At 38.2% G+C, this 57,671-nt stretch carries 56 protein-coding genes (1 of these 56 running past the window's edge); 6 read left to right on the forward strand and 50 right to left on the reverse strand.

What is annotated here, in order from left to right; genetic code table 11:
- Window positions 1-429: 429 nt before the first annotated feature.
- Both JR050_RS03260 and JR050_RS03265 read right to left on the reverse strand, forming a co-directional pair.
- Window positions 430-1,716, reverse strand: coding sequence for an IS110 family RNA-guided transposase (locus JR050_RS03260; RefSeq protein ID WP_204201725.1), 1,287 nt, complete (start codon window positions 1,714-1,716; stop codon window positions 430-432).
- Between the two features lie 218 nt (window positions 1,717-1,934).
- Window positions 1,935-2,450: a GNAT family N-acetyltransferase gene (locus JR050_RS03265; RefSeq protein WP_204202088.1), complete on the reverse strand. Its 516-nt coding sequence runs from the start codon at window positions 2,448-2,450 to the stop codon at window positions 1,935-1,937.
- A gap of 230 nt (window positions 2,451-2,680) precedes the next feature.
- Between JR050_RS03265 and JR050_RS03270 the strand changes: the two genes are divergently transcribed.
- The gene (locus JR050_RS03270; protein WP_204202089.1) at window positions 2,681-2,983 is read left to right on the forward strand and encodes a hypothetical protein; all 303 of its coding nucleotides are present in this window, start codon (window positions 2,681-2,683) and stop codon (window positions 2,981-2,983) included.
- 45 nt (window positions 2,984-3,028) lie between these two features.
- Here the strand turns inward: JR050_RS03270 and JR050_RS03275 are convergent, their stop codons facing one another.
- Both JR050_RS03275 and JR050_RS03280 read right to left on the reverse strand, forming a co-directional pair.
- Window positions 3,029-3,505 (reverse strand): hypothetical protein, encoded by a 477-nt coding sequence (locus JR050_RS03275; protein WP_204202090.1) that lies wholly within the window; start codon window positions 3,503-3,505, stop codon window positions 3,029-3,031.
- A 41-nt stretch (window positions 3,506-3,546) separates the two neighbouring features.
- Window positions 3,547-4,179: an SMI1/KNR4 family protein gene (locus JR050_RS03280; RefSeq protein WP_204202091.1), complete on the reverse strand. Its 633-nt coding sequence runs from the start codon at window positions 4,177-4,179 to the stop codon at window positions 3,547-3,549.
- 880 nt (window positions 4,180-5,059) lie between these two features.
- On the opposite strand from JR050_RS03280, the gene JR050_RS03285 reads away from it, so the two are divergent.
- Window positions 5,060-5,977 carry an HD-GYP domain-containing protein gene (locus JR050_RS03285; protein ID WP_204202092.1) on the forward strand — a complete coding sequence of 306 codons (918 nt, stop codon included), beginning with the start codon at window positions 5,060-5,062 and terminating at the stop codon, window positions 5,975-5,977.
- A gap of 23 nt (window positions 5,978-6,000) precedes the next feature.
- Entirely contained in the window at window positions 6,001-6,294 is a 294-nt protein-coding gene (locus JR050_RS03290) for a hypothetical protein (RefSeq protein WP_204202093.1), read from the forward strand.
- Between the two features lie 491 nt (window positions 6,295-6,785).
- On the opposite strand, the gene JR050_RS03295 is transcribed toward JR050_RS03290, so the two are convergent.
- From JR050_RS03295 to JR050_RS03305, 3 genes are all read right to left on the reverse strand, one after another.
- On the reverse strand, window positions 6,786-7,268 hold the full coding sequence (locus tag JR050_RS03295; protein WP_204202094.1) for a DinB family protein: 483 nt from the start codon (window positions 7,266-7,268) through the stop codon (window positions 6,786-6,788).
- 115 nt (window positions 7,269-7,383) lie between these two features.
- The gene (locus tag JR050_RS03300) at window positions 7,384-7,809 is read right to left on the reverse strand and encodes a hypothetical protein (protein ID WP_204202095.1); all 426 of its coding nucleotides are present in this window, start codon (window positions 7,807-7,809) and stop codon (window positions 7,384-7,386) included.
- A gap of 504 nt (window positions 7,810-8,313) precedes the next feature.
- Window positions 8,314-9,207 carry a TIGR01777 family oxidoreductase gene (locus JR050_RS03305; protein ID WP_204202096.1) on the reverse strand — a complete coding sequence of 298 codons (894 nt, stop codon included), beginning with the start codon at window positions 9,205-9,207 and terminating at the stop codon, window positions 8,314-8,316.
- Between the two features lie 141 nt (window positions 9,208-9,348).
- Here JR050_RS03305 and JR050_RS03310 point away from each other — a divergent pair, with 141 nt between their 5' ends.
- Window positions 9,349-9,492 (forward strand): hypothetical protein, encoded by a 144-nt coding sequence (locus JR050_RS03310; RefSeq protein ID WP_204202097.1) that lies wholly within the window; start codon window positions 9,349-9,351, stop codon window positions 9,490-9,492.
- An 84-nt stretch (window positions 9,493-9,576) separates the two neighbouring features.
- Complete coding sequence (locus JR050_RS03315; protein ID WP_204202098.1) at window positions 9,577-10,371, forward strand: class I SAM-dependent methyltransferase; 795 nt, start codon at window positions 9,577-9,579, stop codon at window positions 10,369-10,371.
- Between the two features lie 43 nt (window positions 10,372-10,414).
- Here JR050_RS03315 and JR050_RS03320 read toward each other — a convergent pair whose 3' ends face one another.
- From JR050_RS03320 to spoIIQ, 18 genes are all read right to left on the reverse strand, one after another.
- On the reverse strand, window positions 10,415-15,745 hold the full coding sequence (locus tag JR050_RS03320; protein ID WP_346726703.1) for a pullulanase X25 domain-containing protein: 5,331 nt from the start codon (window positions 15,743-15,745) through the stop codon (window positions 10,415-10,417).
- 323 nt (window positions 15,746-16,068) lie between these two features.
- Window positions 16,069-20,376 (reverse strand): 5'-nucleotidase C-terminal domain-containing protein, encoded by a 4,308-nt coding sequence (locus JR050_RS03325; protein ID WP_239454092.1) that lies wholly within the window; start codon window positions 20,374-20,376, stop codon window positions 16,069-16,071.
- Window positions 20,377-20,653: 277 nt separating this feature from the next.
- Window positions 20,654-21,028 (reverse strand): hypothetical protein, encoded by a 375-nt coding sequence (locus JR050_RS03330; RefSeq protein WP_204202100.1) that lies wholly within the window; start codon window positions 21,026-21,028, stop codon window positions 20,654-20,656.
- Window positions 21,029-21,185: 157 nt separating this feature from the next.
- The gene (gene fabZ, locus JR050_RS03335) at window positions 21,186-21,620 is read right to left on the reverse strand and encodes a 3-hydroxyacyl-ACP dehydratase FabZ (RefSeq protein WP_204202101.1); all 435 of its coding nucleotides are present in this window, start codon (window positions 21,618-21,620) and stop codon (window positions 21,186-21,188) included.
- A gap of 79 nt (window positions 21,621-21,699) precedes the next feature.
- Window positions 21,700-21,978 carry a DNA-directed RNA polymerase subunit beta gene (locus JR050_RS03340; RefSeq protein ID WP_204202102.1) on the reverse strand — a complete coding sequence of 93 codons (279 nt, stop codon included), beginning with the start codon at window positions 21,976-21,978 and terminating at the stop codon, window positions 21,700-21,702.
- A 21-nt stretch (window positions 21,979-21,999) separates the two neighbouring features.
- Complete coding sequence (locus JR050_RS03345; RefSeq protein ID WP_239454079.1) at window positions 22,000-22,818, reverse strand: flagellar hook-basal body protein; 819 nt, start codon at window positions 22,816-22,818, stop codon at window positions 22,000-22,002.
- 24 nt (window positions 22,819-22,842) lie between these two features.
- Window positions 22,843-23,676, reverse strand: coding sequence for a flagellar hook-basal body protein (locus JR050_RS03350; protein WP_204202103.1), 834 nt, complete (start codon window positions 23,674-23,676; stop codon window positions 22,843-22,845).
- Window positions 23,677-23,904: 228 nt separating this feature from the next.
- Window positions 23,905-24,906 (reverse strand): rod shape-determining protein, encoded by a 1,002-nt coding sequence (gene mreB / locus JR050_RS03355; RefSeq protein WP_204202104.1) that lies wholly within the window; start codon window positions 24,904-24,906, stop codon window positions 23,905-23,907.
- A 146-nt stretch (window positions 24,907-25,052) separates the two neighbouring features.
- A complete protein-coding gene (gene spoIIID, locus JR050_RS03360; RefSeq protein WP_204202105.1) occupies window positions 25,053-25,322 on the reverse strand; it encodes a sporulation transcriptional regulator SpoIIID in 270 nt (89 codons plus the stop codon).
- A gap of 498 nt (window positions 25,323-25,820) precedes the next feature.
- Complete coding sequence (locus JR050_RS03365; RefSeq protein WP_204202106.1) at window positions 25,821-27,482, reverse strand: VC_2705 family sodium/solute symporter; 1,662 nt, start codon at window positions 27,480-27,482, stop codon at window positions 25,821-25,823.
- Between the two features lie 26 nt (window positions 27,483-27,508).
- A complete protein-coding gene (locus JR050_RS03370) occupies window positions 27,509-27,811 on the reverse strand; it encodes a DUF4212 domain-containing protein (RefSeq protein ID WP_204202107.1) in 303 nt (100 codons plus the stop codon).
- 93 nt (window positions 27,812-27,904) lie between these two features.
- Window positions 27,905-28,087, reverse strand: coding sequence for a hypothetical protein (locus JR050_RS03375; RefSeq protein WP_204202108.1), 183 nt, complete (start codon window positions 28,085-28,087; stop codon window positions 27,905-27,907).
- Between the two features lie 107 nt (window positions 28,088-28,194).
- Entirely contained in the window at window positions 28,195-29,034 is an 840-nt protein-coding gene (locus JR050_RS03380) for a DUF1028 domain-containing protein (protein ID WP_204202109.1), read from the reverse strand.
- Window positions 29,031-29,648: a pyroglutamyl-peptidase I gene (gene pcp, locus JR050_RS03385; protein ID WP_204202110.1), complete on the reverse strand. Its 618-nt coding sequence runs from the start codon at window positions 29,646-29,648 to the stop codon at window positions 29,031-29,033. The genes JR050_RS03380 and pcp overlap by 4 nt, the downstream gene beginning before the upstream one ends.
- 112 nt (window positions 29,649-29,760) lie before the next feature.
- Entirely contained in the window at window positions 29,761-30,291 is a 531-nt protein-coding gene (locus JR050_RS03390) for a chromate transporter (protein WP_204202111.1), read from the reverse strand.
- A complete protein-coding gene (locus tag JR050_RS03395; RefSeq protein ID WP_204202112.1) occupies window positions 30,288-30,851 on the reverse strand; it encodes a chromate transporter in 564 nt (187 codons plus the stop codon). Before JR050_RS03395 ends, JR050_RS03390 begins: the two co-directional genes overlap by 4 nt.
- A 114-nt stretch (window positions 30,852-30,965) precedes the next feature.
- Entirely contained in the window at window positions 30,966-32,567 is a 1,602-nt protein-coding gene (ggt, locus tag JR050_RS03400) for a gamma-glutamyltransferase (RefSeq protein WP_204202113.1), read from the reverse strand.
- A gap of 215 nt (window positions 32,568-32,782) precedes the next feature.
- Window positions 32,783-33,685 (reverse strand): stage II sporulation protein SpoIIQ, encoded by a 903-nt coding sequence (spoIIQ, locus tag JR050_RS03405; protein WP_239454080.1) that lies wholly within the window; start codon window positions 33,683-33,685, stop codon window positions 32,783-32,785.
- A gap of 495 nt (window positions 33,686-34,180) precedes the next feature.
- On the opposite strand from spoIIQ, the gene JR050_RS03410 reads away from it, so the two are divergent.
- Window positions 34,181-34,738, forward strand: coding sequence for an REP-associated tyrosine transposase (locus JR050_RS03410; protein ID WP_204202114.1), 558 nt, complete (start codon window positions 34,181-34,183; stop codon window positions 34,736-34,738).
- A 59-nt stretch (window positions 34,739-34,797) separates the two neighbouring features.
- Here the strand turns inward: JR050_RS03410 and spoIID are convergent, their stop codons facing one another.
- From spoIID to JR050_RS20470, 25 genes are all read right to left on the reverse strand, one after another.
- Entirely contained in the window at window positions 34,798-35,829 is a 1,032-nt protein-coding gene (spoIID, locus tag JR050_RS03415; RefSeq protein ID WP_204202115.1) for a stage II sporulation protein D, read from the reverse strand.
- Between the two features lie 258 nt (window positions 35,830-36,087).
- Window positions 36,088-37,395: a UDP-N-acetylglucosamine 1-carboxyvinyltransferase gene (gene murA / locus JR050_RS03420; protein ID WP_204202116.1), complete on the reverse strand. Its 1,308-nt coding sequence runs from the start codon at window positions 37,393-37,395 to the stop codon at window positions 36,088-36,090.
- A 679-nt stretch (window positions 37,396-38,074) separates the two neighbouring features.
- On the reverse strand, window positions 38,075-38,308 hold the full coding sequence (locus tag JR050_RS03425; protein WP_204202117.1) for a DUF1146 family protein: 234 nt from the start codon (window positions 38,306-38,308) through the stop codon (window positions 38,075-38,077).
- A gap of 194 nt (window positions 38,309-38,502) precedes the next feature.
- Window positions 38,503-40,005: an NADH-quinone oxidoreductase subunit NuoN gene (gene nuoN, locus JR050_RS03430; RefSeq protein WP_204202118.1), complete on the reverse strand. Its 1,503-nt coding sequence runs from the start codon at window positions 40,003-40,005 to the stop codon at window positions 38,503-38,505.
- Window positions 40,006-40,010: 5 nt separating this feature from the next.
- Window positions 40,011-41,540 (reverse strand): NADH-quinone oxidoreductase subunit M, encoded by a 1,530-nt coding sequence (locus JR050_RS03435; RefSeq protein ID WP_204202119.1) that lies wholly within the window; start codon window positions 41,538-41,540, stop codon window positions 40,011-40,013.
- A 1-nt stretch (window position 41,541) separates the two neighbouring features.
- The gene (gene nuoL, locus JR050_RS03440) at window positions 41,542-43,407 is read right to left on the reverse strand and encodes an NADH-quinone oxidoreductase subunit L (RefSeq protein WP_204202120.1); all 1,866 of its coding nucleotides are present in this window, start codon (window positions 43,405-43,407) and stop codon (window positions 41,542-41,544) included.
- 55 nt (window positions 43,408-43,462) lie between these two features.
- Window positions 43,463-43,777: an NADH-quinone oxidoreductase subunit NuoK gene (gene nuoK / locus JR050_RS03445; protein WP_204202121.1), complete on the reverse strand. Its 315-nt coding sequence runs from the start codon at window positions 43,775-43,777 to the stop codon at window positions 43,463-43,465.
- Window positions 43,774-44,289, reverse strand: a complete 516-nt coding sequence (locus tag JR050_RS03450; protein WP_204202122.1) for an NADH-quinone oxidoreductase subunit J — start codon at window positions 44,287-44,289, stop codon at window positions 43,774-43,776. The genes nuoK and JR050_RS03450 overlap by 4 nt, the downstream gene beginning before the upstream one ends.
- A complete protein-coding gene (gene nuoI / locus JR050_RS03455) occupies window positions 44,286-44,705 on the reverse strand; it encodes an NADH-quinone oxidoreductase subunit NuoI (protein WP_204202123.1) in 420 nt (139 codons plus the stop codon). The genes JR050_RS03450 and nuoI overlap by 4 nt, the downstream gene beginning before the upstream one ends.
- A 78-nt stretch (window positions 44,706-44,783) precedes the next feature.
- Window positions 44,784-45,791 (reverse strand): NADH-quinone oxidoreductase subunit NuoH, encoded by a 1,008-nt coding sequence (gene nuoH, locus JR050_RS03460; protein ID WP_204202124.1) that lies wholly within the window; start codon window positions 45,789-45,791, stop codon window positions 44,784-44,786.
- Window positions 45,791-46,891: an NADH-quinone oxidoreductase subunit D gene (locus JR050_RS03465; RefSeq protein ID WP_204202125.1), complete on the reverse strand. Its 1,101-nt coding sequence runs from the start codon at window positions 46,889-46,891 to the stop codon at window positions 45,791-45,793. Before JR050_RS03465 ends, nuoH begins: the two co-directional genes overlap by 1 nt.
- Window positions 46,892-46,894: 3 nt before the next feature.
- Complete coding sequence (locus JR050_RS03470; protein ID WP_204202126.1) at window positions 46,895-48,202, reverse strand: NADH-quinone oxidoreductase subunit C; 1,308 nt, start codon at window positions 48,200-48,202, stop codon at window positions 46,895-46,897.
- Window positions 48,199-48,717, reverse strand: a complete 519-nt coding sequence (locus JR050_RS03475) for a NuoB/complex I 20 kDa subunit family protein (RefSeq protein ID WP_204202127.1) — start codon at window positions 48,715-48,717, stop codon at window positions 48,199-48,201. Before JR050_RS03475 ends, JR050_RS03470 begins: the two co-directional genes overlap by 4 nt.
- A complete protein-coding gene (locus JR050_RS03480; protein WP_204202128.1) occupies window positions 48,708-49,082 on the reverse strand; it encodes an NADH-quinone oxidoreductase subunit A in 375 nt (124 codons plus the stop codon). Before JR050_RS03480 ends, JR050_RS03475 begins: the two co-directional genes overlap by 10 nt.
- Before the next feature lie 436 nt (window positions 49,083-49,518).
- Window positions 49,519-49,920 carry a F0F1 ATP synthase subunit epsilon gene (locus JR050_RS03485; protein WP_204202129.1) on the reverse strand — a complete coding sequence of 134 codons (402 nt, stop codon included), beginning with the start codon at window positions 49,918-49,920 and terminating at the stop codon, window positions 49,519-49,521.
- 26 nt (window positions 49,921-49,946) lie between these two features.
- Entirely contained in the window at window positions 49,947-51,368 is a 1,422-nt protein-coding gene (gene atpD / locus JR050_RS03490; RefSeq protein WP_204202130.1) for a F0F1 ATP synthase subunit beta, read from the reverse strand.
- A 41-nt stretch (window positions 51,369-51,409) separates the two neighbouring features.
- Window positions 51,410-52,270, reverse strand: a complete 861-nt coding sequence (atpG, locus tag JR050_RS03495) for an ATP synthase F1 subunit gamma (RefSeq protein WP_204202131.1) — start codon at window positions 52,268-52,270, stop codon at window positions 51,410-51,412.
- Between the two features lie 106 nt (window positions 52,271-52,376).
- Window positions 52,377-53,885 carry a F0F1 ATP synthase subunit alpha gene (gene atpA / locus JR050_RS03500; RefSeq protein ID WP_204202132.1) on the reverse strand — a complete coding sequence of 503 codons (1,509 nt, stop codon included), beginning with the start codon at window positions 53,883-53,885 and terminating at the stop codon, window positions 52,377-52,379.
- An 18-nt stretch (window positions 53,886-53,903) separates the two neighbouring features.
- The gene (locus JR050_RS03505; protein ID WP_204202133.1) at window positions 53,904-54,446 is read right to left on the reverse strand and encodes a F0F1 ATP synthase subunit delta; all 543 of its coding nucleotides are present in this window, start codon (window positions 54,444-54,446) and stop codon (window positions 53,904-53,906) included.
- The gene (gene atpF / locus JR050_RS03510; protein ID WP_204202134.1) at window positions 54,443-55,024 is read right to left on the reverse strand and encodes a F0F1 ATP synthase subunit B; all 582 of its coding nucleotides are present in this window, start codon (window positions 55,022-55,024) and stop codon (window positions 54,443-54,445) included. Before atpF ends, JR050_RS03505 begins: the two co-directional genes overlap by 4 nt.
- 149 nt (window positions 55,025-55,173) lie before the next feature.
- Window positions 55,174-55,392, reverse strand: coding sequence for a F0F1 ATP synthase subunit C (gene atpE, locus JR050_RS03515; RefSeq protein ID WP_204202135.1), 219 nt, complete (start codon window positions 55,390-55,392; stop codon window positions 55,174-55,176).
- A gap of 54 nt (window positions 55,393-55,446) precedes the next feature.
- A complete protein-coding gene (atpB, locus tag JR050_RS03520) occupies window positions 55,447-56,187 on the reverse strand; it encodes a F0F1 ATP synthase subunit A (RefSeq protein ID WP_204202136.1) in 741 nt (246 codons plus the stop codon).
- 24 nt (window positions 56,188-56,211) lie between these two features.
- On the reverse strand, window positions 56,212-56,580 hold the full coding sequence (locus JR050_RS03525) for an ATP synthase subunit I (protein ID WP_204202137.1): 369 nt from the start codon (window positions 56,578-56,580) through the stop codon (window positions 56,212-56,214).
- Between the two features lie 3 nt (window positions 56,581-56,583).
- Entirely contained in the window at window positions 56,584-56,805 is a 222-nt protein-coding gene (locus tag JR050_RS03530) for an AtpZ/AtpI family protein (RefSeq protein ID WP_204202317.1), read from the reverse strand.
- Window positions 56,806-57,068: 263 nt separating this feature from the next.
- Window positions 57,069-57,671: the 3' portion of a S8 family serine peptidase gene (locus JR050_RS20470; RefSeq protein ID WP_283244047.1), read on the reverse strand. 1,668 nt of this gene lie beyond the right edge of the window; the window shows 603 of its 2,271 coding nt (coding positions 1,669-2,271); the start codon falls outside the window, past its right edge; its stop codon occupies window positions 57,069-57,071.

Genomic DNA, 57,671 nt, shown 5'->3' on the forward strand with positions numbered 1-57,671 from the left:
CTCCCTCTATATAGAAAGGTAAATCTCTCGATTTCTCGTTTTTTCTCACGATTTCATAGTCATCCATATTTAATAGACTTTAATAACATGGGATAAAGTTGTATTTTAGTTAAATTTTGGAGTTGAGAAGCAAAAAAGACTGTAGGTACCCAAGCCACCTTAATCCAAAAGGTGGAAATCCAGTTAAAGTATGGTCGCACTGGTGGATGTCTACATTTCTCATGGAGGTCAACCCTCCCATATCTCACAGAGTCTATGCTCCAAAATTCCTTCGTCCAACCTTTCCATGAGGTAGATGTCAGTTATGCTTCCCGACAGGATCTATGTCCGTATTTTAGTTGTTTTACTGACTAATCCGTGCTTCAAATGTCTATTAATTATTGAGATTAACTACTATAAAAGCATGATTTATACGTTATATCGAGAATTCTAAGCTACTTTTGGCAATTCAGCCATATGAGGAATATCCTTCAACATTCTTTCTTCACTAAACACAAATTGTTTCTTACCTATTGCAAATAACACTCGTATCAATTTATTACATAAAGCGATCAGTGACTGCATCTTTTTTAATGGATTATCAGGTCGCTTTGTATAGTATTCATGTAAGGCTTTAAAAGCAGAATTCTTAGCTACAAGGGGCATAATGACTCTAAACAAAAGGGCTCTTAGGTTTCTCCTGCCTCTTTTGGTTATTCTGGTTTGTCCCTTATGTTTTCCTGATGTGTGTTCCATCAAGCTTAATCCTGCAAGTTTAATGATTTGCCTTGGATGTGAGTAATAACGTAAATCTCCAATCTCTGCAAAGAACCCAGCTATCGTATCTTTTCCTATCCCAGTAATCGCTAGCATTTGGTGCACTCCTGGTATTTGTTCTAATAGCTCGTCCCTTTTAACCTCTAGTTGTTCAAACTTTTTAGTAATGAGTTCATACTTATCTAACAACGTGCTTAACTCTAATTTGGCCAAATCTGAACCCTCACGGATTCCGATTGAAACGCCGGCCACCTTCTTTAATTCTTTTATTCTACTTATACCCACTGCACGTTTTGCAGCTTTCCTAATATGAGCTAATAACTCTTGATCAGGGAGTTCAGCTAACTCATGTGGTAGTAGATTTAGCTTTAATATTTGTAGAGCAGAAAGCCCCTCCCAATCTTTAAAGACTGTTAGGAATTCAGGGAAATATCGGTCAATCCAATTGTGAATTTGCCCTTGTACCGCTTGTAGGTCGACGGATAATTGATCGCGTATTTTTCTAGCGATTCTAAGATCGGCATATATTCCTTCTGGAATATTAGGTTCAGCGTATCTTCCGTCTTTCACTAATTGGGCAATGACCTTTGCATCTTTCACATCATTCTTAGTTGGGGAATTATCATCTAATTCCTTTGTCTTCTTAACATGAGCTGGATTGACAACTACTAACTTGAAGTCAGTACCCTTTAGATAATGGGCTAAATTTAGCCAGTAGTGTCCAGTAGGTTCAACACCAATGATTACTTTATTCATGTTTTGTTGATCCTGTATCTCTTTAATCCATTCAACAAATCTATCAAAACTATCTCTCGCATTTCCAAAGTATAGAGGTTTACCAAACTCCAAACCTCTATAGTCCTGCGCACGAGCTACGTGCTTGAATTTCGCAATATCAACACCTATAATTAGTGTTTGAGAAGTAATTTGAGCAATCTTATTATTTTGGTTATAATTCATTTTGAAAGCCTCCTGGAATATATGATTTGTCCTTTTTGCCGGCAAGCTTAGGACACTTATATCATACCAAGAGGTTATTTTTATGTTCAAATGCCATTTTTAATCATTACAGGAATGCTTCCCCTTTACTTCAATAAGAAGGTGCGAATCCTTCATGGATCAACGCACTCGTTAGTTTAAAGGATGTTTTGCCATTTTTAGTAAACTGTAAATTATGCTCATTTTGTTCGCTCTACAGAATACAGAAAAAATTCCATATCTATATTCCTAAAATTCTTAGTATCTTTATCAATAATATTCATACCGTTTCGAACAGCAACTTTTTGAGCGGCTATATTTGTGTCCCTAATAATAGAATAAACCCTATTTGCATTAAGAACTGAGAAAGCGTATTCCTTGCAAGCAATTGCCGCTTCTGTTGCGTAACCTTTGTGCCAATACGCTTTTTGAAACAAAAATCCTATTTCCAAAATTTCTTTTTCTCTCCAGCCTTGCATTGTCAAGCCACATTGACCAATCATTTCGTTTGTTTCTTTTAATACAACAGCCCAAAGTCCAAAACCATACTCTTCATATCTTTTAAGATGTCTGTTAAGCCAACTTTGTGCTTGTTCTAAGTTGAATGCACTTTCATAAGCAGCACGCATTACTTCCTCATCACACAATATTCCGCACAATGCATCATAATCGGACTGCACCATTTCTCTAATTAAAAGACGTTTTGTTTCTATCAAAAATCTCCCACCTTTCTATTATATAAATAACCTTTCAAAAACTTCTTTCTTCTCGTTGTTCTATAAACCCGCCAGGAATAATCTGTAATATTTGAACAAGAGAATTATTAATTTTCATTGAACTATCCTTCCCCGTTAGTAATATTTCTCTAATTATCATAATGTGACATATGCTATTATGTAATTATAATTACCCATTACCAAATTATACTAATTTTAGAGGTGAAAACATGGAACTGATTATAAATGAAGTTAAAGACTATGAACCTCTTTCTGGTGATTACATAATAACTAAAGACGAATGTTGTTACTTAATTCGGGACGGAAAAATAACTGGTCCTACAGCTTATGTTCAATGGGGAGCCACTATAGACCGTGGAAAATTATATATGGCATACCAGGAATCTTCACTCAAGGGACTAGTAATTGCGCTTAATAAGGAACACCCTATAAAAAAAGTTATACGAGGCAGATGGAAAGTAACATTTATTGTTTTAAAATGTATGCTATTTGGTTTTCCAACATTAGATTAGCTGCTTCCCTAATTTTACTAATCTTTCCCGTTACTTGAATAAGAATTATTTCATTTCTTTAATATCTGTCCCATTTGATGGCTTTTCAGTAAATGCAAACCAAACCTTTTCTTGAGGACTTACTTGTACTAATTTTGCAATTTCATTTTGTACAACAACTTCTTTGGTGTTTTCATTATGATTAATAACTGCGGTAATATAAAATGGTAGTCCCATTTCAGCTATTGCTATATATCCACCCTCTTGAATGTCAATAGAGCCTGTGCCTGTTATCCAATTCCATTCATTATCTTGCTTATTTTCTATAAAACCTAAATTTAATGTTTGCTTATCTTCATAGAAAACAATTATTACATTCTCTTTAATTTCAAAATGCCAAATAGAACTAAAAGGAACCTTATTCTCAATCATAATATCTTTAAATCTCTCTTCTAACGATTGCGTTTCATATGAAGAACATCCCCAAACACTAAAGCTAAACAACAAAAACATCGAAATAATCACTAGAAGTTTCTTCCCCATAAACTTCCCCCTCTCTTCAATTAACCTTCTCCTTTAGTTAATTATAGTAGTTCTATCTTTAAATTAAGGTCTCCTAATTTCTCAATTAATTTTTTGGCTTTACCATAAGGGATTTGTTCTGTAAGTATATAGGGTAGTTTCTTTGTTCCTTTTAGTAATTCAGAAGTAGGAAGATTAAGTCCAAGAACACTCTTAACCCTAATTAAATCTTTTAATGCACCCTCTTGAGTATCCACTATAACGATTTTACAGTTCTCTGCCCAGTTTATATCTGTTTTTTCCTCATTATCAATTTTTAAACCACTATTTACCCATTGAATAAAATCATTCGAAATTAATGAAGCATTCTCAGGATTCATATCTCTAGAATCTACAATCATTACATCTTTATTTTCAGCATCCTGACTTAAAAGAATTACCTTTCCACCACTATCGTCACCAATTGAAATGAAACTAGGTGCGTAGACTTCTGTCTCCCATGTTTCATTACGTTCTATAAGATCTTCTGTTCCGTAGATTAAGATTCCCGCATTCGTAGACACACCATTGGAATACTGTAATAGTTCTTTATATGAAGTAGGAAGTTTTGTATGTAGCTTCGTTTCAACCTTTTCTATATCCATTACATTTGCAGGAGGATTTAGAATTAATTCTCTAATATTATTTAAATTCATTTATTTCCCCCCCAAAAAAACTTATTTATTACATATGGCTTATTTAACTGAACTTACCCGTTAGCCCAATAACTACTAAAGTCTAAATCCAAATAAAAATGCTATACCTAGTAAGAGTACAATAATTCCTCCCAAGAAGAATAACCAACTCTCATACACTAACAGAACTATAAAGTGTAAGATAAGTGATAATCTCGACCTATTTTCATATTTACTTAAATCTTGTCTAATTACTTCGCTGTGGTAGTAATAACCAAATATTAATATCCCAACACCTATAATACATGTGGGTAATCCCATCATTATGTTTGAAATCATTTTATTTACCTCAACTATTTATCTAATAATGCTATTTTACTTGTTAAACTAACCTTCCTCGTTAGCACTATAAGATTTTAAAAATGAGTCTGGTATAATCCTGCTATGTTTACAGATGTAGTTTAAGCAAGATTAATTAGGTACCCATTCCCTGTTCAATCTTTTTTCTATAAATTTCTTCTACCCAAACATTATTTCTTATAAAGTGGACGTAAGCGATTTGAATTACATGCTATCAATTCGCAGAACATGAGGCATTGGAAAGCGTAAATTTAAAATTTTTATCCCAAAAAGTGAACTGCACCCGAACTGATAGATACCAAACCTAGCAGCTAGAAGTGCTTTATGTATATTAAACTCAGGCAAAATCACTTAAACTAATCATCCATTTTGTTAGAAAAACTTCTACTCTCACAATTCAGTATAAGGTTCAGTACATGTAGGACAACATAATAACTCAGTCTAAGAATGTCCATATAAATTGGATATACTATAAAATTTATAATTGTCGAATTTTGCAGAATCGATTATAATTATTTTTGACAATGAGAGGGTTATAAGAATGAGTCAGGGTAACAATATTAGACACACAAAGCGTGGAAGCTATCTAAAGCAAACTGTTATGAAAGGATCAACTCTTAGCTTACTACTTCAGAAAAAAGGGCTTGAGATCATTCATCACACCTTAAAGGATGGTCAGCGTTTTGCAATTGGACCAACTGAGGGATGGAATGGATTTGAATTTATATATATTTTAAGTGGCACATTGACATGGAATGATCGTCATGGTAATAATACTGCAATTGAAGGTGACCAGTTACTTATGGATCCCATCTTAGAGGATACCATCTTCATTGCTAATGGCGAAACATGTTTCTTGTATATCTCATCTGAATCAATGTTTGATTCACTGGATGAAGAATTAAAGACTTTTATGGATTTAGCTGTCTCCGTAGAAGAAAAGGACGGTTATACTGCTGACCACTGCCATAGGATTATGAAACTTTCAATGAAAGTTGGAGAAAAACTTAAATTAGCTTCTGATGAAATGTATCAATTAAATATTGGTTCATTTTTACATGATGTTGGAAAAACCAGGATTCCTGATCACATCTTAAATAAACCATCCCGGCTTACAGATGAAGAATTTGACCTCATGAAAAAACACACTCTGTTTGGTGCAGAAATGCTTCGTAACACTAATTCTACTGTCTTACAAAAAGCTGCTAATATTGTTGAACAACATCATGAACGTTATGATGGAAGTGGATACCCTTTCGGTTTAAAGGGTAGTGAGATTTCGTTAACTTCATCTATTGTGGCTGTAGTTGATTCTTTTGATGCAATGACTAGCGTCCGTGTTTACAGCCAAGGCCGCTCGGTAGAAGAGGCTTTAATTGAAATTAAAAATGAAAAGGGAAGATTATTTCACCCTGAAGTCGTCGATGCCTTTCTATTGGTTATGTCACTTAAAAATTAAGTAAGAAGAAAGAGGAATAAAGAATGAAAAAGTTACTATTACCTGTAATCGCCGCAGTAGCGGTACTACTTAGTATCCCTTCACAATCAAACGCTGCATATGATGCTAGCTGGGATTGGAAAATCAGCTTAAATACAAAAAGTATTTTAAATATAAAACCAAGCGGCTTTACTGGAGATGCTACTTTCCAATTACAAGAAGGAGTTCATAATACTCTTAAAACAACAAGTGGAGTGGAACTAGACCATTCATATATTTGGATTGAAGTAAATGGAGTAAAAATTCTTGCTATAGATCCTATTAAACCAATATTTTAATTTGAACAAGAGGAGTGCTTTTTGCACTTCTTTTTTTTATAAAGGGAAACATGTAAATATCAAATACCTATCAAAGTGGTTCTCACATCATCGATAGGTATTCATAATTACCTTTTATTAATCGTAACCGAAATCATTGAATTGCTGTTTCCCTAATTGAACTAAAAGGTGATAATTATCTTTCTTTCTTATTTTGTACCCATAACAAACTTTTAAAATTCAATGTTATTCTCCTCTTAAATTTAAATATAATATTTCTAGATAGTGATTTAGAATACCTTTCCTATACTTTATGAAATACCAAAATTTTTGTAATATATACACTAAAAAAAGGCATTATTCCCGCTTTGGACTAATGCCTTTTTAATGTTCTTTATTCAACTAAACTTTCCCTGTAGCATAATAAGAATTTCAACAAAAGATGCTAAATCAACCTTGGATTAACGCATCTTTTGTTCATAAGCACTTCTACACTTTTATTATTCATCTATTCATGTATCTATTTTCCAGCTATTTTGCAACTTCCTGATATAGATTATCTGACCAATGTGATATGCGTTATGAGTTGACACATTTCCTAGTACGGCCCACCATTTCACATATACAGGAAAACCAGTAACTTCACTCTCAACTTTTTCTTCAGTTAATAACTCTTGCCAATGTAAAAGGACCTCTAATAGTTGTTTTTTCAAATCAGCAAAAGTTAGACTTTCAGGGATTATAAAACTGTTATTATTATTCCCTATGGAAGGCACAGCATCAACATGAGATTTTTGATACCTAGTTTGCCATGTTTGATTCCAATACAGTATATGTTGCACAATTTCAGCAATACTATTACTTTCTTCGTTTGGCTTCCAAAATGCGTGTTCCTCAGTTAATCCTTTTACTGAATCTGAAAATGGTTGGTACCAACTAGGGTCGTTAGCATTTGCCAACAATTGATCCGATAATACATCTCTTGCATGAACCATAACCAACACTCCTATTATCAATAAACTAGCTTTATAAATCTCTATACAATGACATCAATTAATATTCTATCTAGTCTGTTTATTGAAATATCCTTACCCTATAGTCAAAATCTTGCTAAGACTTTTTTACTTGAAGTAACAAAGCTAATGCGGTAATTGTGTTCAGGGTACCAGCAAATAACACAAGCATAAAGTTGAAAATCCCAGTTCTAAACTCTTCCTCACCTGCAGGATATTGAGTAGTATTAAAATCATTCGTATGCAGATAAATAAAGAAGCCTATAATCATTATTAGATATATAGAGTTGAATACTGTACCAAGGATATATCCTAATTTCCTTTGTTTATCTTTAACAGCTAGATATAAACAAAAAATATGTAGAGTTATCATAAAAATAATAAAAGGCCATGGAAAACCAATATAAAGGAAATATGAGAATAGAAAAATAGGTGAGACCAATTCTAAACAAGCAATTACTATTTTTCTACTGTTTATTAACTTATCTATTCCTCTATTGGGAGTTAGCTTGCGTAATTCCATTCTATTACTCCTAACATGTTTTTATATTCGAAGAATTTACATTTGTGGATGGATAAGTAGACAATACCCCTTGTTCATCTATACTTTCCGTTAGGCATCCATGAAGCGCAAAGGTCAGCGCTTCACCACAGAGAATGAAAATTTTCTTAACTGTCTTACTGGTAATCCAGTCAACTAGCTGATTTATAGGTTTTTGTATCTGAGTCTCACACCATTTTTTTTATGAATTGGACTGGGTCTTCTTTGCTATGTTCAATATTCGAGGGGAGAGTATTTTAATTTTCATGGTAGTTTAATAACGTAATTTCATTTATTACTTTTTAACATAAAACCCCAATAAGACAATAATTATTGTACTTCTGTTAATCCATATGCTAATTCACACTCCAAATTGGCTGTTATTACGTATTTTCTCTCCCGAAGTGAACCCGTTAACCTAATTGTACGGGTCTTTTATTTGTTGCTTTTGAGGAGGATTTATTAGTTATGTCTCAGTCTCTATTTTTATTCGTTTGTTAGAATGTTATCTAGTGCATGATCTAGCGTTTTGTATGTAAATTCAAATCCCTCTTGTTTAAGGCGTTCTGGCAATACCCACCGACTTTTTAATACGAGTTCTGTTTCGGTACGCAGGCATAGAGCACCTATTTCAAGCATCCACTTCATTGCAGGAAGTCCAAATGACATATTCATTTTCTCTCGTAATGTTTTCATCAGTTCACGGTTGCTAACTGGTACTGGAGCGGAGCAATTAAAGACACCGCTGAGATGATTATGCTTTTGAAGGAATAACACGATATTAAACAAATCTTCCACATGAATCCAACTAAACATTTGCTTCCCAGAGCCATGTACTCCACCGAGACCATATTTCACTAGGTTCATATACGGAGTCATCACTCCTCCACCAGGTCCTAACACGATCGCAATTCTAAGCGCAACTTGTCTCGTTTGCAAGAGCTTAAACGAAAAGAATGTATCTTCCCATGCCTTTGCAACATCAACAGAAAAACCTGTACCAATTTCCCCTTGTTCTTCTGTCATCGGACGGTCTTCCGCATGACGGTAAATAGTTGCTGTGCTTGAGTTTACCCACAACTGAGGAGGATGTTGACAAGCTTGAATGGCGTTTCCTAGAATAGTGGTCGTTTCTGTTCTAGAGTTCATAATTTCTTTCTTATTTTGGTCATTATATCGGCAGTTAACAGATTTCCCCGCTAAGTTAATGAGAATTTCTGCTTTTTCTAATGCATTCGTGATTGCTTTTTCATCATCCCAAGGAATATGCTGCGGCTGTCTAGAGATGATTTTCACTTCGTACCCAAGTCTTGAAAACTCCCGCTCGAAGTATTGTCCGATAAAGCCTGTCCCTCCAGCTAGTACCACTTTTTTGGTCATTTCCTCAGCCCCTAATACACAAATTGGTCTACCATTTAATTATACCCTTTACGTAGGCACTTTCCTTATTATTTTACAATTATGTAACTTTTCTGTAAATTTTTAGTCTAATAGAGAAAGAGAGTGCAAGGAGGGGAAGATATGCAAATTAAAACGAAATATCTATCAATCTCTATTGATGAAGAAGATTTCATGCACCTATCTGATGAGGAGCGCGAATGCCTTATAGATGAGATGGTGAAATCGACACTCGGAAAACAGTTGGCTGATGAGTTGTTTGGATGACGATGTTCCTTTCCTTGCAGGATATAAACGTTATATACCGAATTTTATACGATATGAAGTTGTCTAAATGATGGAGGAATAAATTTGCAAGAGACTGTGAAACAAGTAAAGGAACAATATAAGGATTCTAAAAACCTTGATGCACGAATTGGCATTCATGAGCTGTACAGTACAAATAAACAGGATTGGCATAAATGGTTGATGGAGCAATATCAACTGCCGGAGAATGTCGCAATTTTAGAATTAGGGTGCGGAAGTGGTGCCTTTTGGGTGAAAAACAAACAGGAAATAAAAGCTAGTTGGAACATCACACTATCTGACTTTTCTGAGGGTATGCTAGAGAATGCTAAAAGGAATATAGGGCGACATCCTACCATTCAATATAAGCAAATCAATATTATGGATATTCCGTTTATGGAGAATAGCTTTGATGTTGTGATCGCTAATCATATGCTGTATCATGTGCCAGATGTTCAGAAGGCTTTGAGAGAGGTTAGGAGAGTGTTAAAACCAAATGGGACATTCTATACCTCTACCATTGGTGAAAAGCATATGGGTGAATTAAACACGTTATTAACTGAGTTTAATCCCCGGTACAACTTTCTCTCTGCGTATAAACATGCAACTCATTTTGGACTTGAAAATGGTAAAGAACAACTTACCAATTTCTTTCAATCGGTTCATGTAAAGGATTTTGAAGGTGGGCTAGAGATTACAGAGTCTGAACCTTTAATTCAATATATCCTTTCAGCAAGCAAGGATTACAGCCTATCTGAAGAGGACATTAATTCTATTGCTACGTATTTTAATACCATATTGATTCAACAGAATGGAAAGCTATATATTACAAAAGCTACTGGACTTTTTGTAGCAAAATAAAGAGAAAGCAGACTGCGATTTTTTCTCACAGTCTGCTTTCTCTTTATTTTTTCTTAATAATAAACGTTCCTGGTTTGTTACTTGTAAAGGTTGCACGGTTTCCTTCAAAGGTAACAGCATCCACTGCCTTTTTGCTTGGAAGAGATACAACTTGATATGATGCACTATTTAACACATCATAGCCTGTAATTGTCAGTGTTGCATCCTTCTTTAAGGAGTCGATTCTTTGTTCACCTTTTGAAGTAATGGCATATACGTTAAACGTAACGGCATCTGAACTTGGCAATAGATCAGCGCTTGCTTGATATTGATCGGCATCAAGTTGGATTCCTATACCCTTTACCTTTCCACGCACTTGCTCGGCTAAACTTCCTTGGTGAAGTGCTTCTACTGGAATCGTATATTCTGCATATTTTGTCTTCACAGCGATTTCCGCTTTTTTGTTACGCTTAAATACTTCTTGTACGAGTCCTTCTGTAAAGACAGCCTCCGCTAATTTATCGATAGAATTCACGTACAGTGTTAGCTTATGGAAATCTTTATTTTCTTTAAGTTGTTTTTTCAGTTTTTCTACATTTGGTGTTACGACAACTCTTGTCTTATCTCCTTCTTGAACTTCCTCCATCGTTGCTTCTTCTTCAGTAATGACAATTTCACCTGGGTCGTCAACATAGCTAGAGAATACAGAGATTGTGTAGTCCTTCGTGTTCTTCGCTATTGCCCCTGAATCATTTTGGAAAATATCAGCTTTATTTTCTTCAGATGGTTCGATGTGAAGGTTGATAATGTTCTCTCCATAGTTTAGCTTCACTTCATGGCTGAACGTCATATCGTCTTCTACCTGCACTTGTTCACCATTAATTGTAAGGTTTCCTTCTTTAATGGCATTACCTGTAACAGTGGTGGTCTCTTTGTCTGTCTCTGTTCCAGTTGAAGGACCCGTAATAACAAGTGGCTGATCAATCCAACGTAGAATATAATCCTGAACAACCATTTTGTTATTACCTTGATTTTCTACGATCACTTTCATGTCAGAACCAATTGCACCGTAACCATAGTAACTCATATCATCATTAGTTCGATCATTCGGAGTATGATCAGCTAATCCCTCTTGGTCCCATGAACCATTTTTCACGTACTTGTACGTAATCTCAGTTCCCTCTTGAACTTCTACTGTGTACTCCCAGTCGGCCGTTACGGCACCGTTTCGACCCATTTCCCATGCACCCGTGTTCCAACCATTTAGACTATTCGGCATCGTTAGCGGTACATTTAATGGTGTATAATCCGGTGCTTTCACCTTAAACGTAACTTCGACCATGACAATGTCTGGTGTTACATTTACAACGTTTGAAGCGGTACTGTTTCCATATCGATCGAATAGCTTGATTTGGTACTCATACTGGGTTCCATTTTCTACTTGGTAGTCACGATATGTCGTGACAGATGGATCTTTTATAACATCAATCATGACACCATTTCGAATGATTGCTAGTAAATAGGCATCGTTCTCTACAGGCTCTTTTACAGACCATGATAAGTTCACCTGACCTGATTCCTGTGCAGGAGTTTCAAGGGCTACTGCTCCCGCTGGTGCCTTTGTATCATCTGGATTTTGACTTAAGTTTACCGTTGCGACATTTGTTTCCTTCCACTCACGCCCATCTGTTGTAAAGGACATTTTGTAGCTGTAAGCTCCTGTTTCAAATGGCAGAAATGACGCTTGGAATACATTTTCATTTCCGTTTTGAGATAAGTAAATCGCCTTGCTTTCCTTCCACTTATCCTCCGAGTCCTTTTTCACGAGCAGCTTCGCTTGAACACCTTCTGCAAGGCCCTCATTTGTCGCTCCATCAATATTGATTCCTGCTGTTACATGGTAAGTCGCAGATAAATCTAGGTTTCCATCTTGTAATTCTGAAACGTCACTAATCAATGCAGATGCTAATTCATAATGTGGAATAACAGATGATGTCTCTACTAATTCAGACTCGTTTCCATTTTCATCTACTGCTACTACCGCAAAGTAATAACTTCTTCCGTTTGTCAGCTTATCAATTGTAATGGACTTTTCAGAAGTTGTTGTAACTTCTTTGTATAATGCACCTTTAATATTTGTTTCGTACACTTTATATTGCGTGGCATTTCCTGACCAGTTCAAGGTTACTTGTTTTGATGACTCTTCTACTTGTAAGTTTGTTGCCTTCTCTGGAGTGTCAGGCAAATCAGTTGTTGAAACTAACATTCTACCCTTACCTGCTGGAATGGTAATACTCACTTCATTATTAGCTGTTTTTACATGGTAAGCTGTGTCTAATTGATCTGTAAGAGTTGCACCGTTTAAAAGAATATCTTTTACATTAATTTTTACTGTTTTTTCAGACGTACCACGGTTAGTAATGACTAATGCTGCTTTATCATCGTTCGTACGAGCAAAGGCAAATACATCACCATTCGCGTAAACGTGATTTACTTCACCATGTGCAAATAAATCTTGATGTTCTTCACGTACTTTCCCGATTTTTTTATAGTGAGCTACAAGTTCTTGGTCTTCTTTTCCCCATGGATACGTTCGTCTGTCATCCGGGTCCTTTGAACCTGTTACTCCCGCTTCGTCACCATAGTAAATCGTCGGTGCTCCTGCATAACCCATTTGCATAATCGACGCTAGCATTAAACGAGTTTTCCCAAGCTCATAATTGTAGTTTGGATCAAGCTCTGCTCGTTCGAAGCTGTCTGTTCCTCCACCAAGTAAGAAAATCGCACGTGGTGTATCATGTGAGCCCATTAAGTTCATAAGCGCATGGAATACTTCTTCTGGATAATCCTCTTGAATGGCTTGGAATGTTTGTTCAAGTTCTTCTGCTTTCCCGTTTTTCATGTAGCTCATCACTGCTCGTTCAAAACGGTAGTTCATAACAGAATCATATTGATCTCCAAGGAAGTATTGAGATGCATCGTCCCAAATCTCGCCAAGAATTAGTGGTTCTTCTCCTTCTTTTAACGTGTTACCTGTTCCAGAAAATGATGTTGCCTTTAATTCTTTACGGAACTCACGCCAAAACTCCATATCCACTTCGTTCGCCACATCAAGACGCCAGCCTGAGCCACCACGAGTAATCCATGATTTCGCTGCAGAGTCTTCGTCATACATAATATAATCGGCAAATTTCTTGTTGTTTAACTCACTGTCGTAGTTAACCGCTTCGCCTGGTATAGACTTAATTTCCGGCAAACTGTCAAAACCCCACCATGCTTGGTATTTATATCGCTCAAGCTGTGTTCCTACATCTACTTTTTCATTTTCAATGTTGAACCAATTGTGGAATCCGTACTCATCATTGAATACTTGCCCTTCTGCTTCTAACTGAGTACGCGCTTTTTGTTTTGCTTCATCTTCAGTCAGACCATCATTGTTTACTAGGTCAAATACAAGAGACCAATATTCATAGGCGCCTACTGTTTCATATTTTCCATAACGGTCAAAATAAACCGAGTCATCTCCAACGTGGTTGAAAACACCATCTAGTATAAGATGCATGTTACGTGACTCTAATTCTTTTGTAAAAGCTTCAAATTCTTCTGGTGTTCCAAACATCGGGTCGATTGCTTTGTAATCTGTTGCATCATATTTATGGTTGGATGCAGCGTGTGCAACTGGGTTTAAATACAGTGTATTGACTCCAAGTGACTGAATGTAATCCAGTTTTGCTTGTATCCCTGCAATGTCTCCACCGAAGAAGTCATTACTCCACTCACCGTCTCCATTATAGTTTGGTTCATTGATTTGTCGAGGATTATCCGGAAGCTCTGACCATTCTTTGTGCTCAATTGGCTGAAGTCCTCTTGCTCCGGTTTTATCTTTCGCTGAATCGTTCGCTGGATTTCCATTGTAAAAACGATCAGGGAAAATTTGATATACGACTGCTTCTTTCATCCAGTCTGGTGTTTTAAAGCCTGGATCATAAACCGTTAATTGGAAAAGGCTCGCATTTTGGTTAATGGCTTTTCCAAGTCCGCCTTCAATTGTATCTTCTCCGTATTCAAATACAGAATCTTTATCACTTGCGATAAATTTATAGCCATGTACACCTTTATCGGTAGGTGTGAACGTTGCTTCCCAAAATTCGACTTGTCCTTGGTTTTCTATGTCCATCCAACCGGCATAATCCATTGGATAAATCTTTGTGTTACCAGTTTGATAGTTTTTCACTTGTAGGCTAGCTTTCGTTAAGTCACCTTTTTTCGCAGCTAGACGAAGCGTTACCTCTTCACTTGTTGGAATGGCTCCAAACGGTTTTCTGTATGCTTTGTTCCACGTGTCATGGTAAAGAGCATCGGCACTTATGTTTCCGTCAGAGCCAGTAGGTGTGTAGTCTGTGTACACATCCTTCGACTGGTTGTTGAAATAGAAGGTAACTAATGAATTTTCTAGTACGTTAACTGTGGCATTCATATCCGGGTAGGCTGCTCCATCCCAGTTATTTCCTAACACAATTTTGTATTCATAGTTTCCTTTTGGTACATTCGTTTGATAGGTGTAAATATGATCAAAATTATCATCATATAAAAGTGCTGTTGATTCTGACGGACTCCATTCTGGTCCGGCTCCAATTGCCGGTTGTAAGTTCCCTGCGATACGTGGTTGCGTATCCGCAGTAATCACTTCATACCAAGTAGAGTCAGCTATTTTATGTGTTCCGTCGTGATATAAAAATGTAACTGATGTTTCTTTGTCTAAATGTAACTTAATATTATCGCCGCCGCGGTTACCATTTTCTCCATAGTTTTCATCCCAGCTTCCGTTGATTGCAATCTTGTATTCGTAATCTCCGGCTGGTAGTTTACCAGTGAATTCATAGAAGTTATTTCCTTTTGAAATTAGGTTTGTTGCGCTATCTCCTGGAGACCAGTCTGCAGCAGCACCTAGTTCATCTTGCAGATTACCTACGAGAGTGATTGTTCTTTCTGGTGTTGAAGCTTCACCTACAGTGAAGACGCTATTTCTTCCACCATTTCCATCATCTGTTGTATTTGGGTTCAATGGATCTGCAATCCAATTCCCATCCACAACAAATTTATACTGGTGCTGGCCCTCCTCAAGTTGTCTTGTAGCTGACCAGAGGTTGTTATCTCCCTTTATTAGCTGGATAATCGTTTCACCATCTGTTGCCCAACCATTGAAATCCCCTGCTAAAAGTACAGTTGTTTCAGATCCATTGCCTTCATAGTTAAAGGTTACTTCATTCCCGTTTATTACTGGACTTTGCACTTCTGCGCTAACGTTTGCATACGGTATTACACCAGAAAATAACTGTAAAACCATCGCAAATAACATCACAAACGTTAACGCTTTTCGTTTTTGTCTATTCAACTAGAAAACCCCCATTCTATTAGTAGTCTTAAATTGGAACCGTTTTCAATTGTGGCTATGTAAATGGTTATGCAAACGGTTTCATTTACAGTAATATTCTCATAGAATAGTAGCATATTCAATATCTAACATTGTCGAATCATCAGAAATGAATACATAGTCTGAGGCTTGATAGTCCTAAATAACTAGGCAACATTAGTTAGAGAATATGGAGTTACTTTAACACAGTAAAGGAGTGGGGGACAGGCCCCCACTCCTTTACTGTGTTAAAGTGCAATTGGTTGTAAAAAAGCTTCTCCGATAGGAGAAGCTTTTTGCTTTTGTTACAGTGTTTTGTTTGTTTCGATGTAGTTTAGTAATTTTAGTAGGTCTGCTTTGTCTGCCTGATTGATTGTTTTAGCATTTTGATTTTCAAGTGTTTTTTGTAAGCTATTAAGCTTCTTGTATGCTTGTTTATCTTTACCTTTTGCTACATCAAGTTCGATTTTTAGAAGGTGTACGTAAGTGGATACTTTCACTCCAAATTTCGCTTCAGCGTCTAAAACGAACTGCTTAGCATTTGTTAATGTTGCTGCCACTACTACTACTTCTACTGATTTTACTTCTTCAACATTTCCTGCTTTATCGATCGCATGATACTGAATCGTTGATGTACCATTTTGGGAAATTACAAATGGATTTTCATAAACAACCCAAGTCTGACCACCATCTAAGCTATATTCAATACGATCTACACCAGTTTCAGCATCAGTTGCTGCTAGTGATACCTCTACATTTTGTAAATAAGCTCCGTTTGATAAATCTGCCTCACGTAATGTAATTTCTGTTACCGGTGCAGTAGCATCACTAATTACGATATCTTCTATCATACGCGGCTTTAATTGAATTTTCTCGTTAAATTGACCTGAAATTCCTGTTATATTAACGACATCACCGTTATTAAAAGTGAAATTGTTAATATTCAATCCAGTACGGTTATCAACACGAACTAAAACAGTTTCACCATTCTTCGTTGCATCAAACTCAAAGGTACCATATGCAAAATCTCTTAGATTAGAAATCGTTGCACCTTCTAGTATAACTAATTGACCTTCTGTTGTTTCAGATAAATCAGCTGGTGTTACTTCCATCGGTACTAATGCAGATCCTTCGCTAATTTTCACAGCCTCAGTTAGGTCTGCTAATTGGAATTCACCATTATAATCTGCAGTTTTACCTGTTAATTTAACTACGTCACCTAACTTAAATCCATAATCCTTACTAGTAAACACGTAAGACCCTGAAGTGTCATCTTGTATATAGAAAGCTTTACTTCCCCATGCACCAGGTGTTGATGTAACTACTCCCTCGATTGTTGCAACAGAACCTAGCTCTGCAGCACGTGCTTCCGCAATTGTTACTTCACCTAAGTTATTTTCTTGCTCTGGAACGATTTCTGAAATACGACCTTCAGCTTGATAATTAATTGGGCTCATATTAAAGCTTTCAACGAAGCTTACAAGTCCTTCTAAATCAGTAAGTCCATAAATTGGGTTTTCGCCTAATCCTCTTACTTTGTACTTATCAGTTCCGTGTTCATACATATAGTTATTTACTGTCACTGTATACGTAGCAGCTTTATTAATTTTCGAACCATTCGGTAAGAAAATATCCACCACTTTGTTTGTTGTACCATCCCATGTATACTTGAATCCGCCTACTGATACATCTGGACCGTATTGTGCAGAAATTTGTGCATTTAACATTTGTTCTAAATCTGCTCCTGTAATTTCAGCAGATACTAGTACATTTCCAAATGGCTGTACATTAAATAGCTCTGACCAAGTTATTTCACCGGCATTGATATTGTCACGGATTCCTCCACCATTCATTAAGGCGAAATCTGTATCCATTGCCCATAACATACTATCTGCAATTAAGTTTCCTAATGCATTATCTCCAACAGGTCCTTTAACTCCATATCCACCTTTTAACTCAACTGCAGCCTCGCCAATTACTTGATTCATAATTTCAGCAGTTTGAGTTAAATATTTTGTTAGAATTTCTTCCACAACAGGATCTGGTGTGATACCGTTTTGATCTACATAAACAATTTCTGCTTCCTTCTTCACGATATCTTTTGTTGTTGGATCAATTTCTAAATCGATATCTGCAAATGCTTTTCCATAATCAAGTGCTTGAACGATTAACTTGTTATCCACTATCGCGTCTACAATTTCGTGATTGTGTGCAGCGAAAATTACATCTACCTCGTCATCAACAGCGTTTGCTAGATTAGCAGCATCTCCAGTTGCAGTTGTTCCACTTTGAGAAGCAGGCATGTGTGCTAAAACGATAATTGATTTTACACCTTGAGCATTTAATTCAGTTACCGCTTTATTTACAGCAGTCTTTTCATCTGTAAATGTAATATCTTGAATTCCTGAAGGGATAACCATCGTTGCTGTTGCAGTTGTATTAACCCCGATAAAACCAACCTTTACACCATCTACTTCTGTAATATCATATGCTGGAAGAATTGGTTCATTTGTTGTTTTAGAAATACAGTTTGCACATAGTACAGGGAAGTTTATTCCATCATAGTTTTCTGTACCTTTTTCATGATCTCCGCCGTTTACGATGCGAAGTAATTCAGTTGTTCCTTCGTCAAACTCATGGTTACCGACTGTTCCATAGTCAAAGCCGATTGCTTCCATAATTTCAACTGTTGGCTCGTCTTGTAATAATGCTGATACTGGTGAACTTCCACCAATCATATCTCCTGCATTTACGATTAGGGTATTAGGGTTTGTAGCTTCTCTTTGTTTTAAATAAGCTGCAACAAAATCCATTCGTCCTACTGTTTCGTTTACTGCGTCACCATTTGTATCAAGTTGGTACACTTGATCAATTTTACCGTGTAAGTCATTTAAGCTTAATAGTTGTAATGAAATGTTGTCTTCTGAACCATTTGGGTCTTCTCCTACTGGCTCTTCTGACGGTGAAGCTGGCGCATATCCAGCATACGTTGCATCAGTTTCATTCCAGAAAAATACACGCTTCTCAACTGGCACTTCAGCCCACTTTTCTGGTGAAACATATAACTTTGTATCTGAGTTACCTACGAGTTTATCAAAAATCCCATCGCTATCATTCGTACGGAAAACGAATGGTAATTCTAGTAATGGATTTGTTTCACTCCAAATACCTTTTTTGTTATCCTTTGCTTCTTTAACTGCTGCTTGGAATTCATTATACGTGTCTTCATTTCCTACTGGATAAATGAAATAAGTTGCAGCATATCCTTGACGTACCATTTCTAAGTTTACATTTACGTTATCTTGACGTACAACCTGAGCTAATAAACGGCCATATGCGTCTGTCGGCTCTTGTCCAATCTTTAACGTAATTTGATCTCCCGCTTTTAGAAGCGTGTTCATGAATACCTTTGCTGCTTCCCCATGTTCCTTTTGGTTGGCATTAATCTCAGTTCTAGATGAATCTGTATTGGTAGCATTAAACGTTTCTGGAGTATCGATATTTACAAAACGTACTTTTGTAGATCCTAAAACTGGTGATTCTAGATTGACTGTATCACCATCAACAACTGCTTTAACAACTGCCGGGTATTCTCCTTCTGCATTCGGAGCTGCTGGTTGTTCTGATAATAATTGAATATCTCCAGCTTTACGTGGAAGTAGTTGATATGAATCGTATTGGCTAACGATAGCAGTGAATTCATACCAGTTCCCAGCCTCAACTGCTGAAATTGCAGAAGTTCCTTCCAAGACACGTAGAGTCGTGCTGTTGAACTCGCTGTCAATTACCGAAACATTGTATCCTCCACCTGCTGGTGAACTAGGAACATTGTTAACGTAACCTGTTACTTTTACAAGCTGACCCTCTAATGGTTCAGCTGTAGCTGATGTTTGTAAGTCTGATAGTGTGATAGATTTGGCCTGAGGAAGTGGTTGATTGGAAGCTAGCACTTCAACACTTGTTGGAACAATCTCTTTTAATCCTTTGTATTCTGCGAGTTTACCTTTTACTTTAACTTGGTCTCCCTCTTTTAAATCCTGGGACGTTGATGAGTATAGATTGATACCTGCTGTCGTATCTTGAATGTATGTAGATAGCTTTCCTCCGCCGATAGCCGAGTTATCTGCTGTTACAACACCTTCAATGATAACTTCTGTGTTGGTTGATTTTGTACGTGCTTCACTAATGGAGATTAGTGTTGGTTCTGGTTGTGGATCTGTTGGTGTGCCACCTTCGATGATTGTGTAGGCAGTTGGTGATTTTAATCCCGCTACTCCAAAATAAGCTTCGAGACTACCTGTTATTTGAACCTTTGCTTTATGATTCTCAGGATTATCAATTAAGTTTAGACCAGCGCGTACACTTGTGCCTGAAACTAATTGTACCGGAAGAATTTTTGTTTTATCAGTTTCATCTGGGCTATCTGCAATTGCAATATTTGATGCAACTGTAAATGGTCCAACGAATTTATAAGTAGGACCCGAGGTTGCAGTAGCAACTATATACCCCTCTACAGTTGCAGTCCCTGTGTTATTCGCAATTGCATCAGCAACTGTAATAACCTCGGCTGCCTTTACACTTGGTATTGCCGGAGTAAAGAATCCGACTACCATTGTGAAGATTAATAGTAAGCTGAATAATCTTTTAAAATGAATATGATTCACATAAATCCCCTTCCTATTATTCGGTTTTTTCGTAGAATTTTGTCGTTTTTTTAGACTACTACTCTACTAATTCCATAATATACGAAAAATATTAATTTTACTTTAATCTTTTGTAAAAATAGTATTATTTTACTAGAAAATTTAAAATTTTTTCGACAAATTTCGGGTGGTGCCTGGCACCAATAAAAAAAACGTGCGCTCTGCAGCACACGTTTTTAAATATTCATTATTTATTCTCTTCGTCGTCAGTTAAGCCTGTGTCGGTGCCGTTACCGTTTGTTCCGTTACCATTTGTTCCAGTACCACCGTTTGTGTCTGTACCTTCACCCATGTTTTCTTCTGGATTTTCTGTCATACCTTCGTTACCTTCTCCTGGTGTTCCTTCTCCCTCTTCTGTGTCACCAGGAAGAGTTTCGTCTCCAGGAGTCATTTCATCAATTGTACCGTCATCTTCAGTACCTATATTACCATTGTCTTCTTCATTCATCGTACCATTGTCGTTATTACCAGGAGGTGCTGGGTCTTGATCATCACCACAACCTGTAATTAATAAAACTGCTAAGATTGAACCTGTTAATTTAAGTAGCCATTTCTTATTCATATCGTCCACCCTCTCTTATCTGTTAAATGATGACCACCATATACATATTGGTCTCATTTATGTTGCCCAGATAATGATATTTCTTGCACGATATTTATAAACTTTGAACTTTATTATAGAAAAATCATCCTTATACAAAGGATGATTTTAAAATTTCCTATTCTTGCTTTTCCCCAAGTGCAAACATAATTTCCGTTTCACACACTAGTTCCCCATTAACAGTTGCAATTCCTTTACCTTTTCCAATTGCTCCTCTTGCACGAACAATTTCCACTTCTAGTTTCAACTGATCTCCAGGCTTTACTTGCTTTTTAAAGCGGCAATTGTCAATACCCGTGAAAAATGCTAATCTTCCTCTGTTTTCTTCTTTGTTTAGCATAGCAACAGCTCCAACTTGAGCTAATGCTTCTACAATTAAAACACCAGGCATAACCGGATAATCTGGAAAATGACCGACAAAGTACTGTTCATTAGCCGTTACATTTTTAATTCCAACTGCGCGTTTGCCTTCTTCGATTTCTAAAATTTTATCAACTAATAAAAATGGATAACGATGTGGGATAATTTCTTTAATTTGATTAATATCTAGCATGCTCATTCTCCTTTTATGTAGTACTGTAGTACTTATTATTTTACGATAATAAAAAAAGAAGGGAAAGCTCCCTTCGAGTTTACTTCTTTTTAACAAGGTCAATCACGTGAGTCCACGTACTTTCCTTGAACGCATCCTTCACTTCTCCACTACCGATTACTCCATATCCAATAGCGACACCGGCAAACAAGCTGACAGCTACAGCAAGAACAATGATGATTAAACGTAACCAGATTGGAAAGAGTCGAATTCGAATCTTAACATCGCGAACTTCTTCTCTTTGTTCTTTTTTCTCTTTTTTATTCTGCTTTAGCTCTTCCCGTGTTTTCATTTCTGATTTGTCCACATTTGTCATCATCGTTTATTCCCCTTTGCTACCCTATCGAATACCGTTTATGAGACCTAACATTTGGTCTGCGATTGATATAGATTTTGCATTAAACTGATATGAACGTTGTGTGTTAATGAGTTCTGTCATTTCTTTTTGCATTTCTACGTTCGATTGCTCTAGTGCCCCTTGTTGCATTGCAATATCATTTCTACCGATTGCTGCGAATACATCTGCCTCTAACACATTGATTTCTGCTAAATTTGGTAAGGAATATACATTATTGCCTGCAGATTGAAGAAGCTGCGGTCTATTAATTTGTACAACTGAAAGGTTAAACACTTCGTTTGCACCATTTGGATATTGTACATTTAACTGTCCGTTTGCATCAATGATAAGGTTATTATAACCTTCTTGAAATATAATAGGACCATTTTCACTTGATACTGGATATCCTTCGCTTGTTACAAGCTGCACATCTCCACTTGGAAGGACAGAAAGGCTAAATGAACCATCACGAGTAAAACGAGTCTGACCGTCAACTTCTACTTCGAAAAATTGATTTTCTTTTAGAAGGGCAACATCTAATGCTCGTTCAGTCGTTTTAATCGATCCCTGAGCAAGCTGAAGGCTCGTATGAGAGACTTTTGCTCCTACTCCTTGTCTTACCCCGTTTGGAGTTAAACGGCCTGCCTCATTACGGTCAATAGGTTGATTATTAAACTGTTGAAATAATAACTCTTGAAAGTTAGTCTCACGACGTTTAAAACCAACTGTATCGATATTTGCAAGATTGTTACTAATGTTGTCTAGCTGCTTTTGTAACTGCGTCATTGTATTTGTTGCTGTAATTAAAGAACGATTTATCATAGTTTAATCACCTTTATCCTAAGATTATAAACGGCCAATTTCATTAACTGTTTTTTCTAAGCTCTTATCGTATGCTTGCAATACCTTTTGGTTTGCTTCAAACGCACGAAAGGCGGATAACATTTGTGTCATCGTTTGAGCAGTATCAACATTAGAACGTTCAATAAAACCTTGCTTCAATGAAAATGCTACTGCACCATTATTTAAAGCAGAAGGAAGTACTTGTCCATTTTCGCTACGGAACAGTCCATTTCCTTCTTTTACTAAACGATTTGGGTTATTTGCAATCGAAATGTTAATTCGACCAACTGCTTGTCCATTTTCAATTACAGTCCCATCTTCATTTAACTGAAAGTCACCACTTTCAATGGAGATCGGTTGTCCGTTTTGACCGAGAACATAATAGCCTTCATTCGTTGTTAAGAAACCTTGACCATCGATAGAGAAGTTTCCGTTTCTAGTATAACGAACGTCACCATTTCCATCCTGTACCGTGAAAAACAACGCAGATTTTTGACCTGATTGTGGATCAAAAGGTACATTTTGCTCTAATAGTGCAATGTCTGTTTTTCTACCTGTATCTTGTAGATCTCCTTGCAAAAAGCTTGGAATGGCTTCCTGCATATATGAACCTGTATTTAAAGAACCAATTGTTTTCCCTGAAGGTAATGTATTACCTGTGTTCGGAACTCCTTGGTTGTGTATTCGCTGAAGTAAAAGCTCTGGAAAGGCACGCACGCTTGCCTGATCAGCCTTAAAACCAGGTGTATTGGCATTTGCCATATTATTTGTGTGCATTTCAGTAATTCTTTGCTGAGTTAACATTCCTGATGCAGCTGTATAAAAACCTCTAAGCATAACGATCCCCTCTCTTCACTTTTCACTTTCTCCATTATAAAGGAGTTTTCAGCGAATCTCATCAACCAATATTATCTATCTGTGGAAAAAAAAGCGCAAGTACCCGTGTTGCCTTGGGCAGCAAATGTTCTGGATAGAATAAAAGGGCGTATTTCCCTTTTATTCTATCCAGGTTATTTGACCTCTGGCGGGCTGGGTACTGGAGCTAGATTATTTTATAAAAATTTATTAAACGTAACTTCTTCGAGAAAGCTTGTCCATGCTATCAAGCATGATACCTGTTCCAACTGCAACACAATCCATTGGATTTTCTGCAATTAATACTGGCACTCTTAATTCTTCAGAAAGGAGTGTATCCATACCGTGTAATAATGCTCCACCACCAGTTAGGATGACACCGCGATCAATGATATCTGCAGAAAGCTCAGGTGGTGTTCTTTCTAATACACCTTTAGAAGCTTGTACAATGACTGCTACTGATTCACGTAATGCTTTTTCAATTTCCTCAGAACGTACTGTTATTGTTCTTGGAAGTCCTGAAACCATGTCACGACCACGAATATCAATCTCTTCGTTACGTGCACCTGGGAATACAGTTGCTACTTTAATCTTAATGTCTTCAGCTGTTCTTTCCCCGATTAACAGTTTATATTCTCTTTTGATATATTGTAGGATCTCATTATCAAAACGATCTCCAGCCATTTTTATGGAAGAGGCGGTGACGATATCACCCATTGATAAAACAGCGATATCTGTTGTACCACCGCCAATATCCACAACCATGTTACCGCTTGGTTGGAAAATATCCATTCCAGCACCAATTGCTGCAACCTTTGGTTCTTCTTCTAAATACACCTTTTTTCCGCCACTCTTTTCAGCAGCTTCTTTAATTGCTTTTTGTTCAACTTTTGTTATGTTAGTTGGACAACAAATTAGAATACGTGGTTTAGAAAGAAAGCCTTTTACATTTAATTTATTTATGAAGTGCTTTAACATCGCTTCTGTCACATCAAAATCAGCAATGACTCCATCCTTTAAGGGACGAATCGCAACTATATTCCCTGGTGTACGTCCTACCATTCTTCTCGCTTCTTCACCTACCGCAAGTACTTTTCCAGAATTACGGTCAATTGCAACTACTGATGGTTCGTTTAATACAATTCCTTTTCCTTTTACATGAATCAGTACGTTAGCTGTACCTAAGTCAATACCTATATCCCTAGCAAACATTCTAAATAGTCCTCCCTGCCAATTCAAAACGATAATATTCTATTGATATATTATCACAATTTGGCGCAGAGTATATGACTATAAATGAAAAATCAAGAAAAATTTGCAAAAAAATGTCGAGATATGGTTTTTTTTCTGAATAAATCTTATTTTACTACCTCTTCTTGCTCTTCTTTTTTATACTTCAGCTTTGTTGCTTCACCGCCACGCAAGTGCCTAATTGATTTATGGTAATCAAGTATGTCTTTTACTTCGTTTGCCAGATCTGGATTAATCTCAGGTAATCTTTCCGTCAAGTCCTTATGAACTGTACTTTTGGAAACACCAAATTCTTTCGCAATTACACGAACAGTCTTTTTTGTCTCCACGATATACTTTCCAATCTTGATAGTACGCTCTCTGATGTAATCGTGCACACTCTCGCCTCCCTATTTGGATGTGAGAAGTGTGAAATGAGACTCGTTTTATTACCTACGAAGAAGTAAATTATGCTCGTTCAACTAATGGAGATTTCAGTATTTTCTAGGATCTTCGAAGAGTTACACGACCTCTCACCTCAAACACTCTCTTTGTTAGGTTTGTAACATTTTATTAGCTTGGTTGTGGATATATGCTAAAAAGTCAAGTAGGACAAGGGTTTTATCTGATTTTTTTACAAATCTCTTTTCAACTGCGAATGCTTCTTCGTCCAAAGGACTAAGGATCCAACCAAGTTTTTCTAAAATCTTTGTCCTTGTTAATGGTTGTATGTCCAAAACATTACTTTTATTACCATTATGTAATCGTTTTTTAAAATACAAGTGCAGGAACACTATGTCATGTTTCAGATATTTTCCAGGAAATATGTCGAATAAACATGCTAGAGAAGATAGAAAAGGTACAAAATCGAGTAGACTTTGTACCTTTTGAAATGTTTATTGTTTTGGTTCGTTCAACCACACTTCTCCATCTTTAAATATCATTTGTTCAGGATATCTTAGATTCATTACTTCTTCCTGTGCTTTTTGACTTGGTGGGGCTGTACTTAGAGAAACAATGACGTTTGTCAGGACCGCTGCTGCTGCTCCAAATACACCCGCGCCTGTGTCAATAATTCCAAGTATGACAAACGCTCCTGATTTTGATGCAAAAATGTAGGCTAACGTAACCGCTAGACCAACAATCATTCCCGCCGTTACTCCTTTAGCATTCGAACGTTTCCACCATACACCAAGGACAAGTGCCGGGAAGAAGGTACCCGATGCTAACGCAAAGGCCCACGCTACAATTTGAGTGATTGCACCTGGTGGGTTTAGCGCTACTAGACCTGCAACTACTGTTGCTACCACGATTGTAATTCTTGCTACTTTTAAACGATTAGCGTCTGTTGCTTCTGGCTTTAGTACTCTGTAGTAAATGTCATGTGCAAATGAAGAAGAAATAGCAATTAATAATCCACCTGCAGTTGATAATGCTGCTGCCATTGCACCTGCAGCGACAAGGCCGATGACAAATACTCCGAGATTTGCAATTTCTGGTGTTGCCATTACAACAATATCTTTATCAATGATAAGTTCTGACCATTGTAAAATTCCATCTCCATTCGTATCTGCTAACTGAAGCTTCCCTGTATTCACCCAAGATTTCGTCCATTCTGGCAGTTGGTCAATAGGACTACCTGCAACGTTTTTCATTAAGATAAAACGAGAAAATGCCGCATATGCCGGTGCAGATAAATAGAGTAAACCAATAAATAGTAACGCCCAAGCGCCAGACCAGCGTGCTGCCTTCATTGTAGATACGGTGTAAAAACGAACAATTACATGTGGTAAACCCGCTGTTCCTGCCATTAATGTAAATAGTAAAGCAAGGAACTGCCATTTCGTTCCGTTCGTGAATGGAGCGAAGTATTCCGATACCCCAAGCTCACGATCTAACTCACCAAGTTGACTCACGATGTTTCCATAGGATAGCCAAGGTAGTGGATTTCCTGTAAGTTGTAAGGACATAAAAATGACAGGAATTAAATAGGCAATAATTAAGATAATATACTGAGCAACTTGCGTCCACGTAATCCCTTTCATGCCTCCGAATGCTGCATAAATGGCAATCAAGACAACGCCAATCATCGTACCTGTTTTGGCATCGATTTCAAAAAGGCGACCAATAACTACTCCAGATCCTGAAAGTTGACCAATGGAGTAAGTAAAACTAATCACAATCGTACAAATTGCGGCAATCACACGGGCTGTATGACTTTCAAAACGGTCACCGATAAATTCCGGTACCGTATAACGACCATATTTTCTTAATTGAGGAGCTAGTAAGAATGTTAATAGTAAGTAGCCGCCAGTCCACCCCATAATGTAGGCTAGACCGTTATAGCCGAGCAGCATCACTGTACCTGCCATTCCAATAAAGGAGGCAGCACTCATCCAGTCAGCGCCGATTGCCATCCCGTTAAAAATTGGTGGTACACCACGACCCGCTACATAAAACTCTGACGTTTCTTTTGCTTTATTGAAATAAGCGATACCAATATAAAGTGCGAAGGTAGCTAAAATAATGGTTAAGGAAACTATAAATTGAAGATCCACCGTATTCCCCCTTTTACAACACTATTCTAATGTTCTACTATTTTTCCCGTACTCAATTGTTCGTTTTGCTTTTCATCGATGCCATACTTTTCGTCAATTTTGTCACTCACTTTTGCATTTACAAATAGAAGAATAATAAAAACAACAATGGCTCCTTGTGCACCCATGTAATAATGGAATGGAAACCCTAAAAACGTGAAGGTTGATAATGATTCCGCAAATAAAACAACACCAAACGAAACGATAAACCAAATGATGAGGTAGATGACAATATTCCGTGAACGTTCACGGAAATAGCTGTCTGCAACTGCTTTTTCAATCTTTTTCATTCATTCACCTCCAAGAGATTTGCACAATCACGGGAAACTGGGGGCATATTCCGTTACTATCTCTAAGAACCACCACCTTTCAGCCCGAAAGTTTTATCCAATTGAAAAAATAAATTTAACCGTATCTAGGAATGGTGCTGGAACTAAGGCAACTTCTACAATGAAATAAATAAAGAGGAATAGAAATGGTAGAGACAGAAAGACGAGTTTTTGCTTTTTGATGGCGTAGACAATAGAAGTAATGGTAACTAGAGCGATTACTAGTATACTGAACATACTTACCCTCCTTTTTTAATTATTTTTATAATGTTATGAATTTTTCGAAATAAATATATTTACTTTTTTGATAGAACAAAAAAAAAATCTGCCACTAGTGTGACAGATTACTTCTTCATAAAGTTAAGTACTTCTAAATCTATTTTTCCTTTTTCTTGCTCTCTACCTTCGAAGTTTTCGGTATGAATATACGTTGTTAGTGCCGCGTGAAGCATTTCATCATCAATATTGGTTTGTTCTAGGTAGCCGTGGCGTTCTAAGTGAGTAACTAGTTCTTCTCTTACTTCGCCTGTGATTGCTGCAATGTTTTCTTCTTTTGTCGGTGCAAAATATAATTGCTGCAGTTCATAAATTCTTATAAGTTCTTTGATTGGATCAGGATGTTCATCAACACGTAAATCAATGAAACGATCATTAAAACCTGCATATCCACCTTTTTCTTTTACAACTAGTAGAGAAGCTGACTGCATGCCTCTGCTATCGCCGCCCGCATCTTGTCCTGCATCTAGTGCTTTTAATAGTCTTTCAGCAAGCGTTCCTTTTGTGTCTTGAAAGGTAGTCGCCATTGCTTGAACGGTTTCTTCACTTACTAGAATGTTTCCTTGCGCAGCAAAGTTCGTTCCTGCGATTCCTCCCGCCCAGTCATAGCATTTTTCACCCGTAAAGGTTGCAGCATTTCCATTCGCATCTACAATTCCGACTTGGCGATAGGCTGCGTCTGTGTCGCTACTAGTTAAAGCATCTATTGTTTCTTGAGCTGTTTTACCAGAAGCCATTAGTTCTAATCCGTCTGTTCCATAAGCTGTATTTGCATAAGACTGAGTTGCGACTGCTCCCACTCCCGCTTTAGCCCAAGGTACAACTGCACCCACACCTAAAAATTTTGATTGCACGGCAATTCCTAGTTCTTTAGTTTCCGGATCAAATCCTACGATAGAAAATGTCATTTCGATTCCCCCATAGATAATGTTTGTATAATTATTTCAATTGAATGTCGCAGGTCGTTTTGTGACCAGCTTGGTAAAGATGTTTGTAGGATGGAAAGCTCATGAGATGCTGGAATATGAAAAAAGCCAGCATGGATGGACTTTTCATTTGTATTGATGTGGTGAAGTATGTGATACATGACAAAATTACATAAATACGTTCCTGCACTGTTTGAAATTTGGGCAGGATATCCTTGCTCTTGAAGTTCATCTATAAGTGAGCGAATCGGTAGTGTGCTGAAATAAGCGGTAGGTCCACCTTGAATAATAGGAGCGTCCTGCTGGGCAAAGCCATTGTTATCTGGTGCTCCATCTGCACAATTTATCGCCACCCGTTCAGGTGTAATCTTCATGCGACCTCCCGCTAGTCCTAACGCAATCACGACATCTGGATCAACGTCATCAATATACCGAATTGCCTGTTTGGCTGTTTGGTCGAAATCTACAGGCAGTACTTTGCCGAATATTTCATAATCGCCGATGACCTTCCCATGCAGCGCCTTCACAATCTCCTCCGTCGGATTCACCTTAAACTCCAAAAACGGCTCAAACCCTGTTAACAACAATCGCTTCATCCAACTCCCCCTATGCATGTGAATATCGCACACCCTTTAACACTCTAAAGCAGTGGGGGACAGGCCCCCGTTGCGTTAATACGTTAAACTGTAAAATTATTAGTGCTTTCTTTTAGCTCATGAAGATTGCTCCGTATGCTAAAGAACCAATAATGACATAGGCAGGGTGTACTTTCCATTTTTCAAGTAGTAAGAAGCTTGCTGCGATTAAGAAAAGAGTTTGCCACACTCCCGAGTCAACGTATGAAGACTTAAAAAATGAGTATGCCATTACTCCAAGTAGGACCGCAATTGTCGGTCTCACATAAGCAGACATTCTTTTTACCTTTGGTGAATCTTTGAATTTATAAAGTAAGCTGAGTAGTCCAATCATTAAGATGAGCGAAGGTGCAACGGTTGCAAAAATCCCAACGAGAGCACCGAGTATTCCCGCTTGGTCATAACCTATGTATCCTGCCATTTTGGTTGCTATCGGTCCTGGCAAGGCATTTCCTAATGCAAGTACTTCACTAAACTCTTGAACAGTTAGCCATTCATAACGGTGAACGACTTCATTTTCTACTAGTGGTATCGAGGCTGGTCCACCACCGTATCCAAGTATTCCGGGTATGAAAAAGGCGAGGAAAATCTCCCAATAGATCAAGAATCTGCGCCTCCTTCTTGACTAGGCAGCTTATCTTTTTTGAGTAAAGCAGTAAGTAATAATACACCGATGATTATTCCAGGATGAAGCCCTAGCCATTCTAGTAAAATAACACTTCCAACAACCATTACGATGGAAGGAACGATACCTAATTCTTTTTTTGCATTTGAAAAAAACTGCCATGTTAAAACCGCGAGCATGACTCCTACAACTGGAACAACTGCTTTTGTCATGCCGGCAACCCATGGTTGTTCTTTAAACGATGTTAACGTGGTAAGTAATACAATCATGAGGATGATAGTCGGAATAATCGTTGCTAAGACTGCGTTGGTCATCCCAAGAAATCCACCCACTCGATAACCGATATATCCCGCCATCTTCGTTGCGATAGGACCAGGTAACGTATTGCCAAGTGCTAACACATCCGCAAACTCTTCATCTGTCATCCACTTATATTGCTGCACGACCTCTTTATGCACGAGAGGAATTGAAGACGGCCCCCCTCCATACCCAAGTATCCCAACCTTGAAAAACGCATAAAACAACTGCCACTGCTTCATTCCCTTCATCCTTTATCACATTAATGTAGTGGGGGACAGGCCCCCGGCGCTTTAAAGCTTTAAAGTAATGGGGGACAGGCCCCCACTTCTTTAAAGGGGTAAAGCATGAAACGATTAGTATGCTGCGATGGCGCCGTCTGTTCTGGATTCTGTGCCACCGATGAGGACTCCTGATTTCGGATCACGCCAGATGATTTGACCTCTGCCGAAGCCCCCTGAATCTAGGGCTACCTCTATTTGGTGTCCTTTTCGGGCTAGTGCCTGCGCTATGGATTGTGGAAAGTGATGTTCCACTTGGATCTTCTTTCCTTCTATCCACTGCCATCTTGGTGCATCTAGTGTTGCTTGAGGATTTAAATGGAAATCAACTGTGTTCATCACGACTTGCAGGTGTCCCTGTGGTTGCATGTATCCACCCATCACCCCAAAAGGTCCTACTGCCTCTCCATCTTTTGTTAAAAATCCTGGAATAATAGTATGATAGGTTTTCTTTCCAGGCTCTAGGGCATTATCATGTTCTGGATCAAGCGAAAAATCAGACCCACGATTTTGGAGCGCTATTCCTGTTCCAGGGACCACAATACCTGACCCAAATCCCATATAGTTACTTTGTATGAAGGAAACCATATTCCCTTCTTCGTCTGCTGTTGCTAAATAAACGGTTCCACCCTTAGGAGGAGTTCCTGGCTCAGGTGTAACTGCTTGTTCCCCTATTAATTCCCTCCGTTGTTTCGCAAACTGTTCAGAAAGTAAATCTTCGGTTCGCACTTTCATCTTTTCTGGATCTGTAATGTATTTCATTCCATCAGCAAATGCTAATTTCATAGCTTCTAATTGTTTATGTATGGCCTCGACATTGTCTCTCTCGTTAAACTCAAACTCCTTTAACGTATTTAACGCAAGTAACGTCACGAGTCCCTGGCCATTCGGAGGAATCTCCCATACCTCATAACCTCTATAATTTACTTTAATTGGGTTAACCCACTCTGGATAATAATTTGCTAGATCTTCTTCATTTAGAAAGCCACCATTTTTTTCAGAGAAATCACTGATTTCCTTTGCTAATCTTCCTCGATAAAAAGATTCACCATTCGTCTCTGCGATTTCTTTTAATGTAGCTGCATGCCCCGGTGAACTCCACATCTCCCCAATCTTCGGTGCGCGTCCATTAGGTGCAAACGTCTCAAACCAATGATTGAATTCTTCGCCTACTGCATTTTTATACGATTCAAAGGCATAACTCCAATACTTCCCTAAAGTTGGAGAAACCGGGTACCCATTTTCTGCATATTCGATAGCTGGCTGAAGTACCTCACTTAAAGGTAATCTACCAAACTTCTTTGATAGTTCTGCCCATGCTGATGGAACCCCAGGAACAGTCACTGGAACTAAGCCAAGTTTCGGCATCGTTTCATAGCCCTTTTCCTTTACTGCATCAATCGAAATACTTTTAGGTGCAGGACCACTTGCATTTAGTCCGTGTAGTTCACCTTTTACCCACACTAAAGCAAAAGCATCTCCACCGATACCATTTGATGTTGGTTCAACAACTGTTAAACATGCTGCAGTTGCGATTGCAGCATCAATTGCATTTCCGCCTTTTTTCAAAATATCTAATCCCGCTTGTGCTGCCAATGGCTGGGAAGTTGCCACCATTCCCTTTCTAGCAATTGTCGCCATTCTTTGTGAAGCGTAAGGATAATGTAAATAGTCCATCTTCATAGTCCCCCTATTACATACATGCGTATAAATCATTTCGCCATTCGAAATAACCTTACGCAACATTATATCAGAAAATATTGAAAATTACACCTCTTTATCCCTTTAAAGCGGTGGGGGCCTGTCCCCCACCGCTTTAAAGCACGAAAAAACCTGCCTTGTGCAGAGGCAGGTTTTGGTCAAGTTGTTGTGTTAGTACATTTTTACGGGATTTAAGCTTTTGCTTGTCCGATTGATGCGTCTGGAGTGTCAGTAGTGTCTTCTGCTGCATCTCCTTCGCCTTCTTCAGGCTTTTCCTCATCAGCGGATTTATCCTTGTCTGTTCCTTCTTCAGAAGTGTTACCTTCTTCTTCAGTTGCTGCTTCTTTGTCAGCTTCTGTTTCAGATGAAGTTTCTTGCGTTTCATCCATTTTGATTTCTTCTTGTTTTAGAGAAGTTAAGCTCTTTTCGAAGAAGTCTAATGGATTTACAGGTTCATTGCCTTTACGGATTTCGAAGTGAGCATGAATGCCAGCTTCCTCGTTATATAGGGAACGACCTGCTGTTGCTAATAGTTCACCTTGAGTTACAGCTGCACCTTCTTCAACTTTTACATTCTCTAAAGCTGAGTACATTGTTGTAACTCCATCACCATGATCTAGTTCAACTACGAAACCTAGTAATGGATCTTTTACTACTTTTGTTACTGTACCACTTAATGATGCGACTACGTCGAATGTTTCCCCGTTCTTGCTAACAATATCAATACCAGTGTTCTCGGTATAAGTATTGTTATAGAATACTAGGGCTGCTTCTTGTTCTTCGCTACTAGCATCGCTATCATAGAAGTGCTTTTGAATTTCAACTGAATCTACATCAACTACAGGCATATTGAACTTCTCAACATTACTTACTACTGGTACTGCATCTTCACCATTCATTGCTGTTCCAGGCTCATTACCTTCAATTTGTCCTTTTGAATCAGCTAAATCGTTCGTGCTGCTTTGGTACCATAAAACTGCTGTCAGTATAATTGCTGCACTTGCTAGATAGATTGCTGGGAATACCCAACGCTTTTTGAAAAATTGATTTGTTTTAGACTTACGAGGATTCTTATTTTCTTCCTCTCTCATCATTTTCATCACCTCAACAACCATTCTGAACAGAATCTCGTAAATCTATACATTTTAACAAAAAAAATTTTCTGATTATTTTTCGACAAAGTGATATGAATTATTCATAGAATGGGAAAATATTTTCTACCCCTTGGAAAAATGACGATTTCTATTAGATACGCTCTGTTAAACTTTGTTGATTGCAGTGAAGGTCGTGCGCTTTCCGCGGACGGTCCGTGAGCCTCCTCGTCGCTCCGCTCCTGCGCACTTGGACACGCAGGATATCCCGCAGGAGCTGCCGCCTACCACTGCAATCAACAAATCTTGAAAAATCAACATTGTACTTTAACAGAGCCATTAGAAAAAATGGACCATTTTCTATATTGTATGAAAGGGAAATCTACACTTTATATATAGAATCTACTAACAATTTGCTGCTAGATTCTTCCTGTTAGAAGGATTTTTTTCACTCATATCGTAAATTAATAGATGAAAATTTAAAAGGAGTTGATGTCTTTGAGTAGAAAAAATCGTATCTGGTATCCAGGAGCCATTTACCACGTCACAAGTCGAGGAAATCGGAGGGCTACCATTTTCTGTGATGATCATGATTATACCAAGTATTTAAGCTTACTCAGTGAAACTCAGCAAACATATCCGTTTCAATTACACGCCTTTTGCCTCATGCCAAACCATCTGCATTTACTTCTCGAAACGAATGACACCCACATTCGTGACATCATGTGGTCTATTCAAACCCCTTATGCAAGGTATATTAACAAAAAGTACGATTTGGTCGGCCACGTATTTCAAGGTCGATATGGTTCAGAAATGATTAATTCTCAAAAATATTTCATTGATGCAAGTCGCTACATTCATTTAAATCCGTACAAAGCGTCTCTTGTCGACGATCCCGCTGACTATCCATGGAGCAGTTACATGTATTATCGTCATGTTAACTCCGTAATCCCACCATCCTTTCTTAACACTACCAAAACTCTTTCACTCTTTTCGGAACACAACAACTACTATCTCTATGTCGAGCATGAACCTGAACAAACAAGACAACAATAATCACCCTTTCACGCATTAAAGCAGTGGGGGACAGGCCCCCACCGCTTTAATGTGTTAAATTATTTTTTTATTTGTGCTGTTATTTCTTCTATGAATGGGTCGATGGAGCTGATTTCGATGTCTTTATAGTAGTAGGAAACGATTTCGTTGTAGGTTTTGCCTTCTTGGGCCATAAAGTTGGCTCCATATTGGCTCATTCCTACACCGTGTCCGAAACCTTTTGTAGTGATAATTATTTCGTTACCTTTTCTCTTCCAGCTAAAATCAGAGGAGTTTAAATCGAGTTCATCTCTTACATATGTACCTTTAAGCTCTTTCCCACCAATCTCTACAACACCAACACGGTCACCCGTTGTTCGTGAAACAATTTTTCCGATATCACCCTTACTTGGCAGCTTTACGCCTAGTTTCCTTTCAAAATCAGCAACTGAGAATGCAACAGCTGTTGTAAACTTTGGTGATTTCTCGTCCCACGGGCTTGGCACACTTCTTAAATAAGGAATTTCATTTTTCCAATATTCCTCTGAGTTCTCGGTAAATCCATTACTTGTTGAAAAGAAAGATGCATCTATTGGTGATCCATTATACAAAAGAATCTGGCCAGATGTTGCATTCACCGCTTCCGTTATCTTTGCTATTTTCGCATCAAAATCACTGCCCCATTGCTTCTTTAAGTCTTCCATATCCTTATATGCTTGATATTCTTTGAAGCTGTCGGTTAACTTAGCTCCTTCAGGCGTCCCTAGTTTTGTTTCACTTAACAAAATTCGTACAACATATGTTCTTGCAGCTAATGCCTGTGCCTTCAATGCTTCGCTTTCAAACTCAGCCGGCATTTCTGATGCCACAACTCCAACTACATATTGTTCTAACGGGATATTCTCTATTTGCTTTTCCACCGAACGGTACACCGGAATATCAATTGATGAGTTATTTTTAACCTCTGGTGCTGACATCACCTGTGGTTTCAGTTCTTCTACTAATGTTCCATGCGTTTTGTCGGTAAACGGTAGTACAAGTAATGTTGGGATGAGTAATGTAACAATAAACAATAATGATCCTAGTACGACGAGTGGTTTTAATGGTTTCAATAGTCCAGCCTCCATCCAAATGAATTCCTTAAGCTATACTTCATTTTTATGGAACTAGACAATCTATTATGACTAAAATCTCGTAACTCTTTTAAAAAAATACTAGAGTTCGTTACTACGGTGTAAAAAATTTAGAATAGTACTTATGGAATATTTTTCAGAAAAAAAACATACACTTTTGTATGTGAAAAAGGAAATAAATAGGAAAAGCATAATTAAAACAAAATAAAAAGAAGCCACAATTGGCTTCCTATTATGTTATGCATTTAAGTCTGATACTTTTACTTCTACATTTACAGCAGGAACTTCTTCCGTGATGCGTTCAATATCTGCACCTAGTCCCGCTAGTTTTCCATGGAAGTTCACATATCCACGATCTAAGTGTTTTAATTCACCTACACGTGTATATCCATCTGCTACTAAGCCGGCAATAATTAAAGCTGCACCTGCACGAAGGTCAGTTGCTGAAACTTCAGCACCTTGTAAGGTGCCAGGTCCATCAATAATGACAGAACGACCTTCAATTTTAATTTGACCATTCATACGACGGAATTCTTCAACGTGCATAAAGCGGTTTTCAAATACTGTTTCCGTAATCATACTCGTGCCGCTAGCTTTCAATAATAATGCCATCATTTGAGACTGCATATCTGTTGGGAATCCTGGATGTGGCATCGTTTTTAAGTCAATTGCTTTTAATTTTTCAGGACCGATTACACGAAGTCCGTCATTTTCTTCAATAATGGTAACACCCATTTCTTCAAGCTTTGCACAAAGAGCACTTAAGTGCTCTAGTACTGCACCTTGAACGAACACGTTGCCTCCAGTAATCGCAGCAGCCACCATAAAGGTACCAGCTTCTACTCTGTCTGGAATGACTGCATGTTTCACTCCACGTAGCTTATCAACGCCTTCAATGCGGATTGTACCAGTACCAGCACCACGAACTTTTGCGCCCATCTTGTTTAGATAATTGGCTAAATCCACAATTTCCGGTTCTTTTGCACAGTTTTCTAAAATCGTTGTGCCTTTTGCCAAAGTTGCTGCCATCATGACATTCTCAGTTGCACCAACACTTGGGAAATCAAAATAAATCTTTGCTCCATGTAATGGTCCATCAACTTCAGCTTCGATATAACCATTACCTACTTTTACTTTTGCTCCCATTGCTTCAAACCCTTTAAGGTGTTGATCAATAGGACGGGAACCGATTGCACATCCACCAGGAAGTGCTACTCTCGCTTTTCCGTTTCTTGCTAATAAAGAACCCATAACTAAGACAGATGCACGCATCTTGGATACATATTCAAATGGAGCTTCTGTTTTAAGCTCAGCTGAAGCATCAACAAAAATTTCTCCATTTTCAAATACTACATCAGCGTTTAATTGACGTAATACTTCATTGATTGTATATACATCCGAAAGAGCAGGTACATCAGTGATTACACTTTTACCTTCACTTGCTAAAATGGATGCAGCGATGACAGGCAGAACGGCATTCTTTGCTCCTTCGACCTTTACTGAGCCGTTCAATTGCCTCCCGCCACGGACGATGATTTTTTCCAAGGTATTTCCCCTCCGCGTCCTAAATTCTATATATTAATATTCAGAAGTTATGATTGGTGTTCCTACCTAGTGGCAGTAGTTTTATCCAATTCACGTTCTTAAGGCTATTTACGTATACTTTTTTTCGATAGTTAGAACTAAAAAGTTCCACTGCTCCAGTATATGCAGGAAGAATGATATTTGTCTCTGTATTCAACCTATTAGTTATATAATACGTTTCTAATCCTTAGCCTGATGATGTAAAATCAACTTCCATAATATCACTGTTTCCGACCTTTGTACAAGGGTAATTTGTAGGAGAAACAAGATATATGTCGAATTTTATACCGTGTTCTTCATACTTGTTTCTTGATGAGACGTAAATAGATTACGTATTAGACTAACTATTTTTGAGGGTGTATATGGAAGTTTGTGTTCGACAATTTCTGCTTGATAAACTATCTCCTTCTTTCCTTTATTGTTTTCTTTCTTAAATATGAACCCGCTCAAAGCCCTCTCCTTATTACTCATTCTTGCCAAACTGTCATTGAGCATACGTGGTAAAAGTCGTCAGACATTAGAAATAAAATAATTACTAAAGCATTATTATGATGAAATAATTTGAATAATGCTTTATCCGTAATGTTAGAAAATTTAGTCTTTTTTCTACAGCTAAAATAATAACCCGGTATACACCGAGCTATAAAATCAATGGAATCTGCTGTGACCAATTTAAATAATCAAGGAAGAAATTACTAACCGTTGATCCGATACAAATGGTTAACAATATTAACAGAATTCGCGCTTGCCAAACATGATTGGGCTTAATAAGAGAGTCAATTTTAACGGCTTGCAAGGCCCACCATGTTATCGTAATAAAAAGTAAATGTGAAATGATACTTAATAACGCTTGCTGTCCAAAGAGCTGATCCATAACAAAGCCTCCTATATATTAGACTTTTTTGCATAGCTTGTTGTTAAATGAGTAAGTCTAGACACGTAATGAGTAACATATCGGGTCATCTTTTCGTCAGAGCATTCAATATTCCAATAGTAAGTAGAAAAGATTTTTACGAAAAGTACCTTTTAAAAAGGAAAAGAGGCTACTATGAGCCTCCCCTCCATAATTTATTGTAAGAAATCAAATCCAAAGTTAGTATTGTCATAAAATAAGTTTAAAGCTAAGTCAGGGAATACTCCAAGAGCAATCGTACCAGCCAAAGCTAAAACAATTACGATGATAATGCTTACCGGAAGCTTGTAGCCTTCCTTGTGAGCAGCAGGTCGGAAAAACAACTGCGTGAGCAAACCAAAATAGTAAACATACGAGATAACCGTAACTGTAATCATGACTGCGGCTAATACGTAATGTTCCATAAATAGTGTACCTAGGAAAATGTTTAACTTCGCAATAAACCCGGCTGTTCCAGGAATACCAGCTAATGAAAGGATAAAAACTCCTAGTGCGATTGCAAGAAATGGGGAAGTACGGTACAACCCAGCAAATTCTGCAATGTCTTCTTTTCCTGTTTTCGTCACTACGATTTGCAACACGGCAAATGCCCCTAAGTTCATTAATACGTATGCTAGCAGGTAGAACCAAATACCATCAAACATAAATGGCGACAGTGCCATGAAGGCAACTAATACATAACCAGCATGCGCGATACTCGAGTAAGCAAATAATCGTTTTACATTACGTTGACGTAATGCAAGTAAGTTCCCAACGATCATTGTCACCGCTGCAATAATTGCAATATAATCTTGCATTGCAGTTAATAAGCCTGTCGTTCCACCATTTGCAGGTGCTTGTGAGAAAATCGTTAAGAATAGACGAAGGATAATCACAAATCCAGCAGTTTTAGAAACTACGCTTAAAAATGCAGTAACTGGCATTGGAGAGCCTTGGTACACATCAGCAGCCCACATATGAAATGGAGCAGATGCGATCTTAAACGCAAGACCAACAAAAAGAATGAAGAACGAAATTGCAACTAAATATTGCAAGTCTGGTGAAATGTAACCAGCTAATTGTGTTCTAATTTCTATTAAGTTTGTTGAACCTGTCAATCCATAAACATAACTCATCCCAAATAGTGTAATCGCTGTAGATATTCCACCATTGATCAAATATTTCATTGCCGCTTCATTCGATGGTAAGTGTTTCTTTCTTAATCCAGCAAGAATATAAGAAGATAGTGATAACAACTCTAACCCAACAAATAATGTAACTAAGTCTCCGCTTGAAGCCATCATCATAGCTCCAAGTAGAGCAGTTAAGAATAAGTAGTAAAACTCACCCTTATCCTCTAACTTTTCTTTTGGCTCATAGCCTGCAGCGAGTAACATAACAAACCCTGCACCAATTAATAATACAATTTTAAATATTTTCGAAAACGAATCTAAGCGATACGTATTTTCTAATATTTGCGTAGCTGGATCATCTAATTGCATGAATACAAAACCAAGGGCAACGATAATACCCGCTAAACCGAGCCAAGCAAATTGCTTTCGGTCTACACTTTGTTTTACAAAAAGATCTAATAAGGAGAGAAGGGTGGCTACACCAAGAATAATGAATTCTGGTGCCATAGCTCCCCAATTAAAGCTTAAAATTGTCTCTAAATCCATCCTTCTTACCCCCCTATTCCTAACATCATTGCTTCAACAGTCGATTTTAGCGGACCAGTCAGTACGTCTGGGTATACACCGATTAAAACGATTAATCCAACCAGCACTAGTACCGGCACTAACTCCACTTTTTTCATATCTGTTACTTCTGTCATTTTTTCATTCAGCGGACCAAATGTCATGGAAAGTACCGCACGTAATAAATAGACAGCTGTCATAATAATTCCGATTGTTCCAATTGCCGCGATAATTGGCATTTCCTTAAATAAACCTAAGAATGCCATAAATTCACTAACAAACCCTGACATACCAGGCAGTCCTAACGAAGCCATCGCTCCTGCTAAGAAGAAGCCTGCTGTAAGCGGCATTACTTTTGATAATCCACCAAGGTTTCCAAGAATCGTTGTGTTTGTACGCTCATACATCACACCTACTAAGAAGAAAAGTAGTGCAGAAATCAGACCGTGTGACACAACCTGGAAGATAGCCCCTTGAATACCCGCTTCATTTAAAGCAGCTAATCCAATTAACACGATTCCCATGTGGGAAATACTGGAGTAGGCTAACACCATTTTAAAATCATCTTGGATAAATGCTAGAAATGCACCATACAATAAGTTAATAACACCAAGCACTGCAAGGACAACTGAGATTTTAACAAATTCCTCGGGAAATAATCCTGCTCCAAAGCGGATTAAACCAAATGCCCCAATTTTCAATAGAATCCCGGAGTGTAGCATAACAACGGATGGTGGTGCTTGTACGTGCACCTTTAACATCCAGCTATGTAATGGGAAGATTGGCAGCTTTACCCCAAATGCAACTAGTAAACCGATAAATAATCCCCAACGTATCTCAGGTGTAATTGGCAGTAAGATTTTTTCAGGTGGCACATTCCCACTAATAAAATCTGATAACAAGGCAATATTTGTTGTACCCGTTCTAGCAAATAGAACGATGATAACGATTAATAAAACAGCTGAACCCAAACCATTATAGATTAAGTAGCTATATGCTGCCTTTTCACGTTCAAAGTAACCCCATTTTCCGATAAGGAAAAACATTGGAATTAACGTTAATTCAAAGAAAATAAAGAATAAAATTAAGTTCTGTGCAGCAAATACTCCAAGCATCCCCAATTCAAGTAAGAGGAAAAGCATGAAATACCCTTTCCATTCTTTCTTAATGTGAATGGATGCAATAGAAGCTAATGTTGCTATTACGGTTGTTAAAAGAAGTAGTACAAGTGCGAAACCATCAATACCCAACTCATAATCAATCGCAAACACTCGATCTCTTATTATCTCTTCAAAGTTTCCAATTTGAATCCATTCATATCTTTCCGCAAAGGATGATAACTTCTTCCCTAATAGATACTGAATGTATATAATCATCGAAACTGCAAGTGGTAAAAGAGTGCTTAAGAACCCAACTAGCTTAATGGTTTTCTCCTGTGCTTTCGGTATGAATGCTAACAGTAAAATACCTAACACTGGGGAGAAAATTAAGAGTGATAAAAGAATTGACTGATTCATCCTAAAGCCCCCTCAGTGTCAATGTATAAACGAGAATTAATAACGCTAAACCTACAAATGCAACAGCACCGTATGTTTGAACTTGACCATTCTGCACTTTTGTTCCTACTTTACTTAAACTATTTACAATGCCTTTCACCCCAGCAATAATGCCATCGATAATAAAGATTTCAATATATTTGAGGAATAAGCTAAATGTTTTCGTAAAGAACACAACTGTCATTTGGTAAAACTCGTCTACAAAATACTTGTTGTATAAAACTCCGTATCCAGTAGGTGAAATGCTACTCAACCAGTCACGCTTGATTGATTTTTTACTGTACATTAAATACGCAAGTAAAATACCGAGAAGCGATACAACTGTCGCAACGATCATAATCCAAGCTGGTCCTTCAATATGACCATGACCAAGTGCATGATTATCCATCGTTAACCAATCTCCTAAAAATGTTCCAAACCAAGGTGTGTTCACATATCCTGCAACAACCGCAAGAACTGCTAATACAACCATAGGGAATACCATGACACCAGGAGATTCATGTACATGTTTTTGATTTCCTCTAGGTGTACCTGTAAACACGAGGAAGAAAAGTCTGAACATATAAAATGCTGTAAAGAACGCAGCGACTACCGCTAACCAAAAGAGGCCGTAATTACCATGTGCCCATGCAGCAATTAAGATTTCATCTTTACTGAAGAATCCTGAAAATAATGGAACTCCACTGATCGCTAACGTACCGATTAAGAATAATGGTGCCGTGTAACGAAGCTTTTTCCAAAGTCCACCCATTTCTTCAATGTTCTGCGTATGCACCGCATGAATGACACTACCTGCCGCTAAGAACAATAGTGCTTTGAAGAATGCATGAGTCATCAGATGGAATACTCCCGCTACATAACCAGCAGAACCAAGCGCTAACATCATATATCCTAGTTGACTCACTGTTGAATAAGCAAGTACACGCTTAATATCTGTTTGAACTAAACCGATTGAAGCTGCGAAGATTGCCGTCACTGCCCCAATTACTGCTACTGTATATAGTGCTGTTTCACTTGCTGCAAAAAGAGGGAATAGTGAAGCGACTAAATATACACCCGCTGCTACCATTGTCGCAGCATGGATAAGAGCTGATACTGGAGTGGGACCTTCCATCGCATCAGGTAACCACGTATGAAGAGGGAACTGGCCTGATTTCCCCATCGCTCCAATGAAAATTAAAATGGCAATTAGCGTTAACATGCCCGCTGAAATCGCTCCAGCTTCAACTGCTTCAAAAATCACACTATATTCAAAGCTGCCAACCTGCCAGAATAATAAAATCATCCCGATCAGTAAACCAACGTCACCAATACGGGTCATAATAAATGCTTTTTTCGCTGCCGCACGTGCCTCTGACTTATAAAAGTAGAAACCAATTAATAGGAACGATCCTACCCCGACAAGCTCCCAGAAAATATATGTTTGCAGGAGATTCGGTGAAAGAACTAACCCTAGCATTGCAAAAGTAAACAATCCTAAATAGGCATAAAACACATGAAAACGTTCATCGTCATGCATATAACCTTTTGAATACATATGTACTAAAAAGCTTACTAGTGAAACAATTACAAGCATTAACGCATTTAACTGGTTCACTTCAAAGCCTGCTGTTAAGCGCATCTCTCCAATTGTTAACCATGTAAAATCCCATATTATAGTCGACTCTGTAAGACGATTAATCAGAACTAAGATGGAAATAACGAGTGAGAGAAACGTGAACAAGATGCCTACATATGCGCTTCCTTCTTTTAACCGTTTCCCAACTACTAATAAAAGTAGAAAAGAGACTAGTGGAAAAAGAGGTATTAACCATGCAAATCCCATCATGTTTATCACAATCCCCTTTATTCTAGTGACGAATCACTAGTTCTAAACTTCTTTATTATTTTTTCAGTATGTTCATTTCATCTACATTTACAGTAGCTCTATTACGATAAAGAGCTATTAGAATAGCTAATCCAACTGCCGCTTCAGCCGCTGCAATTGCGATAGAAAATAATGAAAAAACTTGTCCTGTAATACTCGGATTCACTCCGTACTTACTAAACGCTACCAGGTTGATATTTGCTGCATTTAACATCAATTCAACGGAAATTAATACAATCACAGCATTTCGTTTCGTTAATGCACCATAAAGTCCGATACAAAATAAAATTAATGCTAATACAAGGTAGGCTGATAATGGAACTGAACTCATTCCTCATTCGCCTCCTTTTTCTCGTCTCTTTTCGCTAAAATAACAGCACCAACTAATGCAACTAAAAGGACAACAGAAGTTAATTCAAACGGAATAATATATTTTGTGTATAGCTCAATTCCAATTTGTTTCGTATTATCGATGTGCAGGTCCTTTGCTTGATTTTGCAAGTCTAAATCATAAATTCCGAAATACATCGTAATGGCAAAAGCCGAAATCCCACCGATGACTAAAATTCTTTTTCCAATACTTGAAACTGGTTCACTCGTATCATTATGTCTAGTCAACATGATACCAAATAGCATAATAATCGTGATGGCACCAGAGTAGATTAAGATTTGTACTGCTGCTACAAATTCAGCAGAAAGCAGTACGTAAATCCCTGCGATACTGATAAATGAAAATACTAGAGCTAGAACCATGTGTACGACTTTCGTAAGATTAATCATGAGGACGCCGCCTGCAATGGCTACTAGTGCTAATAGTAAAAATGCTATGAATTCGCCACTCATGCTTTATTCTCCTTTCGTACGTTTTCATCGTTTTCATCTAACCACTCTAGATTCTTGAAAAGGAAATCACGGCTATACTCTGCTAATTCAAAATTGTTCGTCATGACAATCGCTTCTGTCGGACAAACTTCTGTACAGAGGTCACATAAAATACAAATTTCAAAGTTAATATCATATGTGTCAATAATTTTCCCTTTCTTAGCTGGGTCCGGATGCTTTTTCCCTGTTAACTGGATGCAATCCGTCGGACAAATGTTGGCACATTGATTACAAACAATACACTTTTCCGGATAGAACTTTTGGATTCCTCTAAATCTATCTGGTAAGGGAAGTGGCTCGTTTGGATAATCATAGGTTACTTTCTTTTTCGTTAAGTTTTGAAGGGTATATTTCAAACCTTTCGCTAATCCTAGCATGCATTCACACCCCTTATCTGAACGTCTATAACAATCGTTCGTATTAGTATTCTAGCTTAGAAGTTTATCTCATTTCGCTTAGAAAAATAGTTCTTTAATCAATGCTGCAAAGAAAATGTTTACTAGTGCAATTGGTAATAATACTTTCCATCCGAATTCCATCAGTTGATCGGCACGTAAACGTGGGAATGTATAACGAATCCACATTAATAGGAAAACGATGACCATGAATTTAATAGAAAACCATACAGCACCTGGAATGAATGACAAAAATTCAAACGGTGGTAGCCAGCCTCCAAGGAATATGACCGTAATTAATGCCGACATTGCAAAAAGATACACATACTCTGCAAGCATGAAGAATGCCCAGCGGAATCCTGAATATTCAACATGGAATCCTGCAACAAGTTCTGACTCAGCTTCTGGTAAATCAAACGGTGTACGATTTAACTCAGCAATTGCTGCGATGAAAAATACAATAAATGCGACCGGTTGAAGAAGGATAAACCACATTGTATCTCCCTGTGCGGCAACAATGTCATTTAGGTTGAGGCTTCCTGATAACAAGATAACCCCAATAACTGACATAACAAGTGGAATTTCATATGAAATCATTTGGGCAGCCGCACGCATACCACCCATAAGAGCGTATTTATTATTTGAAGCCCAACCACCCGTTACAATTCCGATCGTTGTAATACCCGAAACGGCAATATAATAAAGAAGACCAACACCGATATCAGCAAATTGAAATGCATCTGTAAACGGTATCGTTGCAAGCACCATAAACGCAGGTGCAAAGGCAATAACAGGAGCTAGTATAAACAATGGACGATCTGCTTCTTTCGGAATGGTATCCTCTTTTAATAGAAGCTTTACTACGTCAGCAACAGTTTGTAAAAGTCCCCATTTACCTCCAACTTGGTTCGGTCCAATACGGCCTTGCATGAAACCCATTACTTTACGTTCTGCTAAAATTCCATATGTTACGAATCCAAGAAGAGCTAATAGAAAAGCTGTTCCTAGTCCAAAAAAGATTAAAAAGTTTGTTAACCCTGGAGAAGATTGTAATAATCCTTCAATCATTATCCATCTACCTCCCCAAGTACAATATCAATTCCACCTAGGATTGCAATTAAGTTCGCCATATTTTCGCCTTCTAATAACTTCGGCAAGATTTGAAGGTTATAGAAAGAAGGACGTCTAAACTTCAAGCGATACGGTTCTTTCTTTCCATCACTTGCAATATAGCAACCAATTTCCCCACGTGGTGATTCAATTCTTACAAACGCTTCCCCTTTAGGGGCTTTAATAATCTTAGGCACCTTTGCCATGATTTCGCCTTCACTAGGGAATTGTTCTACTGCTTGCTCTACAATCTTTAGAGATTCTTCAATTTCTTCCATACGACAGAAGTAACGTGCTAAGCAATCGCCTTCTTCTCGTACAGGAACGTCAAAATCAAAGCGGTCATAAATTGAATATGGCTCATCTTTTCGAAGATCCCACTTTATACCTGTGCTTCGAAGGTTGGCACCACTCAGAGAATAAGCAATTGCTTCTTCTTTCGAGTACTTTCCAACACCCTTCACACGGGAAACGAAAATTTCATTTCCTGTTACTAGGTCATGATAACCTGCAAGTTGCTTCCTCATATAAGGAACAAACTCTTCAACCTTTTCAATCCATCCTTCTGGAGCATCCCATTTCACTCCACCAACCCGCATGTAGTTGAACGTTAAACGAGCACCCGAAAGTTCGTTCAATAGGTTAATAATCATTTCTCGTTCTCTGAACGCATATAGGAATGGGCTGACTGCCCCGATATCAAGTAAGTATGTACCATACCAAACTAAGTGACTGGCAATACGGCCTAATTCCATTGCTAATACACGAAGGTATTCTGCACGGTCAGGAACTTCGATACCCATCATCGTTTCAACTGCATGACAGATGACATAGTTGTTCGTCATGGCTGATAAATAATCCATTCTATCTGTATAAGGAATAATTTGTGTATATTGCAGGTCTTCAGCAAGCTTTTCTGTTCCACGGTGTAAATAACCGATTACAGGTGTAGCTTCGATAATGGTTTCCCCATCAATCTTTAGTACAATACGAAAAACTCCGTGTGTACTTGGATGCTGTGGTCCTACGTTAAGTAGCATTTCTTCTGTGCGAATCAATGACTACACCTCCACATCGTACGGTTCATAGTCTTTTCTTAGCGGATGCCCTACCCAGTCTTCTGGAAGCATGATTCTAGTCATGTTTGGATGATTAGTAAACTTGATTCCTAGCAAATCGTATGCTTCTCGTTCTGGCCAGTTTGATCCTTCCCATAAAGGAACAAGTGAATCAATAACAGGCTCATCTCTGTCAATTTTTACTTTAACTGCTACTGACTGTTTATTTTTATATGAATATAAGTGCAAGTAGATTTCCATGTGTGTCACAAAGTCTGTACCATGGAGTTCGGATAAATAATCAAACGCTAGCTGCTCATTATACTTTAAGAATTCAGCAACCTTTAAATACATGTCCCTTTTCACGACTAAAGTCGGCACATCTTTTGATAAACGATTAATATAGGATTCTTCTAAAACATCAGAAAGATGCTCTTGAATGACCTTTACATACTTATCTAAAAATGGTTGATTTGGTGACGGAGCAAGACTCACTTCCTCAGCAGGCGCGGCATCACCGTTTGCAGCTTTCGCTTTTGCAGCAGCCGCAGCAGCAGCCTTTGCCTTTGCAGCGGCAATGGCTTTTGCCTTTTCTTCATCAGATGAAGCGCCTCCACTGCTTGCAGCCTTTGCTTTAGCTGCGGCAGCTGCTTTTGCCTTCGCGGCTGCGATGGCTTTCGCTTTCGCTTTTTCCTCATCATCCATTTCATTTGGTGCATCACCATTTTGTTTTGCTAATGCTGCAGCCTTAGCCTTCGCAGCTGCTGCAGCTTTCGCTTTTGCAACGGCAATTGCTTTTTGCTTTGCTAAATCTGCATCATCTGAAGAAGAGTCTTCAGTCGTTCCTTCTTCTTGTGCCTTTTTCTCAGCAAGCTTTTTAAGAGCAGCAGCCTTTGCTTTTTCTGCTGCTTCTTTCTTTAGCTCTTCTTTTGTTTTTTCTGGCGCTGTTTCTGCTGTTTCACCAGCTTCCCCGGCTGCCTTTTCCGCGAGCTTTCTTTGAGCTGCTGCTTTTGCTTTTTCTGCTGCTTCTCGCTTTAGCTCTTCTTTTGTTTTTTCTGGCCCAGTTTCTGCTGTTTCACCAGCTTCCTCTGCCGCTTTTTCAGCTAGCTTTCTTTGAGCTGCTGCTTTTGCTTTTTCTGCTGCTTCTCGCTTTAGTTCTTCTTTTGTTTTTTCGGCTGGTACTTCAGTTATTTCACCAGCTTCATTCTGTGCTTCTTGAGTTTTTCTTTCAGCTAATTTCTTTAACGCTTCTTCCTTTGCCTTTTGGGCAGCTTCACGCTTTTGCTGTTCTAGGCTCTTTTCATCACTCATCGACTAGTCACCTGCTTCCCAGTCTTCGCCTCATATCTAATCTTCTCTTTTAATTTATTTATTCCATATATAAGTGCAGCTGGATTTGGAGGACAGCCTGGTATGTACACATCAACAGGTACAATTTGGTCAACCCCTTTAACTACTGCATACGATTTCACATATGGACCGCCTGCAGTTGCACAAGAACCCATTGCAATTACCCATTTCGGCTCTGGCATTTGATCATATAAACGCTTTAATACAGGTGCCATCTTCTTCGTTACCGTACCTGATACAATCATAACGTCAGATTGTCGAGGTGATGTACGGAAGAATGATCCGAAACGATCCAAGTCATAGTGTGAAGACCCAACCCCCATCATCTCGATTGCACAGCAAGCTAACCCGAATGTTAATGGCCATAAAGAGTTACTACGTGCCCATCCTTTAAGTTCTTCAAGCGTTGAAAGGAATACGTTACGTTGTAATTCTTCCATTTCTTCTGGCGTGATATTTTCAAGTTTTAAATCCATTTCAGCACCTTCTTCTTCCAAGCATAAATCAAACCAATAAATAGCATAACGACGAAAATTAACATTTCAATAAGAGCGAACAATCCAAGTTGGTCATATGCTACTGCCCATGGATAAAGGAACACTGTTTCCACATCAAAAATTACAAACATTAGGGCAAAAATATAATACCTTACATTAAACTGGACTCTCGCATTATGAAAGGGTTCAATACCACTCTCATAGGTTGTTTGTTTTGCTTCAGTAGGCTTATGAGGACGCAATATGCGACCAGCCGTTAGTGCGACAACTGGCAAAATAACTCCTAATGTTAAAAAGATAAATACAATCAAATAGTTATTTTGGTATAGATTTAGAAGTTCCACACCGGTCCCCTCCTTAGGTAAACATTCATTTTAGAAAAACGTAGCAAGCGCCAGTCTTATGACGACAGCGATTGCAATAGTTTTTCCTATGCATTAAGAAAGATTTATACTTTCTTATTAGCCATAGAAATTTTATTATTTTTCAAAATAATTCCTTGTAACCGTAAACATTATACCATTTACAAAAAATTGTGTCGACAGAGCATCGGTAAACGTTTCAACTGATTTCCTAGAAATTTTGTCCATTTTTAATGTATGAGAGTGGTTTGGATGTATGACCTTAATTCATGAACAGATTTAGAAGATTGTGCCCTCTACTTCTCTAATAAAATTTACTCATAAAGTTAAATGATAGAAATGTAATGAGAACTAACCACTTAAAATTGAAATAGAACAAAAAATGCCTTAGGAGTCAAACTCCTAAGGCATTTTAATCTTAAATTCGTCCCGTTACTTTTAGGCGGTTCAATGCGCGTTGTAGGGCTAGTTCAGCGCGACGCAAATCAGTACTCGAGTCGTTCGTTTGAAGACGTTGTTCTGCACGCTTTTTTGCTTCTTCTGCACGAGTTACATCGATTTCAGAACCAAGCTCAGCAGCTTGTGCAAGAACTGTTACTTTATCAGGACGAACTTCTAAAAATCCGCCAGTTACAGCAACTAGTTCTGTATTGCCTTCTTTCTTTAAACGAACAGTTCCGATTGCAAGTGGAGCTACCATTGGAATATGGCCTGGTAAGATACCTAGTTCACCACTTTTAGCTTTTGTACTAACCATTTCTACATCAGATTCATAAACGGGGCCATCAGGAGTCACTACACTGACTTTGATTGTCTTCATTTCATAAACCTCCTAAGTCCCTTATATTATACTTCTACACCCATTGATTTCGCTTTTTCTACTACCTCTTCGATTCTTCCCACTAAACGGAAAGCATCTTCAGGTAAGTGATCGTATTTACCTTCTAAAATCTCTTTAAATCCTTTTACTGTTTCTTTTACTGGAACATAAGAACCCTTTTGACCAGTAAATTGCTCAGCAACGTGGAAGTTTTGAGATAAGTAGAACTGAATACGACGAGCACGGTGAACAACTAACTTATCTTCGTCGTTAAGTTCATCCATACCCAAGATCGCGATAATATCTTGTAATTCTCTGTAACGTTGCAGAGTTTGTTGTACTTGACGTGCAACCGTATAGTGCTCTTCACCAACAACTTCAGGAGAAAGTGCACGTGAAGTTGAAGCAAGTGGATCAACAGCAGGGTAAATACCCATCTCAGAAAGCTTACGCTCAAGGTTTGTCGTCGCATCTAAGTGAGCAAACGTTGTTGCAGGAGCTGGATCCGTATAGTCATCCGCAGGAACATAAATCGCTTGGATAGAAGTGATTGATCCTTTGTTTGTAGATGTAATACGTTCTTGTAATTGACCCATTTCTGTAGCAAGTGTTGGTTGGTAACCTACCGCAGAAGGCATACGTCCTAGTAGGGCAGAAACCTCAGAACCTGCTTGTGTGAAACGGAAGATGTTATCGATGAAGAATAGAACATCTTGTCCTTGATCATCACGGAAGAATTCAGCCATTGTTAATCCTGTTAACGCAACACGCATACGTGCTCCAGGTGGCTCGTTCATTTGTCCGAATACCATGGCAGTTTTCTTGATAACTCCAGAATCACTCATCTCGTGGTAAAGGTCATTTCCTTCACGAGTACGCTCACCTACACCAGCGAATACCGAGATACCACCGTGCTCTTGAGCGATGTTGTTGATTAATTCCTGGATTAATACCGTTTTACCTACACCGGCACCACCGAATAATCCGATCTTACCACCCTTAATGTAAGGAGCAAGTAAGTCTACTACTTTAATACCTGTTTCAAGAATTTCTACCTCAGTAGAAAGTTCTTCGAAAGTTGGTGCTTGTCGGTGAATTGCGTCACGACGAGCATCAGCAGGAAGTGCTTCGTCAAGGTCAATGTTTTCACCTAATACGTTAAATACACGACCTAAAGTGATATCACCAACTGGTACAGAAATTGGTGCACCAGTATCAGTTACTTCTAATCCACGAACAACTCCGTCAGTAGAAGCCATTGCAATTGTACGAACCGTGTCATCACCAAGGTGAAGAGCAACTTCAAGTGTTAAGTTAATGTTAACTTCGTTTTCACCAGTTGCTTGGTGGTTAATTGTAAGGGCGTTATAAATTTCAGGAAGATGTCCAGATTCAAACTGTACGTCTACAACAGGACCCATAACTTGGGTAACGCGTCCTTTTGTCATCGTTTTCCCTCCTAACTCAAACTTGAAACTAATTTATGAAACTATTGCTGTTGAGCAGCTGCTCCACCAACAATCTCTGAAATTTCTTGTGTAATTGCAGCTTGACGTGCACGGTTGAAAGATAAAGTAAGGTTACTAATAAGCTCTTTCGCATTATCAGTCGCACTCTTCATTGCAGTCATACGTGCAGCATGCTCACTTGCTTTACCATCTAATAAAGCACCGTAGATTAAGCTTTCTGCATACTGTGGAAGTAATACTTCAAGAATTTCCTCTTGAGAAGGTTCAAATTCATACGAAGTTACTTTTGTAGATGTAGAAATATCCGTTAAAGGAAGTAGTTTTTTCTCGGTTACTTGATGTTCAATGGCACTTACAAAGTGATTATAGTAAAGGTAAAGTTCATCAAACGTTCCATCTGCAAACATATTTACTGCATTACTTGCAATATCCTTAATGTCCGCAAATGCAGGTTGGTCACCGAGTCCTGTAATTTCTGAAATAACAGGTACTCCACGTTTTTTGAAGAAGTTTAACCCCATCTTACCTATTGCAATAACAGCAAACTCATCGTTGCTTTTATGGCGTTCAGTCATTGCCTGATACGCAGAACGAATAATATTACTATTATAAGCGCCTGCTAGCCCACGATCAGATGTTATTACGATATAGGCAGTTTTCTTAACCGTTCTAGATTCAAGCATTGGATGACTAACACCCGAAGCACCAAGAGCTACATTCGCTACTACTTCTTGGATTTTTTCCATGTAAGGAACGAATGCTTTTGCATTGTTTTCAGCACGATTTAACTTTGATGCTGATACCATCTGCATCGCTTTGGTAATTTGGCTCGTCTTTTTGGTTGAATTAATTCTGTTTTTTATGTCACGTAAGGATGCCAAAGGTTTTCACCACCTTTTTTTTAATACCTATTAGCTAAACTGATTTGTGAAGTTACACGTTACAGTAAAGTGCTAAGCAGTCATTAAAACTGCTTAGCTAAATCTATTACTCAGAAACAACAAATGTTTTCTTAAAGTCGTTAATCGCCTTAGCAAAGTCCTCATCGCCAGGAAGATCCTTCGTAGACACGATATGGTCTAGAAGTTCTTTACGGTTATGTTCTAACCAATTTAAATACTCATCTTCAAAACGAGTGATATCAGTTACTGGAATATCGTCTAAGAAACCACGAGTTAACGCATAAAGAATCGCAACTTGCTTTTCAACTTTAAGTGGTTTGTTTAATCCTTGCTTTAGTACTTCTACAGTACGAGCACCACGATTTAACTTAGCTTGAGTCGCTTTGTCAAGGTCTGAACCAAACTGAGCGAAAGCTTCTAGTTCACGGTATGCAGCAAGGTCTAGACGTAATGTACCAGAAACCTTCTTCATCGCTTTAATCTGTGCAGATCCACCTACACGGGATACGGATAAACCAGCGTTGATCGCAGGACGTACACCTGAGAAGAATAGGTCAGATTGTAAGAAGATTTGTCCATCAGTGATAGAAATTACGTTTGTTGGAATGTAAGCAGAAATATCTCCAGCTTGTGTTTCAACAAACGGTAGTGCTGTGATAGAACCAGAACCTAGTGATTCATTGATTTTAGCAGCACGTTCTAATAAACGTGAATGTAAGTAGAATACATCCCCTGGATATGCTTCACGCCCTGGAGGACGCTTTAATAGTAATGAAAGCTCACGGTATGCAGCAGCCTGCTTAGAAAGATCATCATATACGATTAGAACATGCTTTCCATCATACATGAACTCTTCTGCCATTGTAATACCCGCAAGTGGAGCAAGGTATTGCAGTGGAGCAGGTTGTGATGCAGATGCAGTTACTACGATTGAGTAGTCTAATGCACCATGCTTACGAAGAGTTTCAACAACTCCACGAACTGTTGATTCTTTTTGACCAATTGCAACATAGATACAGATCATGTCTTGGTCTTTTTGGTTTAGAATCGTGTCGATCGCAACAGATGTTTTACCTGTTTGACGGTCTCCGATTACTAACTCACGTTGTCCACGGCCAACTGGAATTAGGGCATCAATCGCCTTAATACCTGTTTGTAATGGTTCATGAACTGATTTACGAGCCATAACACCTGGTGCCGGGCTTTCAATCGGACGAGTTTTTGAAGTTTCGATAGGTCCTAATCCATCAACTGGTTGACCTAAAGAGTTTACTACACGACCAATAAGTGCTTCACCTACTGGTACTTCCATGATACGGCCTGTACGACGTACTTCGTCACCTTCACGGATTTCCTTGTATGGTCCTAAAATAACGATACCTACGTTGTTGTCTTCTAGGTTTTGTGCCATACCCATGACACCATTTGAAAATTCTACAAGTTCTCCAGCCATGACATTGTCGAGGCCATGAGCACGAGCGATACCGTCCCCAACTTGGATAACAGTACCTACATCATTCACTTCAATTTCAGACTGATAGTTTTCAATTTGCTTTTTTATCAGCGCACTGATTTCTTCTGCTTTGATGCTCATGAATTTCACCCCTATCTGTTATCTTTTAGTCAAAAGCTCACGTTCAACACGAGCTAATTTTCCACTAACACTTCCGTCGTAAATACGGTTACCAATGCGGACTTTTACTCCACCTAGCACGGAAGGATCTACAATATTCTCAATACGTAATGCTGTTTTCCCTACTTTTTGAGCAAAAGTTTGGGATAAAGCAGCTTTTTCGTCTTCTGTTAACTCTCTTACTGAATATACTTTTGCATCCGCAATCCCTCTTACGTCATTTGCTTCTTGAACAAAGAAGTCAACCATTTCTGTAATAATGGATTGGCGGTGTCTATCAATAAGAATTAGTAAAGTATTTAGTACAGGAGCTGAAAAATTAGCGAAGCTATCTTGCACTAATGTCTTCTTCGTTGCTTTTGAAACCTTTGGATGGTTTAGTACTGAACTCAATTCCTTGTTCTCAGTAAAAACAGTTCGAATCGCAACTAGTTCCTGTTCAACTTGTTCTAATAGATTCTGTTCGTTTGCTATTTGAAAAAGAGCGTTTGCATAGCGTTTTGCTACTGTTCCGTTACTCATCGTGCTTCCCCAACGTTCTGAATATATTCGTTAATCAGTTTTTGTTGGTCTTGCTCGTTAAGTTCTTTTTCAATAACTTTTGATGCAATTAGAACAGATAATGAAGCTACTTGCTCACGTAGTGCGGCAACAGCTTGATCTTTTTCTGATTGAATTTCTTTTACTGCAGCATCTTTAATACGAGTTGCTTCATTGCGAGCTTCTAGAATAATACTATTCTTTTGATCTTCAGCAAGCTTCTTCGCATTTTCGATTAGCGTTTGAGCTTCAAAGCGTGATTGCTTTAACGCTTCTTTTTGCTCTTCTACTAGTTTCTTTGCTTCAGCGTTGCTTTGCTCAGCATTTGCGATTTCGCTAGTGATGTGTTGTTCACGTTGCTTCATAATACCCATTAACGGTCCAAACGCAAATTTACGTAGTAACGCTAATAGAACTAAGAAAATAAACAACTGGTATAAAATATCACCAATATTTAACTCAAATCCATGTGCTGCTTCAGCTCCAAGGATAAATAAATCTAAATTGAACGGCACATTGTTCACTCCCTTCGAAGAGTTCCACCTGCATTTCTCAGGCATGACGTGTATCTATGAATCCCATTTAAGGATAAGTTAAATTAAGATACAAACATAAAGGAATGGCGAAGGTCACTAGGAAGTTACTTCGCCATTACATAGACAGTGGCATAGCAGTTACTAAGCGCTCTGACCACTGGTTCAAGCATTTATTATTGACCAGCACCGAATACCATGAACGCGATAACTACAGCGATGATTGGAATCGCTTCTACTAACGCTACCCCGATGAACATTGTAGTTTGAAGTTTTCCACCAAGTTCTGGTTGACGAGCGATACCTTCAACTGTACGAGACACGATTAATCCGTTACCAATACCTGCACCTAGTGCGGCTAAACCAATTGCAATTGCAGCTGCTAATAAACCCATTGTAAAATTTCCTCCTTAGAATTAGAAAATATATAATTTGTTTTAAAAATATAATTAATGGTCATGACTCACTTTGTGTGCCATATAAACCATTGTTAACATTACAAAAATGAAGGCCTGAATTGCACCAACAAATATACTAAATCCTTGCCAAACCAACATTGGGATTGCGGCAACAAGCGATCCGACAATTCCTCCACCGATACTTTCCAAGTACCCATTTGTTGCTAAGCCAGCTAAAAGTCCTAACAGGATCTCACCAGCAAAAATGTTACCGTATAGACGAAGACCTAACGTTAATGTGTTAGCGAATTCCTCAATAATCTTTAAAGGGAATAAAAACGGCATCGGTTTGAAAAACTCTTTTCCGTATTCTCCTACACCCTTCATCTTCACACCATAAAAATGTGTAAGTGCAACAACCATAACAGCTAATGTTAACGTAATGATTGGATCAGCCGTTGGTGATTTCCACCATAATTCATGAGTTGCATCATTAATAATGGAGAATGGTAATCCTAGCATGTTCGCAACGAACACATACATTAGAAGTGTCATCCCTAGAGTTAGGAATCTTCCTCCTGTGTGCCAGTCCATTGTACTGCTGATAATACCTCTCACAAAGTCCATTACCCACTCCATGAAATTTTGCATTCCTGTAGGTTTCATTGCTAATGAACGAGTTGCAATAATTGCAAGAAGAAACACGATAACTGCAGCGATGGTTGTCATCATCATGTTTGATAAACTAAACCAAAGCCCTAAAAACTCTACTCTAGGAGCAGCATGTTCCAAATGTATTCACCTCTCTTCCAGGTACTACTTACGTATAGTTTGGATGATAATATCTATCAAAATGACAATATAAAATGTCATTAATCCCAAGATTGTTCCAGCGATATGAAATAACTCTGGATATTTTGTTGCTAACAAGACGGCAAGTGCAGCAGATGCTAATCTAGTGAATGTTCCAATGGACCTAGCATTTCTGCCTTCCGCAATCGCTTGTCCAAATCTCTTTGTCTTCCTAACCATTACCCACAAATTATAGAAGCTAAGCAACGTTCCGACTATCAAGCCTAGAAATACTGAATCATAGGATGTGAATCCGTAGCCCAATACATATATAGCCAATAGATAGAGTATGTATTTTCTATGTCTAATATAGATGTCTCTTAATTCGGACATTGATTACTCTCCTGAGAAATAATGGTTAATCAGCCTCAACATAGCATAAACGCCAGTTGCAAGTCCGAGCAGAAGGCCAATAATTAAAAACAGTGGGAAGGTTCCAACTGTTTGATCTACCCATCTGCCGAGGAAAATCCCGACTAGAACAGACCCAACTAATTGGGAAAGAATTGCGGTCATTAACGCCATCGCTTGCAGAGGATGACGATTGTTTTTGTTCATTTTCACCTGCTCCTTTATAAGCAAATTCGCTACTCAAATTTGAGTGAAAATTCCCACAAAAACGTTGCTAGGATACAATTGTAAACCTTATCATTATACCCTTTGTAAGCATACAATAGGGCTATGTCAATGTCAACGTATTCCCTGTAAAAAGTTAATCGGAAAAATGGGTGTTTACAATTTGTTCACATTTTATAAAAATTTATATATTCAACTAGAAACAAGGCGATTGGGATTAGGTGAGCTACTATCTGCTCACCTCCCTACTCTTCTTCTAGTACAACTGAATCTTCGATTGATATCATTACTTCTATTGTATCTTCTTTTCCTTTATTTTTTACAAATACTAGTGCCTTGAAGGTTCCTTCTATTCCTATTTCCTTTTGAGTTAGTTCTTTTTTCAGCATTCCTCTCGCTACATTTGTGGAGAAATCTAGAAATTTGATGAACCTTAATGTATCTGGATCGTACAATGCGATCCCAAACTCTTCCGCACCTCCTGGAAGATAGGCTTCGTACTTAAACGTTTTTGGTTTATCTCCTGGTCCAAACTGAAAGCCCATGATTCTTGGGTAATTAGGTTCCTCAATGACATAGATATAAGGAAGTTTTATCTCATTTCCGTCTTCCAATATTGTTAGCCAATTAGAATGTATCCCTTTTCCTAGGACAGAAGGTGTGATATCTAATGAAAGGGATATCTTCTTTTTAGACTTAGGTTCGACTGTAAACGTTCTCGGGAGTTTCCACTGAATTCCGTTTTGTGCTTTTGGGAGATCAAAAGAGTATGACTTTTTCATCAGCGACTGGTTATCGATGGTTAGCGTGATCACTTTTTGTTGTCTTTCGTCTTCATTGTGGAATAG

It is taken from the genome of Bacillus suaedaesalsae, assembly GCF_016890225.1.
Lineage (GTDB): Bacteria > Bacillota > Bacilli > Bacillales > SA4 > Bacillus_BS > Bacillus_BS suaedaesalsae.

Excerpts from the sequence above, each read along its gene's own strand:
- JR050_RS03260 (WP_204201725.1), bottom strand. The coding sequence starts at position 1,716 with ATGAATTATAACCAAAATAATAAGATTGCTCAAATTACTTCTCAAACA.
- JR050_RS03270 (WP_204202089.1), top strand. The coding sequence starts at position 2,681 with ATGGAACTGATTATAAATGAAGTTAAAGACTATGAACCTCTTTCTGGT.
- JR050_RS03275 (WP_204202090.1), bottom strand. The coding sequence starts at position 3,505 with ATGGGGAAGAAACTTCTAGTGATTATTTCGATGTTTTTGTTGTTTAGC.
- JR050_RS03280 (WP_204202091.1), bottom strand. The coding sequence starts at position 4,179 with ATGAATTTAAATAATATTAGAGAATTAATTCTAAATCCTCCTGCAAAT.
- JR050_RS03285 (WP_204202092.1), top strand. The coding sequence starts at position 5,060 with ATGAGTCAGGGTAACAATATTAGACACACAAAGCGTGGAAGCTATCTA.
- JR050_RS03290 (WP_204202093.1), top strand. The coding sequence starts at position 6,001 with ATGAAAAAGTTACTATTACCTGTAATCGCCGCAGTAGCGGTACTACTT.
- JR050_RS03295 (WP_204202094.1), bottom strand. The coding sequence starts at position 7,268 with ATGGTTCATGCAAGAGATGTATTATCGGATCAATTGTTGGCAAATGCT.
- JR050_RS03300 (WP_204202095.1), bottom strand. The coding sequence starts at position 7,809 with ATGGAATTACGCAAGCTAACTCCCAATAGAGGAATAGATAAGTTAATA.
- JR050_RS03305 (WP_204202096.1), bottom strand. The coding sequence starts at position 9,207 with ATGACCAAAAAAGTGGTACTAGCTGGAGGGACAGGCTTTATCGGACAA.
- JR050_RS03310 (WP_204202097.1), top strand. The coding sequence starts at position 9,349 with ATGCAAATTAAAACGAAATATCTATCAATCTCTATTGATGAAGAAGAT.
- JR050_RS03325 (WP_239454092.1), bottom strand. The coding sequence starts at position 20,376 with ATGGTAGTCGGATTCTTTACTCCGGCAATACCAAGTGTAAAGGCAGCC.
- JR050_RS03330 (WP_204202100.1), bottom strand. The coding sequence starts at position 21,028 with ATGAATAAGAAATGGCTACTTAAATTAACAGGTTCAATCTTAGCAGTT.
- fabZ (WP_204202101.1), bottom strand. The coding sequence starts at position 21,620 with ATGCTAGATATTAATCAAATTAAAGAAATTATCCCACATCGTTATCCA.
- JR050_RS03340 (WP_204202102.1), bottom strand. The coding sequence starts at position 21,978 with ATGATGACAAATGTGGACAAATCAGAAATGAAAACACGGGAAGAGCTA.
- JR050_RS03345 (WP_239454079.1), bottom strand. The coding sequence starts at position 22,818 with ATGATAAATCGTTCTTTAATTACAGCAACAAATACAATGACGCAGTTA.
- JR050_RS03350 (WP_204202103.1), bottom strand. The coding sequence starts at position 23,676 with ATGCTTAGAGGTTTTTATACAGCTGCATCAGGAATGTTAACTCAGCAA.
- mreB (WP_204202104.1), bottom strand. The coding sequence starts at position 24,906 with ATGTTTGCTAGGGATATAGGTATTGACTTAGGTACAGCTAACGTACTG.
- JR050_RS03370 (WP_204202107.1), bottom strand. The coding sequence starts at position 27,811 with ATGAAAAAGATTGAAAAAGCAGTTGCAGACAGCTATTTCCGTGAACGT.
- JR050_RS03375 (WP_204202108.1), bottom strand. The coding sequence starts at position 28,087 with ATGTTCAGTATACTAGTAATCGCTCTAGTTACCATTACTTCTATTGTC.
- JR050_RS03380 (WP_204202109.1), bottom strand. The coding sequence starts at position 29,034 with ATGACATTTTCTATCGTAGGATTTGATCCGGAAACTAAAGAACTAGGA.
- pcp (WP_204202110.1), bottom strand. The coding sequence starts at position 29,648 with ATGAAGCGATTGTTGTTAACAGGGTTTGAGCCGTTTTTGGAGTTTAAG.
- JR050_RS03395 (WP_204202112.1), bottom strand. The coding sequence starts at position 30,851 with ATGAAGCAGTGGCAGTTGTTTTATGCGTTTTTCAAGGTTGGGATACTT.
- ggt (WP_204202113.1), bottom strand. The coding sequence starts at position 32,567 with ATGGACTATTTACATTATCCTTACGCTTCACAAAGAATGGCGACAATT.
- spoIIQ (WP_239454080.1), bottom strand. The coding sequence starts at position 33,685 with ATGATGAGAGAGGAAGAAAATAAGAATCCTCGTAAGTCTAAAACAAAT.
- JR050_RS03425 (WP_204202117.1), bottom strand. The coding sequence starts at position 38,308 with ATGGATCAGCTCTTTGGACAGCAAGCGTTATTAAGTATCATTTCACAT.
- nuoN (WP_204202118.1), bottom strand. The coding sequence starts at position 40,005 with ATGGATTTAGAGACAATTTTAAGCTTTAATTGGGGAGCTATGGCACCA.
- JR050_RS03435 (WP_204202119.1), bottom strand. The coding sequence starts at position 41,540 with ATGAATCAGTCAATTCTTTTATCACTCTTAATTTTCTCCCCAGTGTTA.
- nuoL (WP_204202120.1), bottom strand. The coding sequence starts at position 43,407 with ATGATGGGATTTGCATGGTTAATACCTCTTTTTCCACTAGTCTCTTTT.
- nuoK (WP_204202121.1), bottom strand. The coding sequence starts at position 43,777 with ATGAGTTCAGTTCCATTATCAGCCTACCTTGTATTAGCATTAATTTTA.
- JR050_RS03450 (WP_204202122.1), bottom strand. The coding sequence starts at position 44,289 with ATGAGTGGCGAATTCATAGCATTTTTACTATTAGCACTAGTAGCCATT.
- nuoI (WP_204202123.1), bottom strand. The coding sequence starts at position 44,705 with ATGCTAGGATTAGCGAAAGGTTTGAAATATACCCTTCAAAACTTAACG.
- nuoH (WP_204202124.1), bottom strand. The coding sequence starts at position 45,791 with ATGATTGAAGGATTATTACAATCTTCTCCAGGGTTAACAAACTTTTTA.
- JR050_RS03470 (WP_204202126.1), bottom strand. The coding sequence starts at position 48,202 with ATGAGTGATGAAAAGAGCCTAGAACAGCAAAAGCGTGAAGCTGCCCAA.
- JR050_RS03475 (WP_204202127.1), bottom strand. The coding sequence starts at position 48,717 with ATGGATTTAAAACTTGAAAATATCACGCCAGAAGAAATGGAAGAATTA.
- JR050_RS03485 (WP_204202129.1), bottom strand. The coding sequence starts at position 49,920 with ATGAAGACAATCAAAGTCAGTGTAGTGACTCCTGATGGCCCCGTTTAT.
- atpD (WP_204202130.1), bottom strand. The coding sequence starts at position 51,368 with ATGACAAAAGGACGCGTTACCCAAGTTATGGGTCCTGTTGTAGACGTA.
- atpA (WP_204202132.1), bottom strand. The coding sequence starts at position 53,885 with ATGAGCATCAAAGCAGAAGAAATCAGTGCGCTGATAAAAAAGCAAATT.
- JR050_RS03505 (WP_204202133.1), bottom strand. The coding sequence starts at position 54,446 with ATGAGTAACGGAACAGTAGCAAAACGCTATGCAAACGCTCTTTTTCAA.
- atpF (WP_204202134.1), bottom strand. The coding sequence starts at position 55,024 with ATGCCTGAGAAATGCAGGTGGAACTCTTCGAAGGGAGTGAACAATGTG.
- atpE (WP_204202135.1), bottom strand. The coding sequence starts at position 55,392 with ATGGGTTTATTAGCAGCTGCAATTGCAATTGGTTTAGCCGCACTAGGT.
- JR050_RS03525 (WP_204202137.1), bottom strand. The coding sequence starts at position 56,580 with ATGTCCGAATTAAGAGACATCTATATTAGACATAGAAAATACATACTC.
- JR050_RS03530 (WP_204202317.1), bottom strand. The coding sequence starts at position 56,805 with ATGAACAAAAACAATCGTCATCCTCTGCAAGCGATGGCGTTAATGACC.